The sequence below is a fragment of the Nocardioides flavus (ex Wang et al. 2016) genome (assembly GCF_014653115.1).
GTDB classification, from domain to species: domain Bacteria; phylum Actinomycetota; class Actinomycetes; order Propionibacteriales; family Nocardioidaceae; genus Nocardioides; species Nocardioides flavus.
Window position 1 is genome coordinate 168546 of the sequence record NZ_BNAD01000005.1, and the last position, 53858, is coordinate 222403.

Genomic DNA, 53858 nt, shown 5'->3' on the forward strand with positions numbered 1-53858 from the left:
ACGCCAGGCCCAGCTGGATCAGCTGCGCCATCACGACCGGCCCCCGCGCCCAGCGGTGCACCTTCCACAGCGACCACGCACACCAGGCCAGTCCCGCCGCCGCGGCGAGGAAGAACGCCGACGTCGTCAGACCCATGGTGAGCCGGATCGCGCGGAGGTTCGCCAGCTCGAGGACTCCCAGTGTGACGAGCACGAACGCCTCGACGGCCACGAGCGAGGCAGCCACCACGAGGGGCGGCGGCGCGGTAGTGTCGGGGGCAGGGGGATCAGCCTGAGGCGTTGCGGGCACCGGACCACACTAGTTGTGACCCACGTGACCAGCGTCAGGGGTTGTGTGAACGTTCAAGTCTTGCCAGTCTGGTCGCTGCCCATGCGGTGATCACACCGTCTGGCGCCCGGGCTCCGCTGAATGTCCGACAACAGCACCTGCCTGTGACGTAGAAAGAGGGATTCCCCCACTCATGGATTGGCGCAGCCGCTCCGCATGCCTCGACGAGGACCCTGAGCTGTTCTTCCCGATCGGCAACACCGGGCCCGCGATCCTCCAGATCGAGGAGGCCAAGCAGGTGTGCCGTCGCTGCGAGGTGCGCGAGCAGTGCCTGGCCTGGGCCCTCGAGGCGGGTCAGGACCACGGAGTGTGGGGTGGCCTCAGCGAGGACGAGCGCCGCGCGCTCAAGCGCCGCAACGCCCGCGCCCGCATCCGCACCGCCTGAGCAACGGCTCAGTCGACCGGCAGGTCGGCCTGCACCCGCGTGCCCCGGCTCCCGGGCCCGATCTCGAGCACACCGCCGAGCTCGGACTCCACGAGCGTGCGCACGATCGACAGGCCGAGCTGGGTCGAGGCGTCGAGATCGAAGTCCTCGGGCAGCCCGCGACCGTCGTCCTCGACGACGACGTGCAGCCGGCCCACGATCCGTCGGGCCGTGACGACGACGCGTCCGTCGCTGCCGGAGGGCACGCCGGCGTAGCCGTGCTCGACGGCGTTCTGCAGCAGCTCGGTGAGGACCATGGCCAACGGGGTCGCCGCCTCTGACGGCAGCTTGCCGAAGGAGCCCTCGCGGACCACGCGTACGGGCACCTCGACGCCGCTGACATCGACGACCATCGCACCGAGCCGGTCGGCGATCTCGTCGAAGTCGACGGTCTCCTCCACGGCGTGGCTCAGCGTCTCGTGCACGATCGCGATGGACCCGACCCGGCGTACGGCCTCCTCGAGCGCGGCCTTGGCGTCCTCCGCGCGCGTGCGGCGGGCCTGCAGCCGGAGCAGCGCGGCCACGGTCTGGAGGTTGTTCTTCACCCGGTGGTGGATCTCGCGGATCGTCACGTCCTTGGTCACGAGCTCGCGGTCGCGCCGGCGCAGCTCGCTGACGTCGCGCACCAGCAGCAGCGCACCGCTGCGTTCGCCCTCGGGGCGCAGCGGGATGCTGCGCACGATCAGCGTCACCTCGTCGGTGCCGACCTCGGTGGCGCGGCCGTCCCGGCCGCCGAGCACGGCGCTGAGGGTCTCCTCGTCGAGGCGCTTGCGCGCGGGCACCAGGTCGCGGGTCAGGTCGGTGAGGACGTGGCCGGCGAGGTCGCCCTGCAGGCCGAGGCGCCGGTAGGCCGAGAGCCCGTTCGGGCTGGCGTAGACCACCCGGCCCGCCGCGTCGAGGCGTACGAAGCCGTCCCCCACCCGGGGCGAGTCGGCGTGGTCGCTGCGCTGCCCGGGGAGCGGGAAGTGTCCCGCGGCGATCATCTGGGTGAGCTCGGCGGCGGTCTGGAGGTAGCTCAGCTCGAGCCGGCTCGGGGTGCGGATGCCGAGCAGGTTGGTGTTGCGCGCGATGGTCGCGATGACGCGTCCGGCACGGCGTACGGGGATGACCTCGACCCGCACCGGGACCGCGTCGCGCCACTCCGGGTCGCCCTCGCGGATTAGGCGGCCGGAGGCGAAGGCCTCGTCGAGCATCCGGCGCCGCCCGGTGGGGATGAAGGTGCCGAGGACGTCGTCGACGAGCGCGGTCGGTCCGGTCGTGGGGCGCATCTGCCCGCCGGCCCAGTAGCCCTTGCCCTCGCGGTCGGGGAGCCACAGCACGAGGTCGGCGAAGGACAGGTCGGCGAGGATCTGCCAGTCCGCCATCAGCAGCTGGAGCCACGCGACGTCGTCCTCGACGAGGTCGGTGTGGGCTCGCACGAGCTCGTGGAGGGAGGGCACGCGATCAGCCTAGGGCCACCACCGCAGGGGGCCCAACGGCCGGACTAGGGCCGCGACGGGGACGGCTGGCAGGATGGAGGTCATGTCGATCGGGTACTGGGACCAGGTGCAGGCGGCGGACTTCGAGGTCCCCGCCGACCGGCCCATCGACGACCTGACGGCCGAGCTGACCACCATGCTCGGCTCGACCCGGCCGGAGGTCCGCGACGGCACCGCCTACCCGGCCCTGGCCACCTGGATCGACCGTGGCGTCTACGACGACCTGCTCGCCGGGCTGGGCGACGGCATGGTCGCCGGCCTGACCGTCGGGATCGGCGAGACCGGCACCGACAGCGTGTTCCGCCGCAGCTTCAGCGCGCTGATCCTGGCCGAGTGCCTCGAGCGCGACAACAGCCGGCACCTGCTGCCGGGCGCCAAGATCCTCGACTGGGGCGACCGGATCGCGGTCTGGTTCCTCACCGAGCGCGACACGCGCGGCTACGTCCCCGACAAGGGCTGGGCCCACGCGGTCGCCCACGGCGCCGACACCCTCGGTGCGCTCGGTGAGTCGCCGCACCTCGCCGGCGCCGAGCACGCCGTGCTCCTCGACGTGCTCGCCGAGCGCCTTCTCGCGCAGCCGGCCGACCAACCGCTCGCCTCGGGTGAGCCGGACCGGATGGCGCACGCGGCGATGCGCATCCTGCGCCGCAACACGCTCGGCACCGACGTGCTCGAGCCGTGGGTGCACCGCATCGGGGCGGCCGCCAACCCGTTCCGCGGGCCCGTCGACCACGACCCGTTCGCTCACACTGCGGCCCCGCAGGCCTTCCTGCGCGCCCTGTTCGTCCACCTCTCGCTCGCCCCCGAGCCGCCGGGCGTGCGACCCGACCTGCTGCTGGTCGTGATCGAGGCGCTCCGGATGACCAACGCTCCCTACTTGTCAGTAGACAACCGCTAGCCTGCGGGCATGACCGAGATCACGGGGCACAGCGGCGAGCTCGCCGTCCAGGTCGCCCGCGCCCACGGCGTCGAGACGATGTTCACCCTGTCGGGAGCGCACGTGTTCCCGATGTACGACGGCGCGGTCAAGACCCAGCAGGAGGGCGCCGGGCCGTCGATGCGGCTGCTCGACGTCCGCCACGAGCAGACGGCCGCGTTCGCCGCCGAGGCCACCGGCAAGCTGACCCGCGTGCCCGGACTGGCTGTCCTCACCGCCGGGCCGGGCGTCACCAACGGGATCAGCGCGATCGCGCAGGCGCAGTTCGCCGGCTCCCCCATGGTCGTGGTCGGCGGCCGCGCACCGCAGAACCGCTGGGGCACCGGGTCCCTGCAGGAGCTCGACCAGCCGCCGATCATCGCGCCGGTCGCCAAGGCCGCCCGGACCCTGATGACCGCCGGCGACGTCGCGGCCGGGATCGACGAGGCCTTCACCCTCGCCCGCTCCAGCCACCGCGGCCCGGTCTTCGTCGACGTGCCCATGGACGAGTTCTTCAACTCCGCCTCGGGCGTCGTCGGCTCCGGTGAGGGCACCCGCGTCGAGCCCGACCCCGACGCGATCGCGGCCGTCGCCCGCCTCCTCGCGCAGGCCGAGCGCCCCGTGCTCATCCTCGGCACCGACGTGTGGGCCGACCACGCCGAGGCCGCCGCGCTGCGGTTCGTGGAGGACCTCGGCATCCCCACCCTCACCAACGGCATGGGCCGCGGCCTCGTGCCGGGTGGGCACCCCTCGCTCGTCACCAAGGCGCGCGGGGCCGCGCTGTCGGGCGCCGACCTCGTCGTGGTCGTCGGCACGCCCCTGGACTTCCGCCTCGGCTACGGCGTGTTCGGCGGCCCCGACAAGAACCCCGACGGCGCGTTCGCCAAGGTCGTGCACATCGCCGACTCCCCCGGTCAGGTCGCCGCGCACGCGGACCTCGCCGGCTCGGTCGCCGGCGACCTGACCACCGTCCTCGACGGCCTGCAGGCCGCCATCGAGAGTGGCCGGAAGCCCGACTGGCAGGCGTGGTCGGACCGGCTCGCCGACCAGGTGCGCGCCGCTGCCGCCCGCGACGCCGAGCTGCTCACCGCCGAGGCCGACCCGATCCACCCCGCCCGCATCTACGGCGAGCTGGTGCCGCGGCTCGCCGACGACTCGGTCGTCATCGGCGACGGCGGCGACTTCGTCTCGTTCGCCGGCAAGTACGTCGAGCCCAAGCGCCCCGGCGGCTGGCTCGACCCCGGCCCGTACGGGTGCCTCGGCGCCGGTCTCGGCGCGGCCATCGCCGCGCGGATCGCCCGGCCCAGCGCCCAGGTGACGCTGCTGCTGGGCGACGGCGCGGCCGGCTTCTCGCTGATGGACGTCGACACGCTCGTGCGCCACGACCTGCCGGTCGTGATGGTGATGGGCAACAACTCCGCCTGGGGCCTGGAGAAGGGCCCGATGCAGATGCTCTACGGCTACGACGTGGTCGCCGACCTGGCCCAGCGCACGCCGTACGACGAGGTGGTGCGGGCCCTCGGCGGTGCCGGCGAGACCGTCACCGACCCGAAGCAGATCGGCCCTGCCCTCGACCGGGCGTACGCCTCGGGGGTGCCCTACCTCGTCAACGTGATCACCGACGTCGAGGCGGCGTACCCGCGCAACACGTTCGGCATCTGAGGCACGCGCCGGTGTCCGACCTCGAGCTGCGCCGGGTGCGGCGCGAGGAGCTCGCAGCCGCGGGCGACGTCTGCGTCGCGGCGTACGAGCCGTTCCTGACCGGCGCAGAGGACGACTACCGCGAGCGGCTGCGCGACGTCGAGACCCGCGACGCGCAGGCCGAGGTGTGGGTGGCCGTCCTCCCCCCTGACGAGGGTGGGCAGGTCGTCGGGGTGGTGACCTGGTGCCCGCCCGGGTCGCCGTGGCGCGAGATCGGTCGTGACGACGAGGGCGAGTTCCGGATGCTGGCGGTCGCGCCGGGCGCCCAGGGCCGCGGCGTCGGGACCGCCCTGGCGCGGATGTGCGAGGCGCACGCCCGGGAGCACGGCGCGACCGGCATGGCCCTGTCGTCGCTGGCGACCATGACCGCCGCGCACCGGGTGTACGCCCGGCTCGGCTACTGGCGCGACCCGGCGCGGGACTGGTCGCCGCTGCCCGGCGTCGACCTGCTGGCCTTCGCCAAGACGTTCTGACGCCGCCCGGACGACCTCAGCAGTGGCGCAGCGTCGCGGGGTCGGCGGGGTCGTCGAAGCACACGGTGGTACCCGGTAGGGCGGCCATCTCCTCGCGGCCGACCCACTGCCAGAACCAGAGGCGCCAGGTGTCGCCCTCGCCGGCCACGGCGGTGACGAGCGTGCCGTCGGCCGTCAGCCAGGTGCGCTGCGACGCGTCACCGGTGAGCGCGACCTCGCCGGTCGGCTCCAGCTCGCGCAGACGCTCGCCGTCGGAGTGCACGACCCGGACGTAGCCCGGGTCCGAGGCGGAGGTGAGGACGACCGAGGGACCGTCGGAGAAGACCGAGACCGGTTGGGTGGTGAGGACGCGGGGGTCGACGACGTCGAGCCCCAGCTCGAATGCACGGCCCTGTCCGACCTCGACGACGAGGCGCGGGTCGGCCGCTGCCCGCAGCCGCACCGTGAACGGGAAGCCCCCCTCGACCGGGGCGCTCTCCCCGATCCCGATGGACTCCGCTGCGACCTCGGTGACGGCCGGCAGGTCGTCGGCCGAGTCCGCCTCGCACGGCGTCCGGGAGTCGCGCGCGATGTCGTGGCGGATGCACCCCTGGTCCACCGGCTCGAGCAGACCGTCCTCGGTCAACCGCCAGGTCCAGGCGTCGTGCACGGTGACCAGCGGCTTGATGAGCGTCATGGTGCGGGTGCCGGCGGCGTACGCGTTGACGGACCGGCTCGACCAGAGCGTGCCGTCCTCGACCCAGTAGTCGTGCACGCGGACCATGTCGTAGTACTCCCCGCCGCCCGGCGCCGGCACCTGCCCGCGGACGAGCAGCTCAGGGGCGTCGACGACGGCCTGCACGAGCAGTCCCTCGCGAAGGTCGAACACCAGCGGGAACCCCCCGTTGGCGAAGTCGTCGTAGTAGAGCACCAGCTCCTGGTCGCCGTCGCCGTCGGCGTCGACGGGATCGAGCGCATTCACGATCGTGGTCTCGATGTCGGTGACGCCCCAGGCCTCCTCTCCGGAGCCGCTGAGGGTCGTCTGCATCCGCACGCGCCCGTCCAGCTGCGGGCTCGGCTCACCGAGGAAGACGACCTTCTCGTCCGTGCCGTCGCCGTCCAGGTCGAGCCGAGCGGGGGTGGAGTACTCGTCGGCCTCCCAGTCGCGCCCGACGTCGGCCGGCAGCTCCAGCTCGACCCTGTCGTCGGGGCTCGGCGCGACGTCGTCGGAGCGCGGGTCCCGGCCGAGGCCGTCGAGCACCAGGCCGAGGACCAGCAGCACGGCCGCGGCCGCGGCGAGCAGCAGCAGCGGCGTCCGCCACCGAGGTCGCAGCGGGACGACCGGCGCGAGTGGCGCGAGGTCCTCGGGCCGGACGAGGTCGGCACGGGCGGCGAGCGCAGCGCGCAACCGCTCGTCGAGGCCGGTGGCCGGGTGGTGGGGGTTCATCGCTCCTCCTTCCCCGAGGCCGTGGCGGTGGTGGCCTGCATGGCGTTCTCGAGCGCGACCAGCGCGCGGCTCGCAGTGGACTTCACGGTGCCCTGGCTGATCCGGAGGGCGTGGGCGATCTCGGCCTCGGACAGGTTCGACCAGTAGCGCAGCACCAGGACCTCGCGCTGCCGGGGTGCGAGCCGACGCAGCGCCGCGATGACCTCGCGGTGCTCCTCCGCCAGCACGGCGGTGTCCTCCGGGGAGGGTGGCGACAGGTCGTGCGGCGGCGAGTACGCGCGGGCCGTACGTCGCCGGCGCAGCGCCGAGCGGGCGGTGTTGACCACCGAGACCCGCAGGTAGGCAAGAGCCTTGGACGGGTCCTTGACCGCGTCGGGACGCCGGGCGAGGGCGGCGAACGCGTCCTGGACGACGTCCTCGGCCGAGGCGAGGTCGTCGACCAGCAGGACGGCCAGACGCACGAGCGAGAGCCGGTGCGCGGCGTAGAGCTCGGTGATGTCGACCGATGGCTCCATTCCGATCCCCGCCCCCGCAGTCCTCGCGCCCATGTCTGGTAGACGTGTGTCAGCACCTCAGGTTGCCCCACCCCGCCCACCTTCTCCACCTGCCACCGCGCAACCCCCGCCACCGCCGTACGAGAGGCCCCGCATGCCGCACCCCGAGCCCGCAACGCTGACCTTCGCCGTCACCGACGACGACACCGCCGCCGCGGTGGGCAGCGGCTCGCTCCCCGTCCTCGGCACGCCACGCCTGCTCGCGTGGCTCGAGGCCGCGACGTGCGCGTGCCTCGAGCCGCTGCTCCCCGAGGGGTCGACGAGCGTCGGCACCCGCGTCCAGGTGGAGCACCTGGCCGCCAGCCCGGTCGGGGCCGCGGTCGAGGTGAGCGCCTCCAGCGCGTACGAGGACGGCCGGCTGCACCGGTTCACCGTCAGCGCCCGGGACACCGCCAGCGGGAAGGTCCTCGCCGCGGGTGAGATCACCCGGGTCGTGGTCGACGCCGAGCGGTTCCTGTCACGGCTCTGACTGCACCGCCGCCGACGCCGCTCCGAGCTCGCGCACGACCCGCGCCGGTGAGCCGACCGCCACGACGCCGGGCGGCAGGTCGCGGGTGACGACCGATCCCGCACCCACGACGGTGTCCGCCCCGATGGTCACTCCCGGGCAGACGATCACGCCGCCGCCCAGCCAGACGTTGTCGCCGATCGTGATGGGCTCGGCGGCCTCCCACTTGTCGCGGCGGGGCTGCGGCTCGAGCGGGTGGGTGGCGGTGAGCAGCTGGACGTTGGGTCCGATCTGCACGTCGTCGCCGATCGTGATGGTGGCGACGTCGAGGAGGATGACTCCCCAGTTGACGAACGTGCGCGCCCCGATCGTCGTCTGGTAGCCGTAGTCGCACTGCAGCGGCGGGCGCACCTCGCTGTCCTCGCCGAACCCGCCCAGCAGCTCCTCGAGCAGGGCGCGGCGCCCGTCGCCGTCGGTGGGGTCCATCGTGTTGATCCGGTGTGCCAGGCCCTGCGCGCGCCGGGACTCCTCCCCCAGGACCGGGTCGTCGGCGATGTAGGGCTCGCCGGCCAGCATCCGCTCGCGCATGGTCTTGTCACTCATCCGGCCAACGTACAAGGACCGGACCCCGGGGACAGTGGGTGGCGGCTCGGGTCAGTCCGCCAGCAGCGACCGTACGGAGGCCGCCACTCGTGCCACGTCGACCTCACGACCCGTGTCGACCTCGAGGAGAGGTCCCAGCCCGAGCGGGGCCACCTCCTCGCCCCACAGCTCGGACTCGGTGCGTGCAGAGTCGAGGTGCCGCGGATCTCTCACCCGGCGTGCGTAGCGCTGGCGCGCCACCATGAGCGGGACCCGGCACCTGACCTCCACCACGGGTCCCGGCAGCTCTCGTACGAGCGGCTCCGCATACGGGTACCAGGTGCTGTCGACGACGGCTCCCCGGCACCCGCGGGCCGCACCGAGCGTAGCGAACACCGCGGCTCGCCCCAGCTCGCGCGACGCCTCGACCTCGCCCGGGGAACCCAGCGCGTCCATGAGGGCCTCCTTCACCGTGTCCTTGGACAGGTGGGGCACGCCGAGCTCGAGCGCGAGAGCCGCCGACAACGTCGTCTTGCCCGAACCGGGCCATCCGCCGACGAGCACGAATCCGCGCATGCGCCCAGCCTGTCACGCCGATCGGAGCGAGGTCCGCACATGCAAAAGTCCCCGCCGCGGCGGGGACTTCTACGAGATGACGGCGCGGGTGCGCGTCAGGCGTTGGGGCGCTTGCCGTGGTTCGCGCCCTTCTTCTTGCGAGCGCGGCGCTTGCGTCCGGTCTTGCCCATGGTGGTCCTCCTGGAATCGGTGCTCGGAGCAGTGTCTCAAATCCGCGCGGGGGCGGCGAATCGGGTCGGGCCGACGCGTCAGGCGTTGCCCTCGGTGATCTGGATCGACACCTCGCGCAGCTGGAGGCGTACGCGATCGCGCAGCGACTCCGGGGCCGACTCCGAGCACGAGCGGGCGACGAGCTGCTTGACGGCCTTCTGCAGGTCGTGGCGCTCGAGGCAGGGGCCGCACTCGCGCAGGTGCATCTCGACGACGGCGCAGTCCGCCTCCTCGAGCTCGTTGTCGATGAAGTAGACGATGCGCTCGATGTAGTCGACGCAGTCGTCGCTGCCGTGCTCGTGGCTGCTCACGACGCACCCCCCTCGTCCCCGCCGGGCACGGTGGAGGCCGGCAGGAGGTCGTTGGCCCGGACGTAGTCGGCGAGCATGTCGCGCAGCTGGCGCCGCCCGCGGTGCAGCCGGGACATCACGGTGCCGATCGGCGTGTCCATGATCTCGGCGATCTCCTTGTAGGGGAAACCCTCGACGTCAGCGAGGTAGACCGCGAGCCGGAACTCCTCGGGCAGGCGCTGCAGCGCGTCCTTGACCTCGGAGTCGGGCAGGTGCTCCAACGCCTCCATCTCCGCGGACCGCAGACCGGTCGAGGAGTGCGACTCCGCGCGGGCGAGCTGCCAGTCCTCGACGTCCTCGGACATCGACTGCTGCGGCTGGCGCTGCTTCTTGCGGTAGGAGTTGATGTAGGTGTTGGTGAGGATCCGGTAGAGCCAGGCCTTGAGGTTGGTGCCCGGCTTGAACTGGTGGAAGGCGCTGTAGGCCTTGGCGAAGGTCTCCTGCACCAGGTCCTCGGCGTCGGCGGGGTTGCGGGTCATCCGCATCGCCGCGCCGTAGAGCTGGTCGAGGTAGGGCAGCGCGTCGCGCTCGAAGCGCGCGGAGCGCTGGTCGGAGGTCTCGTCCTCGACGGAGATCTCGGTGGGCGTGGACATCTCGTCCCTGAGCGATTCGGTCATCGCCTCCCACAGTACCGCCGTGGGTCGATCGAGGGTCAGTGCGTTCACACCAGCCCCAACACCTCACCCCCGCCGAGGATTCCCGACGACCTCGCGCACCAGCCACTCCAGCGTCGACTCCACCACGATGCCCATCGCCTCGGCCTGCGTCACCTCGCCCCGCGCCGGGACCTTGAGGCCGTGGTCGCCGCCGGGGATCACCACCACGTCGAGGCCGTCCTGGTCGCCGGGGAACTCGTCGGGGCGGCCCATCGGGTCGCGCTCCCCCTGCACGACGAGCGTGGGCAGCCCCACCGCCTGAAGCTCGTGCAGGCGTGTCGGCTCGGTGCGGCCCGGCGCGTGCAGCGGGAAGGAGAGGGCCAGGCATCCCGTGGCGCCCAGCGAGCGGGCGGTGCGCGCGGCCGAGCGGGCCCCGGCGGAGCGCCCGCCGACCACGAGGGGCGTGCGTACGCGCATCACGTCGGCGGCGCACCGCAACGCCACGTCGAGCGTGGGCGGGGCGGTCGCGACCTTGCGGCCGGCGACGCGCCACGGCTGCTCGAACAGCACGACGGAGACGCCCTGCGCGGGCAGGGCGTCCGCGAGCGCCCACAGGTCGCGCGACTCCACGCCCCCGCCGGCACCGTGGCTGAGCAGGAGCGTCGCGATGGGGCTGGTCGCCCGACGGGTGTGCAGCCGTCCCTCGCCGTAGGGGGTCTCGACGGATCGGATCGAGGCCTTCTTCACGGGGCGCCCTCCTCGGGGGGCTCGAGGGGCAGCGGCTCGACGAGCTCGGGCCCGTTGTTGCGCACGTTGCTGACCAGCCTCGACACGGCGTACGCCTCCAGCCGGCCCGGCGCGGCGGGCACGAGCAAGGAGGTGTCGCCCGCCGTCGTCGGGTCGAGCCAGGCGTACCAGCGCTCGCGCTCGACCATCAGCGGCATCCGGTCGTGGATGTGGCCGAGGGAGTCCTCGGCCTCGGTGGTGAGCACCGTGCAGGTCCAGCGGAAGCGGTCGGGGTCGTCCTCGGCCTTCGCCGGGTCCCGCCAGATCTCGTATAGCCCGGCCATGGCAAGCACTCCCCCGTCCTTGGGACGGATGAAGAACGGCTGCTTGACCGGCTTGCCCTTGGCGTCGGTCCGCTCCGTCGGGTACCACTCGAAGTAGCCGTCGGCAGGCAGCAGCGCGCGACGGGACGCGAACGCCTTGCGGTAGGCGGGCTTCTCCGCGACCGTCTCCATCCGCGCGTTGATCATGCGGTTGCCGATGGAGGGGTCCTTGGCCCACGACGGCACCAGGCCCCACGTCAGCACGCGCAGCTGCCGCTGCGCGGGCTCACCGGAGTCGCGCGACGGCGGTCGCTCGACGACGGCGTAGACCTCCTTGGTCGGCGCGACGTTGTAGTCGGCCGCCAGCGGCGCCGCGATGCGGCTCTCGACCACCTCGAACTCCTCGACGAGGTCCTCGGGGCTCCGGGAGGAGGCGTAGCGACCGCACATGTCACGACCCTAGCCGGGAGCGACGCAGTCGCGCCGGGCGTGGGTCGGGAGGTTGGGCAAGCGCGCGAACGAGCACGCGAGCTCGCGACCGCGCGTCGAAACCCTTCGCGCTCGGCTCAGCCGCGGGCGAGCTCGTCGAGCAGCATGCCGGCGCTCGCGTCGGTGCCGGGCAGGCCCTCGATCCACACCCGTACGGCCGTGTCGGTCTCGGCGCCCCCGAGAAGGGTGCGCAGCACCTGCACGCGCCGGCCGAGCCGCTCGTCGCGCCGGGTCAGGATGCCCACGCGGTGCAGCCCGAGACGGGCGACGGTCTCGTCGCGGGCGAAGGCGGTGCGGGCGAGCTCGCCGGCCCGCGCGAGGCGCATCGCCCGGGTGAAGTGGTCCCCGGGGTGGTCGGAGGGGTCGTCGCCGAACGGCATCGCGAAGACGACCAGGGCGTAGTCGTCGATCCCGCCGGGCACCCCTGGACCACCGAGCCGGTAGACCTCCGAGAGCCGGCTGCGCAGGTGCGCCTGGCTCGACAACCCGGTGAGCGGGTCCTCGCACGAGAGCTGGTGGAGGTAGCCGAGGGTGGTCTCGCTCCAGGCGGTGAGCAGTGCGGCCACCACGTCGTACGTCGGGTCGCCGCCGGTGGCCTCGCGCCACACGGCCCGGAGCCCGGCGAGCGTCTCCTCGACGGATGCTCCGTCGCGGGCGAGCTCCTCCCCCGCGACGGAGCACGCGCCCATGACGTCCGATCCTGAGATGAGCGCCTCCCCGACAGCCTCGAACCTGTGCGGCAACCCCGACCGCTCGACGGCGGGCTGCGGTTCGCTCATCCCAGGATCGGCAACCGTGAGACGTCGCCCACGCGTGGCGAATATCTTCACGGCGGCCCCCTCCCCGGGTCTCGGTCATGCTCCACAGGTGGGACGGGCCTCGCTGCGGACCATGACGCGGACCAGACCAGGATTTCGGGTTTCTTTGCTTCGCGGCCCGTTGCCCGGCGACGAGGGATACAGTCAAGAGGTCTGGCAACAGCGCCAGGAGGGGTCCCCGGAGAGCGTCGAACCATGAGCGTGGCCACCAGCGTCGAGGCGCCGAGCGACGCCGAGCTGATCTCGGCGGTCCGCGGCGGGGACGTCGACGCCTACGGCACGCTCTTCGAGCGCCACGTCGACGCCGCGCGCAGGCTCGCCCGCCAGCTCGTGCCCGCGGGCGACGCCGAGGACCTCGTCTCGGAGGCCTTCGTCAAGGTGCTCGGGGTGCTGCAGCGGGGCGGCGGCCCGGACCTGGCGTTCCGCGCCTACCTGCTCACAGCCGTACGCCGCCTGCAGGTCGACCGGTTCCGCGCGGGCGCCCGGCTGCACACCACGGACGACATGGAGGCCTTCGACCCCGGCGTCCCGTTCCGCGACACGGCCGTCGAAGGCTTCGAGAGCGCCGCGGCCGCCCGCGCCTTCGCGAGCCTCCCCGAGCGCTGGCAGCTCGTGCTGTGGCACACCGAGGTCGAGGGCGACAAGCCCGCCGACATCGCGCCGATGCTCGGGATGAGCCCCAACTCCGTCTCCGCGCTGGCCTACCGCGCCCGGGAGGGACTGCGCCAGGCGTTCCTGACCCAGCACGTCGCCGAGCTCGAGTCGGACACCTGTCGATGGACGCACGGCCAGCTCGGCGCGTACGTGCGCGAGGCGGTCTCGCGGCGCGACGCCGCCAAGGTGGAGCAGCACCTCGGCGAGTGCCGCTCGTGCATGGCCATCTACCTCGAGCTCACCGAGGTCAACTCCAACCTCGGCGGCCTCCTCGCGCCGCTCCTGCTCGGTGGTGTCGCGACCACCTACATCGGCGCCGCGGCAGCCTCCGGGGGCGTGCCGATGGGGGTCGGGATGGTGCTCGGACGGGTGCGCGACCTCGTCGCGGGCAACGCCGGCACCGCCGCCGTCGTCGGGGTCGCCGTCAGCACGGCCGTCGTCGCCGGAGGCATCGCCCTGAGCACCCGCGGCCCGGACACCACGGCGTCCGTGTCCGACCGGTCCCCCTTCGCGGCGACGGCGAGCCCGACGAGCGACGCAGCGACGTCCGAGGAGCCCGGCTCGGGGCTCTCCACGCGTGAGCGCCGCACCTCGCCGGCGGTCGTCCTGCCCCCCGACGCCGTCGAGCCGACACCGGGCTCCATCCCCACGTCCACCGACACGTCGTCGCCGACCGACCCGACGGGCGACCCGGCCGGCGACCCGACGGGCAGCCCCACCGGCGACCCGACAGGCAGCCCCACCGGCAGCCCTACCGGCAGCCCGACCGGTGGCCCCACGGGCAGCCCCACGGGCAGCCCGACGGGCGGTCCCACAGGCGGCCCGACCAGCACCCCGACGTCCAGCCCCACCGGCACCACCACGCAGGCACCCACCCCCACCCCCACCCCCACCGCGACCCCGACGCCGACGCCCACCCCGACCGCCCCACCCGTGCCCCCCGACGCCTCGGTGACGGGCACCGTCAGCGGTGCGCGGCCGACGTACGACGTCGCGGTCCGCGTGGTCGGCCTGGTCGCCGGCACGAGCGCGCAGCTGCGGATCGTGGCGGACGGCGCCAGCGTGGTGCTCCGCAGCAGCGACACTCGCTGCACCGTGGTCAGGACGGTCGCCACCTGCCAGGTCACGGGCGACACCTCCGTGACCGTGGAGGTCGTGGCACCCCAGGGCGGGAGCGTCGCCGTGACCCTGTCGCCCGCGAGCGACGACGCCGACGCCGGCAACAACTCCTGGGGTGCGGTCCTGGGGTGAGCGCGCCGATGCGGACGCACCCCTGCGGACGGAGCGTGGTCCCTGGGCATCGTGTAGACAGGGGCACATGACGATCACCCGGTTGCTCGCCCGTCCGATGCTGGCCACGATCTTCGTCGCCGGCGGCGTCAATGCCCTGCGCAACACCGAGGGGCACGCGGCCAAGGCCAGGAAGATCACCGACAAGGTCGTCCCGGCCGCGCAGCAGGCCGTGCCGCAGGCGCCGATCCCCTCCGACCCCGCCACCCTGGTCCGGATCAACGCCGGCGCCCAGATCCTGGCGGCCGCTGCCCTGGCCACCGGTCGGGCACCGCGCCTGAGCGCCACCGTGCTCGCCGCCTCCCTCGTGCCGACGACGCTGGCCGGCCACGCCTTCTGGGAGGAGGCCGACGCCGACGCCAAGGCCGCGCAGCAGCTCCAGTTCTTCAAGAACACCTCGATCCTCGGCGGCCTGCTGCTGGCCGCCGTCGACACCGAGGGCCGGCCGGGCCTGGCCTGGCGCGCCCGCCGTGCGGCCGCCGACGTGCGGCGCGAGGCCCGCCAGGTCGCCAAGGACGCACGCCGCGAGGCGAAGTTGGCCAAGGCCCAGCTGACCTGACCTCGATAGGGTGCGCGCGTGAGTGAGCTCTGGCCGGCACCGCGCCCGCACGACCCCGTCGACCGGCGCGTCTCGCTGCCCGGCAGCAAGTCGCTGACCAACCGCGCGCTGGTGCTCGCGGCACTCGCCGACGGCCCGAGCGTCGTACGGCGTCCCCTGCGCTCGCGCGACACCCTGCTGATGGCGGCAGCCCTCACCTCGCTGGGCACCGTCGTCGAGGACACTCCGGACGGCGACTGGGCGGTGACGCCCGGCGCCTGGGACCGCGACGCGGACGTCGACTGCGGCCTCGCCGGCACGGTGATGCGCTTCGTCCCCCCGGTGGTGGGCCTCGCCCGCGGGACCGTGCGGTTCGACGGCGACCCCCACATGCGGCTTCGGCCCGTGGGACAGATGCTCGCCGCGCTGGGCGCGCTCGGTGTACGCATCGACGACGGTGGTCGCGGGGCGCTGCCCTTCGCCGTGCACGGCACCGGCACGGTCGCCGGCGGCACCGTCACCATCGACGCCAGCGCCTCCTCGCAGTTCGTCTCGGCCCTCCTGCTCGCCGGGGCCCGCTACGACCACGGCGTCGACGTGCGCCACGTCGGCAAGCCGGTGCCCTCCCTGCCCCACATCGAGATGACCGTCCAGATGCTGCGCCGCCACGGCGTGGAGGTCGACGACGTCGACGCCAACCGGTGGGCGGTCGCGCCCGGCCCCGTCCGGGCCGTCGACCACGACATCGAGCCCGACCTGTCCAACGCCGCACCCTTCCTCGCGCTCGGCGCGGCGACCGGCGGCCGGGTCACCGTGACCGACTGGCCGGCCTCGACGACCCAGCCCGGCGACGAGCTGCGCAGCATCCTCACCCTGATGGGGTGCGAGGTCACGATCGACGACGGCGACCTCACCGTCGTCGGGCCCGAGCGGCTGCAGGGCGTGGACCTCGACCTGCACGACGTCGGGGAGCTCACCCCGGCGATCGCCGCCCTCTGCGCACTGGCCGACTCGCCCTCCCACCTGCGCGGCGTGGCCCACATCCGCGGGCACGAGACCGACCGCATCACCGCGCTCGCCACCGAGCTCGGCCGCCTGGGCGCCGACGTCACCGAGCGCGAGGACGGCCTGACGATCAGGCCCGCGCCGCTGCACGGCGGCACGTTCCACACCTACGCCGACCACCGCATGGCCCACGCGGGGGTCATCCTCGGCCTCGCCGTCGACGACGTGCTCGTCGAGGACATCGCCACGACCTCCAAGACCTTCCCCGACTTCGCGGGCGCCTGGAGCCACGCCGTGCACGGGGGAACCACGTGACCGGTCGCTACTCCGAGCACGACCACGAGCACTACGAGCGCCCGCGTCGCCGGACCCGGCCACGCACCAAGGACCGCCCGACCTACGCCGACGCGGTGGACGCGCGCGTCGTGACCGTCGACCGCGGCCGCTTCACCCTCCTCCTCGACGGTCGCCGCGTGATGGCGATGAAGTCACGCCCCCTCGGCCGCAAGGGCGTCGTGGTCGGCGACCACGTGCGAGTCGTCGGCGACACCAGCGGCGCGGACGGGTCGCTGGCGCGCATCGTGGAGGTCGTCGAGCGCACCACCACGCTGCGCCGCACCGCCGACGACGACGACCCCGTCGAGCGCGTCATCGTCTCCAACGCCGACCAGCTGGTCGTGGTGACCGCCCTCGCCGACCCCGAGCCGCGCCCGCGACTGATCGACCGCGCGCTCGTCGCGGCGTACGACGCGGGCATGGCGCCCCTGCTGTGCCTCACCAAGGCCGACCTCGCCGACCCCGAGACCCTCCTGTCGACCTACCGCTCCCTGGGCGTGCCATGGGTCGTCACGCAGCTCAAGGGCGAGGGCGCCGGCGACCTCACCGAGCTCCGCGAGAGGCTGCGCGGTCGCACCAGCGTGCTGGTCGGGCACAGCGGCGTCGGCAAGTCGACCTTGGTCAACGCCCTCGTCCCCGACGCCGGGCGCGAGGTGGGCATCGTCAACGCGGTGACCGGACGCGGCCGGCACACCTCCACCAGCGCGTACCTGCTCGAGCTCCCAGGCGAGGACGGGCGGGGCGAGGGCTGGATCATCGACACCCCCGGCATCCGGTCCTTCGGCCTGGCGCACGTGCAGCCGGAGAACCTGATCGAGGCCTTCCCCGACCTCGACGAGATGACCGAGAGCTGCCCGCGCGGGTGCACCCACGGCACCGACGAGCCCGAGTGCGGGCTCGACGAGGCGGTCGAGGCCGGCGAGGCAGACGTCGACCGGGTCGAGTCGTTCCGCCGGCTGCTGGCCGCCCGCGAGGCCTCCAGCGACTGGTAGGCGTCAGCCCCAGACGGCCCGGGCTCCGGAGTCGCCGGCGAGGTAGACGGTGACCAGCAGGGCCACGGCACCCGCCGCGAGCAGGACGGCCACCGGCACACCGAACCGGGTCTCCCGGGCACCGCGCCCGGAGGCCAGCGCGGAGGTGCCGCCCAGCGCCCAGGCTGCGAGGCCCGAGACAGCGAGGTAGCCGAGCGCCACGCTGCGCAGCAGCTCGCCCGCCTCCTGGTGGTCCTCGACGATCGGTGCGAGCTCGGGTCGCGAGGCCAGCAGGTCCTCGCCCGCCGCGACCGCGCCGAGCGCGGTGATCGCGGTGACGACCGCGAGGACGACGAGCGGCCAGCGCAGCAACCAGCGCCACCTCGGCACGACCGCGTAGACGAGGCCGGTCAGCGCCGCCAGCGGCCCGAGCACGACGACGACGTGGACGATGAGCGGGTGCAGCGGCACACCGTTGAGCTCCATGCTTGCACAGTAGGCCGCGATGCTGGGAATAGCCTGTGAACATGCCCATCACCGGCTCCAACGACCACACCGACGACCTGCGCCTGGCGCACGTCCTCGCCGACGACGCGGACTCGCTCACCCAAGCCCGCTTCAAGGCGCTCGACCTGCACGTCATGAGCAAGCCGGACCTGACCCCGGTCACCGACGCCGACAAGGCCGTCGAGGAGGGCATCCGCCGCACCCTCTCCCGGGTGCGCTCGCGCGACGCCGTGGTCGGTGAGGAGCAGGGAACGACGGGGCACGGCCAGCGCCGGTGGATCGTCGACCCGATCGACGGCACCAAGAACTTCGTTCGCGGCGTGCCGGTGTGGGCCACCCTGATCGCGCTGGCGATCGACGACGAGGTGGTCCTCGGCGTGGTGTCGGCGCCGCAGCTCCAGCGGCGCTGGTGGGCCTCGGCGGGCAACGGCGCCTGGACCGGCCGGTCGCTGCTCAAGGCGACGAGGTGCGAGGTCTCCGACGTACGCCGCCTCGAGGACGCGTCCCTCAGCTACTCCTCGCTCTCGGGCTGGGACGAGCGCGACCGCCTCGACGACTTCATCTCGCTGCAGCGCCGCTGCTGGCGCACCCGCGCGTACGGCGACTTCTGGTCCTACATGCTGCTCGCCGAGGGCGCGGTGGACATCGCGGCCGAGCCGGAGCTCGAGCTCTACGACATGGCGGCGCTCGACGTGATCGTGCGCGAGGCCGGCGGCCGCTTCACCTCGCTCGACGGCACCGACGGCCCCTGGGGCGGCAACGCGCTCGCCAGCAACGGCCACCTGCACGACGCCGCGCTGTCCTTCCTCGGCGCCCTCGGCGACGACGGCACCGACCCCGACGTGCCGCGCCGCGGCCCCGGCACGGTCAGCAACCTGCGCGCCCGCCAGTCGCCGCCCGTCCTCGACTGAGCCGGGTCACCAGGGCCAGCCGTCCCACTCGCGCAGGGCGACGAACGGGGCTGTCGGCGCGGGCCACACGACGAGCGCGAGGTGCTCCTCGCTCCGACCCTGGGAGGTCATGCCCTCGGGCAGGCCCGCGACCAGCCCGCCCCAGTGCACCCGGAGGCGCAGCGGGCCCGCCGGTACCTCGTGCAGGGACCTCGGCCCCTCGTCCACCTCCCAGCTCAGCACCTCCAGCGGCTCGCTCCCCTCGAGGCTGACCTCGGCGATGTGCTGCCACTCCTCGCCAGGACCCGGCGGCTCCTCGGCCACGACGTCGACGCTCACCGGCGTCGTGCCGTACTTGCGGAAGGTGCTGACGACGACGAACCGGCCGTCCGTCCACAGGCGTCGCTCGTAGGTCTCGAGCGAGACGTCCGGCATCGCCGCGTCCCCACGCCTGGCGTAGAACTGGAAGTAGTCCGGCTCGACGACACCCCGCCACGTCATGCCGCGAGTCTGGCAGACCGTCCCCGCCGCGGATTGCGCCTCGCCCCTGTCGTCGGCCCGCCCACCTTGGCTACGGTGACTCATCAGTAGTCCTCCGGTGAGGACCGTGCCGGACGAGAGGCGGAGACCATGAGGATCAAGGACGTCATCCAGGCCAAGGCCAGCCACGAGGTCGTGACCATCGGACCGGACGCCACCGTGCGCGAGCTCGTGGCACTGCTCGCCGAGCACAACGTCGGCGCGCTCGTGGTGAGCGAGGACGGCGAGCGGGTCACCGGCATCGTGAGCGAGCGTGACGTCGTGCGCCGGCTGCACGCGGACGTCGGCGTCCTCGACAGCCCGGTCAGCTCGATCATGACCGCCGACGTGCGCACCTGCGCGCGCGAGGACGCGCTGACCGACCTCATGCAGACGATGACCGAGCACCGCATCCGCCACGTCCCGGTGGTGGCCGACGGACGGCTGACCGGCATCATCTCCATCGGTGACGTGGTCAAGAGCCGGATCGGCGAGCTCGAGTTCGAGCGCGACCAGCTCGACCACTACGTCCACCAGACGTGACCCACCACCCGGTGGGCACCTGATCCGGAACCGAATGGAGCAACCTGTGAGCGAGAAGCCCGACGTCGACCCCCACATGGGCGAGGTGCCCGCCGACCTCGAGGTCACCGACCTCGTCGAGGGAGACGGTGCCGAGGCCACGTCCGGCTCCACCGTCTCGGTCCACTACGTGGGTGTCGCCCACTCCACGGGCGAGGAGTTCGACGCGTCCTACAACCGCGGCACCCCGCTGCAGTTCCGCCTGGGCATCGGCCAGGTCATCTCCGGCTGGGACACCGGCGTGCAGGGGATGAAGGTCGGCGGCCGCCGCCGGCTCGTCATCCCGCCGCACCTCGGCTACGGCGACCGCGGCGCAGGCGGCGTCATCAAGCCGGGCGAGACGCTGATCTTCGTGGTGGACCTGCTCGAGGTCCGCTGACCCAGCCGTACGACATCCCGCGCCGGGCGGTTCCTCACCGCTGGGCGTCGTGGACCAGGATCGCGACCTGCACCCGGTTCTCGACACCCAGCTTGGTGAAGAGCCGCCCGACGTGCGTCTTGACAGTCGGCACGCCCATGAACAGCTCGGCCGCGATCTCTGCGTTGCTGAGGCCGCGTGCGACACCGTCGGCCACCTCGCGCTCGCGCTCGGTCAGCACCGCGAGCGCGTCACGGGCCGCCCGTCGCCGGCCCTCCCCGTCACCCGTGCCCTCGCCGCCGCCCTCCGCGTGGGCGTCGTCGCTGCGCGTGACCGCCGCGATGAGCTGCGCGGTCACGCTCGGCGAGAGCATCGGCTCCCCCGCGGCGACGGCGCGGATCGCCTCGACGAGGCGAGCCGGCGGGGTGTCCTTCAGCAGGAAGCCCGCCGCCCCTGTCCGCAGTGCCCGCAGCACCATGTCGTCGGTGTCGAAGGTCGTCAGCACGATGACCTTGAGGTCGGGGTGCTCGGCCAGCAGCGCCGCGGTGGCGCTCAGGCCGTCGCGCACGGGCATCCGGATGTCCATCAGCACGACGTCCACACCGGCCGCAGGCACCACCCGCAGCGCCTCCTCGCCGTCGCCTGCCTCGACGACGACCGAGAGGCCGGAGTCGCCGCCCAGCATCATCCCGAGCGCCGCGCGCACCATCGGGTCGTCGTCGACGACCGCGAGGCGTACGGGCACGTCGCTGCTCGCTCCCGTCACGAGTCCCACGGTATCCACGCCCGCACCGCGTACCCGCCGGTGGCATCGGTCCCGTGGCTGATGCGACCCCCCGCGAGGGCCGCGCGCTCCGCCAGGCCGATCAGCCCGAGCCCCGACGCGGGGAGGGCCGGAGCGGAGCGCGGGCCGACCGACGCCGCGTTGCGCACCCCGATGACGAGCCCCTCGTCAGGGTCCCCGGCGACGTCCACGGTGACCGCGGTCCCGGGCGCGTGCTTGCGCACGTTGGTCAGGGCCTCCTGCACGATGCGGTAGGCCGTGCGACCGGTGGCGGTCGGCACGTCGTCGGCCACGCGGGTCGACAGTCGTACGCGCATCCCCCCGGCCGCCTCCTCGGCGACCAGTGCGGCGACGTCGTCGAGCCCCGGCTGGGGTCGTTCGGGTGCGGCGTCGGCCGGCTGGAGCGGGTCGCGCAGCACTCCCAGCACCGCGCGGAGGTCCGACAGGGCCCGGTGGGCGTTCTCCTCGATCGACTTCGCGGCGCTGGCCTGCTCCTGAGCGGTGAGGTCGGTGCGGTAGCCCAGCGCGCCGGCGTGCATCGCGACCAACGAGATCCGGTGGGCCAGGACGTCGTGCATCTCGCGCGCGATCCGGGTGCGCTCCGCCGCCTGCGCCTGGGCCACGCGGGCGCGCTGCTCGCGCTCCGCGGTGAGGGCCCGCTCGCGGTAGGAGTCGACCAGCTCGCGCTGGGAGCCCATGGCGTAGCCGGTGGCGACGAGGATGCCCGTCACCAGCGCCCCGAACGCCAGCGAGATCCACAGCGGCAGGGCGTCCTCGGTGACGCCCACCCGTTCCTGCACGACCCCGGAGACGACGCTCAGGGGACCGACCACCGCCAGCAGCCGCCACCGGCGGTGGGAGGCCAGTGACCCGAGGACCCACGCGGCCGGTCCGGCGCTCGCGGCCGACGTGCAGGCGAAGAGGGTCACGACCGTCGCGACCGGGCCGGGGTATCGGTGCCGCCACCGGACGAGCAGGAAGCCGACCAGGCCGAGCACCGGGTCGCCGTACAGGAACCAGAGCAGGGCGCCGTCCGTCGGGCGATCCGCGGCGCCGATCAGCACTCCCCCCCAGATGACCCCGCTGATCGCCAGGGCGAGGCCGTACCGCCATGCCGATGCCGTCCAGCGTGGTCGCTCGCCGGTGCGGACGCGGTCGACGTCCGGGGCAGCCATGGGGACGAGCCTAGGTGGCGGGAGGGACGACCCGCGTCCGACCAAGGTGTCGACCCGACGACGGTGGTCGATACCGCGGTCGGACCCCGCGGAGCCCTCCGCCCGATGCGGCACCGCGCTGACGACCGGGAGGGTGGAGCCATGATCACAGTCGAGAACCTCACCAAGCGCTACGGCGAGTTCACCGCGGTGGATGACATCTCCTTCCAGGTGCGCCCGGGGAGCGTGGTCGGCTTCCTGGGACCCAACGGCGCCGGGAAGTCCACCGCGATGCGGATGATGACCGGGCTGACGCCTCCCACCTCCGGCCGGGCCACGATCCTGGGCCAGACCTACCGCGAGCTGCACAACCCCGGTCGCCAGGTCGGGGTCATGCTGGACGCCTCGGCACAGCACCCCGGACGTACGGGCCGCGAGGTGCTGCGCGTCGCCGCGGTGTCCGTGGGCGTCGGCAGGGCGCGGGTCGAGGAGGTGCTCACCCTCGTCGGGCTGACCGGCGAGGAGGCCGGGCTCCGGGTCCGCAACTACTCCCTCGGCATGCGCCAGCGCCTCGGCATCGCCGCCGCGCTGCTCGGCGAGCCGCAGGTCCTGATCCTCGACGAGCCGGCCAACGGCCTCGACCCGCAGGGCATCCACTGGATGCGTGGGCTGCTGCGTCGCTTCGCCGACGGCGGCGGCACCGTGCTGCTCTCGAGCCACCTCCTGCACGAGGTGCAGATCGTGGCCGACGACCTGGTGATGATCGGCCGCGGCCGGATCGTCGCGATGGGGTCGAAGGACGAGCTGCTCGCCCGCGGCGGCACCACCGTCCAGTCCACCGACGACGCCCGACTGGCCGGGCTGCTGGAGGCTGCCGACGTGCCGGTCTCCCGCACCGGCTCCGGCCTGGTCGTCGACGCAGAGGCCCGCGTGGTCGGCGAGATCGCCGCCCGCGAGTCCGTCGTCCTCCTCGAGCTGCGCTCCGGCGGCTCGGAGGGCCTGGAAGAGATGTTCCTCGGCCTCACGGCCGCCACCTCGCGCGAAGGAGACGCAGCATGAGCACCGACACGAGCCAGTCCCCTGCCCCCGCCGTCGGCGGAGACGCCGACGGCGCCGTCTCCAACCCCTCCGCCCTCCCCGGACGAGCGGGCGTGCCCTTCGTCCGCACGTTCCAGGCCGAGCTGCGCAAGATGGTCGACACCCGCGCGGGCCGCTGGATGATCGTCGTGATGGCTGCCGTCGCGGTGCTCATCCTGGCCGGCTTCGTGATCTGGGGCCCGGCCGAGGACGCGTCGTTCGCCGGGCTGCTCGAGCTCGCGACGCTGCCCCTGGCGATGCTTCTGCCGATCATCGGCATCATGGCCGCCACCGCCGAGTGGTCGCAGCGCACGGGCCTGGTCACCTTCGTCCTGGAGCCTCGCCGCGGTCGGGTCGTGCTGGCCAAGACGCTGGCAGCCGTCGTCCTCGCAGCCGTGGTCCTCGCGGCGGCCGTCGCCGCGTCGGCGGTCGCGAACCTCGTCGGCGGCAACGGCGAGTGGGACCTCACCGCCGCGATCGGCGGGGGCATGCTGCTGGCGTTGCTGCTCTACGTCCTGCAGGGCGTGGCCTTCGGCCTGTTGTTCCTCAACACACCCGTCGCCATCGTCTCGGTGCTGGTGCTGCCGAGCATCTGGGGGATCGCCACGACGGCCGTCTCCTCGCTGCAGGAGGCCGGCAGGTGGCTCAACCTCGACCAGGTCACCCAGCCGCTCCTCGCCGGCGACATGGCCGGCCGGGACTGGGCGCAGCTCGTCACCGCGAGCGCGGTGTGGGTGCTGCTCCCCCTCGCGGTAGGGACCTACCGCGTCCTCGGTCGTGAGGTGAAGTAGCCGGGGGGCGCTTCACCTCACCCCGTCGCCACGGAGTCACGGCCGACCCACCGGCCGGCTCACCACGGGACGTCGATCTCGGCCTCCCCGGTGGCGACCCGGGCCGCCAGCCCGCCCAGCGTGACCACGTCACCGGGGACGAGCTGGCGGCCCCTTCGCGTCTCGACCTCGTCGTTGACCCGTACGGCTCCGTCGGCGATCACCGGCTTGGCCTCGGCGCCGGTCTCGACGAGGTTGGCGAGCTTGAGGAACTGGCCCAGCCGGATCGACTCGTCACGGATCGGCACGTCGATGGGTTCACTGGTCTGCGGCACTCCTCTAGCGTAGGCGTCCGTGCGCCTCCCTCGCTGGTCCTCCTCCCTCGCGACGCTGTCCCTGCTGGTGCCGCTGCTCACGCTCGGCACCCCCGCGGGGGCCGAGCGCGACCTGTCGAAGCCGGCCGGGAAGTCCGGGTGCTGGGCGCAGGCCGGGACCGAGGTGTGCTTCACCTCGCCGCCGAACCGGCCCGCCGACCCGACCGTGCTCGACCGCCCCAGCCGGCTCTTCGACTCCGCCGGCGCCGGCGACACGATCCGGATCGCGATGTTCCGCTGGGACATCAAACCCCCGACCGACGCGATCCTCGCCGCGCAGCGCCGCGGTGCGACCGTGCTGCTCGTCGGCGACGACGACCTGCGGCTCAACCGGCAGGGCCGCCGCCTCATCCGGACCCTGGAGGAGCAGGACCCCGCGCGCACCAACGTCACGATCTGCAAGGGCGCCTGCCTGCCGTGGCGCGCGCCGGGACCGTACCCCGACAGCCAGGACGTCCAGCACCTGAAGTTCTACGTCACCGACATCGGCGGCGTGCAGTCGTTCATCACCTCCTCGGCCAACCTGGAGGACCGCCAGTACCGGCAGTACAACTCCCTGCTCAAGGTCGACGACCCCGGTCTCCACCAGTTCGGCGTCGACTACTTCAACCGCCTCCAGGCGCAGAGCGTCAAGGTCGACGGGCAGCGCTGGGACGACCGGCGCAAGACGTGGAGCAGCGGCGGCACCACCGCGGCGGTCTACCCGAACCGCAGCGACCTGCTGCTCTCGACGCTCAAGGACGTCTCGTGCACGCGGGGTGCCCGGGACGTCTCTGCGATGTTCGCGGTCATCCAGCGCGCCGACGTGCGCGACCAGCTCGCTCGACTCTCCGACCGTGGGTGCCGGGTGCGGATCGTCACCTCGCGCGACACCGTGGAGAACTGGCTCCAGCAGCGGCTGCCCGCCGGCGACGTCCCGGACCGCAGGGTGCGCACCGTCCTCACCCACGACAAGATGCTCGTCGTCCACGCGCGGTTCCGCGGGCGCCCGACCCACCTCGTCGTGACCGGGACGTCCAACACCACCTGCGGCGGGCTGCTCTACAACGACGAGGTCATGCTCCGCATCGTGGGCAACCGCTGGCTCCACGACCAGTACCGCGCGCACTTCGACGACGCGTACGCCCGCGCCTGGCAGAGCAGGTCGAGGATCATGCCGGTGATGAAGCCCTGCCGCCGCTGAGCGGGGGGCGGGAGCGCCCGGCAAGCGGTCACCCGGCCAGGATGCTGAACGCGTGGATGACCACGCCCACCAGCCCCCCGACGATCGTGCCGTTGATCCGGATGAACTGCAGGTCGCGCCCCACGTGCAGCTCGATGCGCCGGGCCGCCTCCTTGCCGTCCCACCGCTCGATCGTGTGGGTGATGACGGTGGTCAGCTCGGCGCCGTAGCGCCCGACCACGAAGACGGCCAGGTCCGCGGCCGCGCGGTCGAGGCGCTCGCGCAGGACAGCGTCGTCGCGCAGCCGCTCGGAGAACGCCGTGAGCTCGACCAGGAGGCGCTGTCGTACGGCCCCGTCGCGGTCGCGGACGGAGGTGAGGAGCGCCGAGCGCATCGCCTTCCACAGCGAGATCGCGGTGGTGACCACCTGCGGGTGGTCGAGCAGCCGGTTCTTGAACGCCTCGGCGCGCGCCCGGGTCTCGTCGTCGTGCAGCAGGTCCGTCGCGAGCTGGCCGAGCATCGAGTCCAGCGCCTCCCGGGCGCGGTGGTGCGGGTCGTCGCGGATGTCCTCGAGCCACGCGAGGGCCTGCACGTGCAGGCGTGAGGTGACCGCGTCGTTGAGCTTGGGCGGGGCCCACCAGGGCGCGCGCTCCTCGAGCACCCGCGAGAACGTCTCCGGGTTCTCCAGCAGCCAGCGGTGCATCTCGTCGACCGCGAGGTCCACCAGCCCGTGGTGCAGGTCGTCGCGCACCACCTCCATCAGCGCGGAGCCCAGCAGCGGGGAGATCGGCTCGTCGCGGAAGCGGGGCACGAACGCCTGGGTGACGAGGTCCGCGACGTGGTCGTCACGGACCTTGCCCAGCGCGATCGCGGCCACGTCGGATGCCTCGTCGACCACCCGGCGGGCGTTGGCCGGGTCGGCCAGCCAGTCGCCGACCCGCGCCGAGATCGTCGCCGCCGCCACCCGCTCGCGGATGATGTCCTCCTGGAGGAAGTTCTCCCCGACGAACTCCTCGAGGCCCCTGCCGAGCTCGTCCTTGCGCCGGGGCACCAGCGCCGTGTGCGGGATCGGCAGGCCGAGGGGGTGCTTGAACAGGGCGGTCACGGCGAACCAGTCAGCGATCGCGCCGACCATGGATGCCTCGGCACCGGCGTTGACGAAGCCCCAGAACCCGTCGCGCCCCAGCGTGGCGACGTACACGCAGGCGGCGAGCAGCAGCAGTCCGACGGCGACCGTACGCATCTGCCGCAGGCCGCGGCGACGTGCCTCGTCCGCGCCGGGGTCGGGCGTGATGAGCGGGACGGAAGGCCTCTGGGCGGAGCCGGTCGAGGAGGTCGTCGAGGAGGTGGTCGCGGCCATGCGGTTCATCCTCCCCGACCGTGCCAGAATGCCGCGCATGCCTCGCACCGTGATCACCTTCGGGACGTTCGACGTGTTCCATGTCGGGCACCTGCGCGTCCTCGAGCGCGCCGCCGAGCTCGGTGACCGGCTGGTCGTCGGCGTGTCCGCCGACGCCCTCAACGAGCGCAAGAAGGGCCGCGCGCCGATCTTCAGCCAGCGCGAGCGGCTCGCGATCGTCGGTGCGCTGAAGGTCGTCGACGCGGTCTTCGTCGAGGAGAGCCTGGAGCAGAAGCGCGACTACATCGTCGAGCACGCCGCCGACGTCCTGGTGATGGGCGACGACTGGGCGGGCAAGTTCGACGAGTTCGCCGACGTGTGCGAGGTCGTCTACCTCGAGCGCACCCCGGCCATCTCGACCACCGCGATCATCGAGCACATCGCCGACCTGTAGCCGACGGCCTCCCGCCGCCGAGCGGCGAGCGTCCGGCTGTCACCCGTCCGGGTTAGGCTCGACGCGGACACGACCACACGAGGGGAACCATGCGCAGAATCGTCACCACCGCCGTGACCATCGCACTGGTGGGCGGGGCGGCTCTCGCCGCGCCGGCCGTCGCTGCCGACAACGACCGGCGCGCCGTGCCCGGATCGGCCGGGGTCGTCGATCCCGGCGACCTGCTCGAGCTCACCCCCGAGGCGCCGCTGCCGGTGCTGGAGGAGCAGCTCGACCCGACCGCCTCCGAGACGCTGAGCACCGCGCGGCGCGTCCTCGCCGGCAACGGCCGTCCGAGCGACCCGTCCGCGACCCTCGTGCTGCGCGACCTGTGGATGCAGAAGAAGCAGCTGCGCGGCACCGAGCGCCGCCAGGCCGACGCACTGCTGGCCCGTCCCTCCGACGGCATCAGCGACCCGCAGGGCTTCGGCTACTCGGTGCCCGAGGCGCCGCCGGTGTGCAACACCCGCCTGTGCGTCCACTACGTCCCCACCGGCACCGACGCGCCGCCGTCGCCGGACTGGCCAGCGCAGAACCTCGCCGTGATGGACTCGGTGTGGAGCACGATCGTCGACAGCATGGACTACCGCGCGCCGGTGCAGGACGGCGTGCGGGGCGGTGGCCCGCAGTTCGACGTCTACCTCAAGGACCTCGGCGGCTCCCTCTACGGCTTCTGCGCCGGCGAGCGCCGGGCCAAGAAGCGCACCGCCTCCGGCTACTGCGTGCTCGACAACGACTTCGCCACGAGCCAGTTCCCCAACGGCACGCCCCAGGACAACCTGGTGGTGACCGCCGGCCACGAGTTCTTCCACGCCGTCCAGTACGCCTACGACTACGCCGAGGACCCGTGGATGATGGAGTCGACGGCGACGTGGATGGAGGAGCGGATCGCGACCCACGTCAACGACAACCGCCAGTACCTCCCGGTCAGCCAGATCTATGCCCCTCAGGTCCCGCTCGACGCCTTCAGCCGCACCAACGGCTTCCAGTACGGCAACTGGGTGTTCTGGGAGTACCTCACCTCGCGCTACGGCAACGGCCTGGTCCTCAAGGCCTGGAAGCAGGCCGGCACCCTCAAGCGCGACGGCAAGAAGCACAGCCTGACCGCCCTGCAGAAGGTGCTGCGCAAGAAGGGCGGCTTCCAGAAGAACTACGCCAGGTTCGCCGCCGGCAACCTGACCCCGGCCGCCAACTTCCCCGAGGGCGCCGAGTACCCCGGCCCCAACGTGCGGGGCGCCAAGGTGCTCAGCAAGCGCAAGCGTGCCAAGCGGTTCGGCACCCGGGTCGACCATCTCTCCTCCGCGTCCTACGTGTACGGCCCCGACTCGCGCCTGTCCGGCAAGAAGTGGAAGCTGTCGCTGCAGGTGCGCGGTCCGGTCAAGCGCACGTCGCCGGCCGCCGTCGTGGTCGTCCACCTGCTCAACGGCAAGCGCCAGGTCAAGATGGTCCGGCTCAACCGTGCGGGCGACGGGCACAAGTTGGTGTCGTTCGACAGCCGTCGCGTCGGCGCCGTGTCGGTGACCCTCGTCAACGGCTCGACGCGCTACCGCTGCAACCGCGACACCGTGCTCGCCTGCGGCGGCAAGCCGCTCGACGACCGCGCGCGGTTCTCCGTGAAGGGTCGCGTCACGCGCGGCTGACCGCCAGCAGGGCGTGGAGCGCGGCGACGCACTCCTCGACCAGGACGGACACCGGGACCGGGCGCTCGCCGGTCGGCACTGCCGACCAGGTGAGTGCCCGGTCCTCCGTGTACGCCCACCAGGCGCGCACCACGGGGCGTTGCACCTCGGGCACGCCAAGGGCGACCACCACACGCTCGGTGCTGCCCTCGCGCACCGAGTCCATCACCTCGCTGACGCGCGGGTCCGCGACGCCGTGCCCGTGCACGAGGGCGAGGTAGAAGTCGCGACGGCGCTCGATCTGCTCGACCATGAGCCGGGTCGTCATCTCGACCTGCTGCTCGCCCGGGAGGCCTTCGTCGGGAGCGGTGTTGCGCAGGATCCGACGTCCCGCGGCAGCGATGCAGGCCAGGTAGTAGTCGGTCTTGGTCGGGAAGTAGTGGAAGAGCAACCCCCGCGAGATCCCGGCCTCGGCCGCGACGTCGTCCATCGACAGGTCCTGGATCGGCGTCTCGACGATCTTGGCGAGGCCGATGGCCACGAGCTGCCGGCGGCGGTCCTGCGCGCTCAGCCGTCGGCGTACGGGCGGTGTGGCGCCGGCCGGTGCGGCGGGTGCGGAGTCGTCGGACACGCTATTGAGCATTGCTCAACAGTGTGCGAAGGTCAACGTCATGGACTTCTCCCTCTCCCCCCGCGCCGCCGACCTGCGTGAGCGAGTGCGCGCCTTCGTCACCGACGAGGTCGAGCCCGTCGAGGCCGAGGCGCACGCCCGGATCACCCGGCTGCGCGAGTCGGGCGGCGACAGCTGGACGCCTGACCCGGTGATCGGCGAGCTCCAGGCCAAGGCCCGCGCCCAGGGGTTGTGGAACCTGTTCCTCCCCGCGTCCCACGCCGGCCGGTACGCCGCGGACTTCGGCACCGACGGCGGCGAGGGGCTCTCCAACGTGGACTACGCCTCCGTGGCCGAGGTGATGGGCCGGTCGTTCCTCGCGCCGCTGGTCTTCAACTCCAACGCACCCGACACGGGCAACATGGAGGTGCTGCTCAAGTACGGCACCGACGAGCAGAAGGCCCAGTGGCTCGAGCCTCTGCTGCGCGCGGAGATCCGCAGCGCCTTCTGCATGACCGAGCCCGACGTGGCCTCCTCCGACGCCACCAACATGGCGGCCACGGCCGAGGTCGACGGCGACGAGGTCGTCATCAACGGGCGGAAGTGGTGGTCCACCGGGGTCGGCAACCCCGACTGCAAGGTCCTCGTCTTCATGGGCCTCTCCGACCCCGACGCCGACCGGCACTCGCGGCACACCATGGTCCTGGTGCCCCGCGACGCCCCCGGCGTGAAGGTCGAGCGGATGCTCACGACGATGGGCTACTACGACGAGCCGCTGGGCCACGGCGAGGTGTCCTTCGACGACGTGCGGGTGCCTGCGTCCAACGTCCTGCTCGGCCCCGGCCGGGCCTTCGAGATCGCCCAGGGTCGCCTCGGCCCCGGCCGCGTCCACCACTGCATGCGCGCGATCGGCCTGGCCGAGCGCGCCCTCGAGCTGGCGTGCGCCCGCGCGACGTCGCGTACGGCCTTCGGCAAGCCGATCGCCAACCTCGGCGGCAACCGTGAGCGCATCGCAGACGCGCGCATCGCGATCAACCGCTCGCGCCTGCTGGTGCTGCACGCGGCCTGGCTGCTCGACCAGGGGATGAGCCGCGAGGCCTACTCCGCGGTGAGCGAGATCAAGGTCGAGGTCCCGGCCATGGCGCTCGACGTCATCGACATGGCGATCCAGCTGCACGGCGGGGCCGGCATGTCGGACGACTTCCCCCTCGCTTCGGCGTGGGTCGGCGCCCGTACGCTCCGGCTGGCCGACGGCCCCGACGAGGTGCACCGCAACGTGATCGCCAAGATCGAGCTCGGGAAGCACGCATGAACACCCCACGCCCTTCTTCTCCGCCGCTTCGCTCCCCCGAACAACGCCGCGGGGACCCCAGAAACGCAAACCGCCGCGTGCTGGTCACCGGCGCCGCGTCGGGCCTCGGCGCCGCCCTCGTGGCGGCCCTCCGCGCCCGCGGCGACGACGTGCTCGCCACCGACCGGGTCGCCACGGACGGTGTGGACCTCGTCCTCGACATCACCTCCGACGCGGACTGGGCAGCGGCCGTCGAGGCCGTGCGCGAGCGCTGGGGCGGACTGGACGTGCTGGTCAACAACGCCGGCGTCGCCGGCGGCGGCCGGGTGGACGTCTGCACGCTCGAGGAGTGGCAGTGGATCACCGACGTCAACCTCTTCGGCATGGTGCGCGGCACCCGGGCGTTCGTCCCGATGCTCAAGGAGCAGGGCTCCGGGCACCTGGTCAACGTCGCCTCGCTCGCCGGCCTCGTCCACCCGGCAGGCATGGCCTCCTACAACGCGGTGAAGGCCGCTGCGGTGGCCTTCACCGAGACCTGCGGGCACGAGCTCGCGGGGCACGGCATCCGAGCCAGCGTGGTGTGCCCGTCCTACTTCCGCACCAACCTGATGGACTCCATGCAGGGCAGTGACGAGACCGTCGGCAGGGTCGTCGCCGGGCTCGTCGAGCGCTCCCCCATCACCGCCGACGACATCGCGGCCGCGGTGCTGGCCGGCATGGACGCCGGGGAGGACGTCATCGTGCCGGACGAACCCGCGCGGCAGGCCTACTTCCTCAAGTGGGCCGACCGCCCGGCCTACGACGCCGTGATGCGTGACCAGGCGGCCAAGCTCCAGGCCGCCGGGGCGGACTCGTGAGCTCGGTCCCGGGCGCGCGCGAGGTGCGCGCCGAGGACGCCTTCGACGTGGCGGCAGCGGCCGCGTGGCTGCGCGCCCACGCCGCCGACGCGAGCGGGCTCGAGGGCGAGCCCGAGGTGCGGCAGTTCTCCGGTGGTGCGTCCAACCTGACCTACCTGCTGCGCTACCCCTCGGGACGCGACCTGGTCCTGCGTCGCGCGCCGGGCGGCACCAAGGCCAAGGGGGCGCACGACATGCGCCGCGAGTTCGAGATCCAGTCCGCCCTCGCCCCGGTGTTCCCCTACGTCGCGCCGATGGTCGCCTTCTGCGACGACACCTCGGTGCTCGGCGGCGACTTCTACGCCATGGAGCGCCTCGACGGGATCATTCCGCGCAGCACCTGGCCAGCGGACGTGCCCCTCTCCCCCGAGCAGGCACGGCAGCTGTGCCTCAACGTCGTGGAGGTCTACGCCGAGCTGCACGGCGTCGACGCCGAGGCTGCCGGGCTCGGCCGCTTCGGCCGCGGTCCGGGCTACGTGCGCCGCCAGGTCGAGGGGTGGTCGACGCGCTACCGCAACGCCCACACGCCCGACAACCCCGACTTCGTCGAGGCGATGGCGTGGCTGGCGGCGCACCAGCCCGACGACGTGGCGACCTGCGTGATCCACAACGACTTCAAGGTCGACAACCTGGTCTTCTCCCCCGACGACCCGACGCGGGTGGTCGGCGTCCTCGACTGGGAGATGGCGACGCTCGGCGACCCCCTGATGGACGTCGGCGGGGCGCTCGCGTTCTGGGTGCAGGCCGATGACTCCGACGAGCTCAAGATGACCAAGCGGGTGCCGACCGACCTGCCGGGGATGATCACCCGCGAGGAGTTCGTGCAGGCCTACTGCGACCGGATGGGCTTCGAGATGACGCCCGAGCGGTGGCGCTTCTACGAGGTGTTCGGGCTGTTCCGCAACGCGGTCATCGCCCAGCAGATCTACTACCGCTACTTCCACGGCCAGACCACCAACGAGATGTACGCCCTCTTCGGTCCGGGCGTGCAGATCCTGGAGCGACGGATCGCGGAGCTGCTCGCGTGAGCACCATCCTTCTCGTGCGGCACGGACAGGCCTCGTTCGGGGCCGCCGACTACGACGACCTGTCCCCCACCGGCCACGAGCAGTCCCGCGTCCTCGGCGCGGCGCTCGCCGCACGTGGCGTCACCGCGGACGTCGTGGTCGCCGGCGAGATGCGCCGTCACGCCCAGACTGCCGCCGAGGTGCTCGCGGGCGCCGGGTGGTCGGCCGACGTGACCGTCGACGCCGGCTGGAACGAGTTCGACCACCTCCAGGTGTTGAAGGTGCACGACCAGCCCAGCACCGTGGAGGGCGAGTCCGAGAAGGCCGCCTTCCAGCGGTGGTTCGAGGAGGCCACGCTGCGCTGGACCTCGGGCGACCACGACGAGGCGTACGACGAGTCGTTCGCGACCTTCTCGACCCGGGTGGAGGCCGCCATGACGCGTCTCACCGACGCGCTGCCCAGCCGTGGCACGGCCGTCGTGCTGACCAGCGGCGGACCCGTCGCCTGGACCTGTGCGAGCCTGCTGGCCGACGGCGCTCCTGCGCGTACGGACCTGTGGCTGCGGCTCAACCCGGTCTCGGTCAACACCGGAACGTCGACCATCGTGCGCGGGTCGCGCGGCACGACGCTCGTGTCCTTCAACGCCCACGACCACCTCGCCCCCGACCTCATCACGTACCGCTAGGAGACCCACGTGGCCACGATCCTCATCACCGGCGCGAGCAGCGGCCTCGGCGCCGAGATGGCCCGCCAGTTCGCCGCGCTCGGCCACGACCTCGCGCTCTGCGCCCGGCGTACGGAGCGTCTCGACGACCTCCGCGCCGAGATCATCGCGTCGCACCCGGACGTACGCGTCGTGGTGAAGGCGCTCGACGTCACCGACCACGACGCGGTGTTCCGCGTCTTCGAGGAGTTCGCCGAGGAGCTCGGCGGGCTCGACCGCGTCGTCGTCAACGCCGGCCTCGGCAAGGGCCAGCCCCTCGGCACCGGGCGCTTCGACGCCAACCGCGAGACGGCCGAGACCAACTTCATCGGCGCACTGGCCCAGACCGAGGCCGCGGCCGCGATCTTCCGACGCCAGCACCGCGGCCACCTCGTGATGGTCTCGTCGTTTTCCGCGCTGCGCGGGATGCCCAGGAACATCACGACGTACGCCGCCACGAAGGCCGCGGTCGCCCACCTCGCCGAGGGATTCCGCGCCGACGTCCACGGCACGCCGATCAAGGTGACCGTGCTCTACCCGGGCTACATCGTCTCCGAGATGTCCGGCACGTCGGCCAGGACGCCCCTGATGACCTCGACCGAGAAGGGCGTGCGCGCCATGGTCGAGGCCATCGAGCAGGAGAAGAAGTCGGCCCGGGTGCCGGCCTGGCCCTGGGCGCCACTCGGGGCCGTGATCAAGCGCGTGCCGGTCGGGGTGCTGCGGCGGATGAGCTAGGCGGTACGGGACAACCCGGATCCGGTGTGCCCTTCAAACGGCGGGTTGACGTCCTGGATCCGAGACAGGCCGGCGACACCCGAACTGTTGCACGACAGGCACGAGTGGATACGGTGCTACGGGTGATGGAAGCCGGGCGGCAGCGGGGCGAGCACTAGAGATGACCAAGAGGATCCTTGCGTGAATAAGCGCCCGATTGACCTTGAGGACGCCCTTCGCTACCACGTTGGGTGGAGTGAAGAGACGCGTGCGATGGTCCGAAGTGAACTGACGCGAATTGCGGCCACAACCTTCGTGGCGGACGTCCACGGCTACTGGAACTCGGTCAAGGTGTACGACGCCTCCGGCGAGACCATCGCCGACATTCTCAAGACGAAGATCTGGTATTCGCCCTCCGTCGCACCTGCGACCACCGACGGAACGAACTCATGGGGCTGGCTCTGCGTCTCGTTCGACGGCGTAGCAGGAGCGCGGCGCATTTCCGGACCGACAGCTGCGGAGTCTGTAGCTTGCCCGTCCTGCAACGTGGTCCACGCCGGAGACGAGTGCTGGTAGCAGTTGGGCGAGTCCCATTGCGGCCACGGTTGACGTAACACCGACCAGTCCGCGGTCGACGGTGAGCCGGTAGGGCCAGAGCACGCGTTCAACCACGCCCCGACAAGCGGCGATCTGCCCTACCGGCTCACCTCGGCCGGATTGATGTCCACTCCCCCGGCCTACGTCCGCCGGGCGAAGGTGACCTTGTTGTCGGCGTGGACGGTCATGGCGTAGCGGGAGTCGTGCGCGAGGCGGTGGTGTCGGGGGCAGAGCAGTCGGCCGTTGGCGAGGTCGGTGAGCCCTCCGCGTGACCACGGGTCGTCGTGGTGGGCGTGGCAGCCGGAGGCCGTGGTCTCGCATCCGCGTGCGGTGCAGCCACCGTCGCGCAGGCCGAGGGCGATGCGCTGCGCCTTGGTGAACAGCCGTGCCGCGCGACCCTGGTCGAGCGGCTGCGACTTCGAGCCCAGCACCACCGGGACGATCCCCGCCTCGCACGCGAGGCGGCGCGCCTGCCCCGCAGTCATGCGCGAGCCGTCGTCGAGCAGCGCGGTCCCACGCTCAGCCTCGAGCTGCTCCAGCGTCATCGTCACCACCACGGTCGCGTTGACCCCCGCGGTCTGCGGCGTCGCGTCGGTCGGGTAGCGCTCGACGTACTCCACGAACGCCTCCCCCAACCGGTGGCGCAGCGGCTTGAAGGCGCCCGACTCGTCACGCAGCTCGGCCTCGGTGTGGCGTGCCGGGTTGGCCAGCGCGAGCAGGTGGCGCTTGAACATCGCACCAACATGCGAGGGCGCCACGAACCGGCCGTGGCAGCGGCCCTCGCCGTCGTCGACCAGCACCAGCTCCACGGTCGCGTCGGCACGCGCCTCCTCGGCCGCCAGCACACTCGCCTCGTGCGACTCCCCCACCTCGGGCGCGACCACGTCGAGGATCCGCTTGCCGATCTGCCTCAGGTCACGCGCGTCGTGCTCGCGGGCGAGCTCCAGCAGCGTGCCCTCGGCCCGCCACCGCGTCTCCTCCTCGACGTGGACCGGCAGCGCGTCCACCGCCTCAGCCACAACCCGCGCCTGCTCGGTCCGCAGCGCGCCGGCGGACAACGCCGAGGCCACCACCGGGTGCGCGTCCATCGCGCGCCCCAACGCGAGGTCGCGGCGCGCCTCGTGCCGGGTCGTGCGCGTCTCGACCGCCAGCCACGCCGCCGCGTCACGCAGACCGTACGCCTCGCCCACGTCATCGGACGCGGCGAGCACCCGGGCCGCCAGCGCGTCCAGCTGCGAGCGGGCCTCGGCCAACGCGACCAGCGCGGACTCCTTCTCCGCGGTGCGCATGAACGCCGGCTCCACCCCGTGGGCGACCTTGAGCGCGGACGCGATGTCGCAGAGACAGTCGATGATCGGATGCACTGGGCCACCTCCTCGGCGCGCGTCACGGACACCCACCCTGTTCCGGGGTGGTGCGGTGAGACGTGCCGGACCCATTGCCAGGTCGCCACCCGAGAGCCGGACCAACGGCGCCCCGCCAGCACCAGGACGGGTTCTATGGGTGACTGTCCCGATCCCGGGACCCCCGTCGCCTCAGACGGGATGGCGGACTCAACCGGTTGTTGCAACTCGATCGTGAGTGAGAGGTTGCGGCGCGTGCCGGGTGTGAGGTTGACCGCGGATCAGCGGTTGGTGATTGAGCGGGCGTACATGGCGGGGTTGTCGCAGGCGACGATTGCGGCGTTGGTGGGCAAGCATCCCTCGACGATCTCGCGTGAGCTGCGGCGTGCGGGGTCGTTCGGGACCAGGTCCCCGCGGGTGCGTACTGCTCGTGGCGGCGGTGCTGGGTATCGGGTGAAGTACTCGGCGAAGTGGTCTGAGCGTGAGGCCGCCAGGAAGGCACGCCGGCCCAAGGCCCGCCGACTGGATCACGCGCCGTTGCGGGACAAGGTGTGGGAGCTGTTGCGTGCGAACTGGTCGCCGGAGCAGATCGCAGCGATGCTGCCGGTGTTGTTCCCACGCGATCTGAGGATGCGGGTGTCGCACGAGACGATCTACCAGTCGCTGTTCGTCCAGACCAAGGGCGAGCTCAAGCGCGAGCTGACCGCGCACCTGCGCACCCGGCGGCAGCGTCGCAAAGCCCAGACCGGTGGGGCGAAGCGGGTCACGCTCGGGATCACCGATGACATTCGTATCTCCGCACGGCCGGCCGAGGCCGAGGACCGGGCGGTGCCCGGTCACTGGGAGGGGGACCTGCTGCTCGGCGGCACCGGGAAAGGGGCGGTGCTCACGCTGGTCGAACGGTCCTCAAGGTTCGTGCTCCTCGCACCGCTGCCGGGCCAGCACCGCGCCGACCAGGCTCGGTGGACGCTCAACGAGATGATCTCGACCCTGCCGCTGGAGCTGCGCAAATCAATCACCTGGGATCGCGGCAGCGAGATGGCCCAGCACGCCAGGTTCACCATCGAGTCCGGGATTCCGATCTACTTCTGCGACCCCCAGTCACCGTGGCAGCGCGGGACCAACGAGAACACCAATGGTCTGCTGCGTCAGTACTGGCCCAAGGGCGCCGACCTGCGTCGCCTCACGATGGCCGAGTGCGATCGGGTTGCCCTGCAGCTGAACACCCGGCCCCGCAAGACCCTCGAATGGCAGACTCCCGGCCAAGCACTCAACAAGAGGCTCGTTGCAACAGCCGGTTGAGTCCGCAGATCCGTTCCGGACCGGCGTGCTTTCACTAATCGTACACCTGTTCGGTCGTCTCGACAACCCCCTCCGACTGGTCCCACGAGCGAGTCGCGGCCGCGCCGAAGTGCCCCCTTGGTCACCAGGTGCGCAGCCACACGCAGTGCTCGGAGGCCCGCAGCTCGCCGATGGCCTCGGCGGGCAGGGGCTCGGACGCGTCGGTGATGACGTAGCCCAGCTGGTCGCGGGTGGACAGATGCTGCCCGATCACGTTGTCGCCGGCCTCGGCGAACACGGCGTTGAGCCGAGCGAGCACCCCGGGGACGTTGTGGTGGAGGAAGCCCACCCGGTGGCCGTCGGGGAGCGGGGGCGTCAGCACCTCCGGCAGGTTGACCGACAGCGCGGTGCTCCCGGCGAGGGCGAACCCGGCGAGCTTCTCCGCCACGAACCAGCCGATCTCCTCCTGCGCCTCCTGCGTCGACCCGCCGACGTGGGGCGTCAGGATGACGTTGTCGAGGCCGCGCAGGATCGAGTCGAACTCGTCGCCCTGGGCCTTGGGCTCGACCGGGAAGACGTCGACCGCTGCGCCGGCGATGTGCCCCGACAGCACGTGGTTGCGCAGCGAGTCGTAGTCGACCACCATGCCGCGCGAGGCGTTGATGAACATGGCCCGCGGCTTCATCGCCGCGAACTCCTCGTCGCCGAAGAAGCCGGCGTTGCCCGGGCGCCCGTCGACGTGGAGGCTGACGACGTCGGCGGTCGCGAGCAGCTCGGCGAGCGACGACGTCCGGCGAGCGTTGCCGTGGGCGGGACGGTCCGCGGTGTCGTAGAAGACGACCCGCATGCCGAGCGCCTCGGCCACGTTGGACAGCTGGGTGCCGATGTTGCCGTAGCCCACGATGCCGAGCGTGCGCCCGCGCACCTCGTGGCTGCCGCGTGCGGACTTGTCCCACACGCCGTCGTGCATCCGCTGGGTCTTCTCCGGCAGCCGCCGGGCCAGCGCGATGATCTCGCCGATCACCAGCTCGACCACGCTCCTGGTGTTCGAGTACGGCGCGTTGAACACGCCGACGCCGCGCTCCGCCGCCGCGACCAGGTCGACCTGGTTGGTGCCGATGCAGAAGCAGCCGATCGCCTGCAGCGCCGGCGCCGCCTCGAGCACCCGCTTGGTCACGGTCGTGTTGGACCGGATGCCCAACAGGTCGACGTCACCGAGCGACTCGACGAGCTCGGCCTCGCGCAGGGATCCTGCGCGCAGCTCGACCTCGTAGCCGCGCGACTCGAGGACCTGCACGGCGCTCGGATGGATGTTCTCCAGGAGCAAAGCCTTCATGCCGACACGGTATTGGAGCACGGGTGGGGCGCCGGACCCCCACCACCTGCCGGACGGCAGCAGGCAGTGTGCTCGACGAATCTGGGGGAAACCTGTCATCTCGTACGGCTCCGCGAACCGCCCAGTACGGCGCGCCCCGGTGCGACACTGGGGCGGTGGACTGCTATGTCGAGGCCGGTGCGGCGCACGCGCTGCCCGTGCTGCGCCGCGAGGTGATGACCTACCTCCGTCGCCACGGCGACCCGGGAGGCGACTTCGACGCAGCGGAGCTCCTGATCGGCGAGGCTGTAGGCAACGCAGTGCGCCACACCTCCGGTCCGGTGTGGGTGTCGCTGCTCTGGCGCGACCGGCTCCCCGTGCTCACGGTCCACGACCTCGGTCCGGGGTTCGACCCGGCGGCCCTGATCGACAGCGTGGGTGCCGCCCGACCGAGCCTCGAGATGTCGCTCGGGGACCCGGCGACCGACTCCATTGACGCCCTCGACCCGGACGACATCGACCTGGACGCTCTGCTCGAGTCGGGACGCGGACTGATGATCATGCGCGAGCTCGCGCCGACCCTGGCGAGTCGCGCCCGGTCGGGCGAGGGCATGGTGCTGTCGCTGTCCTTGCCGGTCACCCGTGCGCCGTCAGCCGACCACGACCCGCCGATGAATCGCGTGGGAGCGCTGCCGCTCCCGGAGGAGGCCCTGCCGGAGGGCGCGTTCGGCAAGGAGTCCTTCCTGCGGGCGCTGGTCGTCCAGCTCGCCCAGACCATCGAGGCCCAGCACGGCCAGGATGCCGCCGACGCCGCCGTGGCCCAGGTCGGGACCGACGTGGGCGGCAGGATGCTGGACGAGTTCCGCCTGGCGGAGTCCGTCGTGGGCCGGATGACGCCCGAGGAGCTGGGCCGCTGCTACGTGCGCCTCAAGCACGCGATCGACGGTGGCTTCTCGGTCGAGGAGGCGACGGCGGACAGGATCGTCCTCGTCAACGACCGCTGCCCGTTCGGTGACGTGGTGCAGCAGGCGCCGTCGTTGTGCCGGATGACGTCGAGCGTCTTCGGCGGGATCGCGGCGCGCAACAGCGAGCAGGGCGCATCGGTGCTCCTCGAGGAGCGGATCGCCCTCGGCGACGCCGGCTGCCGCGTCGTCGTCGAGCTCGGCATCCCCCGCGAGCGCGCCGACCCGGCCGCGCACTACTACGCGGCCCCGCGCGGCTGAGGCCGGTCAGCTGCCGTTGCAGGCCTGACCCGGCGACGGCACCACGTCCTTCAGCCCGGCGCGCACGAAGATGCCGTAGCTCTGCACCCCGTGGTAGCGGTCCACCCCGCCCGGGCTCTGGTTGCCGCGCACGGCCAGGGCGTCGTCGTTGAACTGCGGAGGGTTCCCCTCGATGGAGTCAGCCGTGTCCAGGCCGGAGAACACGCACTCCGACGCGGCTCGGTCGGGGGCGGGGATCTCGTCCCCGTTGCCGTTGACCTCGCCCGCACTCGCCGTGCCAGCCACTGCCAGCACCAGTCCCGCCGCGACGACGGGCACACTCATCCAACGATTCATGTCTCGGCTCCTCTGGTTCGTGGACGGCCGGGCTCGCCGCGGGGCGGCGGCCCGGCACGTACCTCATCGAACCGGTCGCGGAGAGCACCCATCCTCGAGCGCAAGGTTTTCGCCCACATGGGGCACGGGACGGCTCAGAGCTCGTCGCCCTCGGGCGGCTCGGGCTCACGCGTGATGTGCATCGCGGCCTCCTCGGCGGAGGCACCGGCGCCGTCGATCCCGACGTCGAGCGCGACCTCCTGCTGGTCGACGTCCTCCCCCAACCCGGCGTCGGGGGCGACGAGACGGCCCGTGCGCGGGTCGGCCTCGTCGAGGCCGAGCTCCTCGTCGAGGGCGTTCTCGTCCTCGCGGTCGGACTCCTCGTCGACCTCGGCGTACGGGTCGGGCTCGGGCTCCTCCTCGGCGAGCTTCTCGTCGAGTGACTCCCCCTGCAGGCGCTCGGCCTCGGTCGGGTAGTCGTCGTAGCCCTTCGGGGCGCGGTCCGGCGGCGAGTAGCCCCGGTCGAGCACGTCGTCGAGGTCGCCGTCGTCGAGGGTGTCCTCGGGCTGCAGCTGGTCCTCGTCGTCGACGGACATGTCGAGGTAGGTCTCGCGGTCTTCGCTCATGCCTACAGGCCTACCGGAGCCGGCAGGCCCGGACAAGGGCCGTCCGGGTGTGCCCACCCGGACGGGCGCCCAGTCGGGCTGCTCGGCCGCTCAACCGAGCTCGCGCTCCAGCGCGTCGGTGAGCAGCGCGACCAGCGCCTCGGTCTGGATGTTGGCGGACGACGAGACCTCCTCGTCCGAGCCGTCGAGGGCGCGGGCGGCGAGGCCGGCCTTGGAGTCGATCAGCTCGGCGATGCGGGTGTCGATGGTCTGCGCGGCGATGATCCGCCACGCGGTGACCGGGTCGCTCTGGCCGATGCGGTGCACCCGGTCGATCGCCTGGGTCTGCTCGGCGTCGGTCCACGAGAGCTCGGAGAGCACGACGTTGGAGGCGACCTGCAGGTTGACGCCGACGCCGGCCGCGGCCAGCGAGCAGACGACCACCTGGACGTCGGGGTCGTTGACGAAGGCGTCGATGGCCTTCTCCCGCGCCTTCGGCGTCTGGTCGCCGCGGATCGAGGTGTGCTTGAGCCCCCGGCGGGTGAAGGTCTCCTCCGCGATGTCCATGACGTCGACGTGGCGGGCGAAGAAGACCACCTTGCCGACGTTGCGCGCGAGCTGCGCGGCGTAGTCGGCGGCGAGGCCGGCCTTGGCGCGACCGATGCGGCGGAACATCGAGAAGACGTTCTCCCCGCCGGTGCCGGAGTCCATCTCCTCGCGCTCCCACGTCGCCACCCGGCGTACGAGCTCGTGGTCGATGCCGTCGACGACGGAGCCCGTACGACGGGTCTCGAGCGCTGCCTTGTAGCGCTGGACGAGCCGCCGGGCGAGCTCCTCCTCGGCGTTGCGGATCGAGCGGGTGTCCTCGTCGTCGAGCTCGACCGGGATGTCGGCGATGCGACGTGCGGGGATGTCCTCGGCGACGTCGACCTTGCGGCGTCGCACGATGCCCATGTCGATGACCGCCTTGCGCGCCGCGGGGTAGAAGGAGTGGTCGGCCGGCGTCAGCTCGGTCTCCTCCAGCGCCTCCATCAGCCGCGCCATCGGCTTGGTGTCGTCGATCCAGCCGAGGAACTGCCAGATCGCGCGGAAGTCCTCGATGTCGTTGATCAGCGGGGTGCCGGTCAGCGCCATCAGCAGGGGGCGAGCGGTGCGGGTGCGAAGCCGCTCGGAGAGCTCGAGCACGTGGCGCGAGCGCTGGGAGGTCTTGTTCTTGATGAAGTGGGCCTCGTCGACGACCATGCCGCCGAAGCCGAAGGTCCCGAGCCAGCCGACGTGGCGGTCGAGGATCTCGTAGTTGACGATGATGACGTCGGCGAAGGCGTCGACCTCGTCGCCGTCGCCGTGGATCACGGTCGCGCGGCGGCGCGGGGTCCAGCGCTCGGTCTCGCGCGCCCAGTTGGTCTTGACGACGTTGGGGCACACGACCAGCAGCGGGAAGGCGTCGGCGGCCTGCGCGGCGAGCAGCGCCTGCGCGGTCTTGCCGAGGCCGGGCTCGTCGGCGAGGAGGAAGGTGCGGTGGCCCTCGGCGGCGGCGGCGATGAGCCGTGCCTGGTGCGGCATCAGCTCGAGCGTGCCGGGCGCGCGGAGCGAGGTGGCCTCGGGCAGCTCCATGCACGACGAGGCGCCGCCGAGCTCGAAGGAGCGGAACAGCGGGCCGAGGAGCTCCCAGGTGCTGAGCCGGCCGTGGACGGGCCGCCGCTCGCGACCGATCCCGAAGTCGGGCACGAGGAACGGGTTGGCGAGCTGGTGCTGCAGCACGGACTGCGGGACGACGCGCCGCTCGCCGAGGCCGGGTCCGGCCTCGTCGTCGGGCTTGGGCTCCTGGGGAGCCACCTCGACGCCGGCCTTGCGGAGCATGTCCAGGCGCAGGTCGCGGGCGCTGTCGGTGACGACCGCCTCCTCCGACAGCAGGCCGAAGAGCGAGGGGTCGCGGGTGGCGGTCTTGGCGAGGATGGTCGCGATGCCGTCGAGGCGCTTGAGCTCGTCGGCCTTCTGCGCGTCGGTCAGCTCGGCGGAGGCACGTACGTCGCTGCGGTGCTCGCGCACCAGCAGCGCCACGACCTGGAAGCGCACGCGCTGCCCGGGGGCGAGCGGGCCGCGCTGCACGGCGGACTCGAGCTCGCGCACCGCACGTGCCAGGACCGGGACGATGCCCTCGTTGTCCTTGTGGCGGGCGTGAGCAGGGGCGCGGCGACCGCCGCGTTGACGCTGGCGCTGGGCCAAGGTGTCCTCCCGGACTGGGGTACGCGTCGTGGAGCCGGCGAGCCAGGGTCGGCTCGGGCCCGGAACGCCACGGCGTCAGGTGTGGAGCGGGCGTCAGGTGCGCGGCGGCCGGCGGATCTGGGGTGATCACAGCGGCACGGCGTCTGGACGCTGCAGCCACTGTAGCCCGCGACCGGTCGATGTCGCCAAATATCCCGTCCCCGCGTGTGAGAACGTGCACCCATGTCAGATCGCGCGCGCCGTGGCCGGCCGGGTCACGACCAGCAGACCGTCCTGCGCGTCGCGATCGAGCTGTTCAACCGGCAGGGCTACGACGCCACCAGCATGGGCGACCTCGCGCGCGAGCTCGGCCTGACGAAGTCGGCGATCTACCACCACGTCCCCAGCAAGGAGAGCCTGCTCGAGCGGGCACTCGACGAGGCGCTCGACGAGCTGAGCGCCGCGCTCGACCGGGTGCAGGCCGACACGGACGCGACGCCCGCGCAGCGCCTGCGCCTGGCGGTGCGCACCAGCGTGGTCGTGCTGGCCGAGCACCTCCCCGCCGTGACGTTGCTCCTGCGCGTGCGGGGCAACACGCCTGCGGAGAAGAACGCCCTCTCGCGCCGACGCGACATCGACCACCGCCTCGCCGAGATGGTGCGCGAGGCCGCTGCGGCCGGCGAGATCCGTACGGACGTCGACCCGCTGCTGGCGAGCCGGCTGCTCTTCGGCACCGTCAACTCGATGACCGAGTGGCTGCGCGGGGACGTCGACGTCGAACGCCTCGCCGACGCGGTGGCGACGCTCGCCTTCGACGGGTTGCTGCGCCGGGAGTAGCCGGTCGCCGGCGTCGTCGCCGTCGCGATCACCGGTCAACCGGTGGTTCCGACGACAACGTGGAGTCCGTGAGCCGAATGCTGGAACGCGGACTCCACGATCCCGACGCAGGCACCTCGTACGTCTCCCGGACGAGCGGCGGTCAGGGCTCGAGGCACTCCGGCGTCGAGTCGCCGGGACCGTCGGGGTCCAGGGTCGTGCCGGCCGGGTCGCGCAGCACCACCCGGTCCACCGAGGCGAACTGGTGCAGGGCGGGCAGGATCTCGCCGGCGACCGTCACGGTCGAGCCGCCGCTGCTGCACCGGCCCGTGAGCCGCAGGTCGGCGACGCCACCGACGATTGCCAGGTCGTCGTACCCGCTCGCACCGGAGCGCAGCAGCCGCAGGCCCCGCTCACGCTCCCTCGGCAGCGGACCCGCGAAGAGCCGGTCGAGCACACCGGTCGCCGGCGCCACCGCCCGTACGGGACGCCGCACCGGCACGAAGAACGGCTCGGTGTTGGCCACGAACCGGTCGCGGTCGAAGAACCACACGCGTCGCTGCACGGTCGCGAAGTCGGCTCCGACCTCGACCACGACGCGGTCGGGCGACCGCAGGGTCCGTACGCGCACGCGGGTCCGCTTCGCCAGCCCGAGCCCGTACGTCGTGACCGCCTCGAAGTCGCCCGACCGCACCGCCGTCAGGACGTTGGGCAAGGGGAACGCCACACGGCGCGGCGCCGCGGTGGGCGACCCGGCGTCGGTGTGCGCCTGCGCGTCCGCGAACCGCACCCGCAGCAGCGCCTGTCCCGCCACGCGCACCCGCCGGCCGGAGCCGTCGGCGAAGAGCCGGTCGACGTACTCGACCCGGCGATCCGCCGGCACCCGCCCTCGAACTCGAAGACGACGCGGTCGACGTCACTTCGGTGCGAGGCGCGTACGTCGACCAGGACCGGCACGGAGGGTGGCGCGGCCGTGTCGTCCCGCTCCTGTGCGCACGAGGTGACGACGAACGCCGGCGTCAGCACCAGCGCCACCAGCGGGGACAGCAACCGCGAGACCCTCATGACCAACCTCCCGACGCTCGTCGCCTGTCTCGACGCTAGGCCTGCGCGCCGCACACGAACAGGGGCCTCCGGCACGGCCACCCGGGCCATCAGGCCCCCATCGGAGGCCGAGGGCCGGTTGTCCCTGCCGGACTCAGGCGTCGAAGTCGACGGTGACGGCGTCGCTGACGGGGTAGGACTGGCAGGTCAGCACGAACTGCTGCTCGACCTCGGCGGGCTCCAGGGCGTAGTTGCGCACCATCTCGACCTCGCCGTCGACGACCTTGGCGCGGCAGGTGCCGCACACCCCGCCCTTGCAGGCGAAGGGCAGGTCGCTGCGCACGGCCTGTGCCGAGTCGAGCAGCGTCGCGTCGCGGGGCATCGGCGTCGTCGTCGTACGCCCGTCGAGCACGACGGTGACCTCGCTGGTCACCCCCTCGACGACGCGGTCGGCGTGGCGCAGCACCGGCGGCGGCTCGTCGACGAAGAACAGCTCCACGTGGACCTTCTCGGCCGGGACGCCGAGCTCGGCGAGCACCGCGCGAGCGTCCTGGACCATGCCGAGCGGGCCGCAGAGCCACACGTGGTCGAGGTCGGCGAGCGGCACCTTGAGCGGCAGGAGCCGACGGAGCCGGTCGGCGTCGAGGCGTCCGGAGAAGAGCTCGACGTCGCGGGGCTCGCGCGAGAGCACGTGGACGAGGTCGAAGCGGGGGCCGTGGAGGTCCTTGAGGTCGCTGAGCTCCTCGGCGAACATCACCGACGAGGTGTCGCGGTTGCCGTAGAGCATGGTGACGGTGCTGTCGGGGTTGGCGAGGACCGAGGCGGCGATCGACACCATCGGGGTGATCCCCGAGCCGGCCGCGATGCAGAGGTGGCGCCCGGCCGTCGCCGGGTCGGCGCGCAGGCTGCCGGACGGCTCGGCGACCTCGACGCCCTGGCCCGGGGCGAGCTCGCGGATCAGCCACGAGGAGAACATCCCGCCGGGGATCTCACGCACCCCGATGCGCGGCGGAGCACCGGCCGGGGCGCAGATGGAGTAGCTGCGGCGGTGCTCGACGCCGTCGACGACCCGGCGCAGGGTCAGCGACTCCCCCGGCGCGAAGTCGAAGAGCTCGCGCAGGTCGTCGGGCACGTCGAAGGTGACCGCGGCTGAGTCGTCGGTGAGCGGCTCGACGTCGCGGACGGTGAGCCGGTGGAAGGTGGTGGCCACGGCCTAGATCTCCTTGACGTGGTCGAAGGGCTCGAGGCAGGAGGTGCAGCGGTACTGCGCCTTGCAGGCCGTCGAGCCGAACTCCGAGACGAGCTCGGTGGCGGGCGACTCGCACTGCGGGCAGCGCACCTGGCGAGCCGTCGGCAGCAGGGTGAGCGGGATCGGACCGTCGCTGGACGGCGCCGGCCCCGGCGGGGAGATGCCGGCCGCGGCGAGCGCCGCGCGGCCCTCGGGCGTGATCCAGTCGGTCGTCCACGCCGGGTCCAGGCAGACGCGCACGTCGACCCGGTCGAACCCGGCGCCCCGCAGCTCCCGCACCAGGTCGTCGCGCATCGCGGCCATGGCCGGGCAGCCGGAGTAGGTCGGGGTGATGTCGACGACCACGTGCGAGTCGCCCACGACGTCGACGTCGCGCAGCACGCCGAGGTCGAGCAGCGTGAGCATCGGGAGCTCCGGGTCGGTGACCGACTCCGCGGCACGGCGGGCCCGCTGCAGGGGCGTACGACTCATCAGCCTCATCTCGTCAGCCTCATCTCGTGGACCTCGCTGCCTACCACTGGCCCAGGGGGTGGGCGCGCGCCACGGACTGCATCTCCGCGAGCATCCGGCCCAGCGGCTCGCCGTGCATCCCGTCGCGACCGGTACGGCCCAGCACGCCGACGCGGCGGGGCGCCTCGGGCCGCGGCACGTCGGCGGCGGCGAGCACCTGCTCGAGCACGCCCTCGGCGGCCTCGCGCACGCTCGTGGGGTCGACCCCGACGCCCGCGGCAGCGGCCGCCGCCTCGAACGCGTGGGTGTCGAACAGCTCGGGCCACAACGGCCACAGCAGGTCGAGTGCCGCGAGCAGCCGACGACGCGACTCGTCGGTGCCCTGCGCGAGCGTGACGAACCAGCGCGCCGAGTAGTCGCGGTGGTAGGCGAGCTCCTTGACGCCCTTGGCGGCGACGGCTGCGAGCACGTGGTCGCGGCTCGCGCGCAGCCGCTCGAAGATCGCCAGGCGCCACGTCGAGAACAGCAGCACGCGCACGGTCGCCTCGGCGAAGTCTCCGTTGACGAGCTCGGCGAGACGGACGTTGCGGAAGTCCTGGGCCTCTCGGAAGAACGCCAGCGCGTCCTCCGGCGGCACCGGCGAGCCCTCGGGCAGGACCGGCACGACCGACGCGTCGGCCTTCGCGGCCCGCGCCAGCAGCAGCCGCGCCTGGCCGAGCAGGTCGAGACTGATGTTGGACAGCGCGATGTCGTCCTCGAGGTCGGGCGCGTTGCTGGTCCACTCCGAGAGCCGGTGCGACATCACCAGCGCGTCGTCGCCGAGCATCAGGGCGTACGTCGCGAGCGTGGCCGCGTCGACGCCGTCGGGGATGGTGGTGTCGACGCCGGCCAGGGGGTCCTCGCCGTGCCCATCAGGAACAGGGGCGGCGCCGAAGGCCCAGTGGGCGTCGTTGACGAGCAGGCCGGAATAGGCGCTGTCGTGCTCGTCCTCGGGAGTCGTGTGCACGTGATCGTCCATCACATGTGGGGGACGTTGTCGGGGATGTCGTAGAACGTCGGGTGCCGGTAGACCTTGTCGCCGCTCGGGGCGAACATCGGGTCCTTCTCGTCGGGGCTCGACGCGGCGATCGCGTCGGCACGCACCACCCAGATGCTGACGCCCTCGTTGCGCCGGGTGTAGACGTCGCGGGCGTGCAGCAGCGCCATCCGGTCGTCGGCGGCGTGCAGCGAGCCTACGTGGACGTGGTTGAGCCCGCGCTTGCCGCGGACGAAGACCTCGTAGAGGGGCCACTCCTTCTCGACCGTGCTCACGACGCCGCCCCCCGCTGCTTCGCGGCGTACGCGGTGGCGGCCTCGCGCACCCACGCACCTTCCTCGTGGGCGCGGCGACGGTGCGCCATCCGCTGGGCGTTGCAGGGGCCGTTGCCCTTCACGCCCTCCATGAACTCCTCCCAGTCGGGCTGGCCGAAGTCGTGGTGTCCGCGCTCCTCGTTCCACCTGAGCTCGGGGTCCGGGAGGGTGACGCCGAGCGCCTCGGCCTGCGGGACCGACATGTCGACGAACTTCTGGCGCAGCTCGTCGTTGGTGTTGCGCTTGATCCCCCACGCCATGGACTGCGCCGTGTTGGGCGAGTCGGCGTCGGGCGGGCCGAACATCATCAGTGCCGGCCACCAGAACCTGTTCACCGACTCCTGCACCATCGCGCGCTGCTCGTCGGTGCCGCGCATCATCGTGGCGAGCAGCTCGTAGCCCTGGCGCTGGTGGAAGGACTCCTCCTTGCAGACCCGGATCATCGCGCGGCCGTACGGCCCGTAGGAGGTGCGGCACAACGGCACCTGGTTGCAGATCGCGGCGCCGTCGACCAGCCAGCCGATCGTGCCGACGTCGGCGTAGGACAGCGTGGGGTAGTTGAAGATCGAGGAGTACTTCTGCCGGCCGGCGAGCAGGAGCTCGGTGAGCTCGAGCCGGGAGACGCCGAGGGTCTCGGCCGCGGAGTAGAGGTAGAGCCCGTGCCCGGCTTCGTCCTGCACCTTGGCCAGCAGGATCGCCTTGCGCCGCAGGCTGGGCGCCCGGGTGATCCAGTTGCCCTCCGGCTGCATGCCGATGATCTCGCTGTGGGCGTGCTGGGCGATCTGCCGCACGAGGGTCCTGCGATAGCCCTCCGGCATCCAGTCGCGCGGCTCGATGCGGTCGTGGCGCGCGATCGTCGCCTCGAACTGGCGCTCGAGGTCGGCCTCGGACGCTCCGGGCGCGGTCTCGGTGAGGGTCATCCGTCCTCCGCTGGGTGGGTCTTCGACCACATTTACTGACCGATCGGTCTGCTATTAGTGTGGCACCCGTCACCTTGCCACGCAAACCTCGCGCGCCTCGATCCGTGCACCGCCCGATCCTTGGAGGGACCCTCGTGACCCGTCTGCTCGAGAGCTACGCCGCCGGCCGCTGGTACGCCGCCTCCGCCGAGGGCGACCCGCTCCTCGACGCGGCGACGGGCCGGGAGGTGGCGCGGATCTCCAGCGCCGGCCTCGACCTCGGCGCGATGGTCCACCACGCCCGGACGGTCGGCGGGCCCGCGATCCGCGAGCTGACCTTCCACGAGCGCGCCCTGCTGCTCAAGGAGCTCGCGACCCACCTCACCGGGCTCAAGGACGAGCTCTACGAGCTGTCCCTGGCCACCGGCGCGACGCGGCGCGACTCGATGATCGACATCGACGGCGGCTTCGGCACCGTCTTCAGCTACTCCTCCAAGGGGCGTCGCGAGCTGCCCAACGCGCACGTGGTGTGCGACGGCGACCTCGAGCAGCTCGGCCGCACGGGCGTCTTCCTCGGCCAGCACGTCTACACGTCGCGGCCGGGCGTCGCGGTGCAGATCAACGCCTTCAACTTCCCCGTCTGGGGCATGCTCGAGAAGCTCGCCCCGGCCTTCATCGCCGGCCTGCCCACGATCGTGAAGCCGGCCAGCCAGACCGCTTACCTCACCGAGCTCGTGGTCCGCCGGATCATCGAGTCGGGCATCCTCCCCGAGGGCTCGCTGCAGCTGCTCGCGGGCTCCGCGGGCGACCTGCTCGACCACCTCGGCGTGCAGGACTCGGTGGCGTTCACCGGATCCGCGCACACCGCCGGGATCCTGCGCCAGCACCCGTCGGTCCTGCACGGCGGCGTGCAGCTGCAGGTCGAGGCCGACTCGCTCAACTGCTCGGTCCTCGGGCCCGACGTCGCCGCCGGCGACCCGGAGTGGGACCTCTTCGTCAAGGGCGTCGTCACCGAGATGACCGCCAAGGCAGGCCAGAAGTGCACCGCGATCCGCCGGGTGATCGTGCCGTCCGCCGTCGCCGACGAGATGACCGAGGCGATCGCCGCCAGGCTCGCCACGGTCACCGTCGGCAACCCCGACGACGAGTCCGTACGGATGGGTCCGCTCGCCTCCCTCGGCCAGCGCCAGGAGGTCCGCAAGGCCGTCGAGGCGCTGCGCTCGTCCTGCGATGTCGTGCTCGACGAGACCGAGGTCGCGGGCGACGCCGAGCGCGGCGCCTTCATGTCGCCGGTGCTGCTCCGGGCGCGCGCCGGTGCGGTCGAGCCGCACGACGTGGAGCCCTTCGGCCCGGTGTCCACCGTCATGACGTACGACTCCCTCGACGAGGCGGTCGCGTTGGCCGCCCGCGGCCGGGGCTCCCTCGCGGGGTCGGTCGTCACGCACGACCCCGACGTCGCGCGCACCCTCGTGCTCGGCCTGGCCCCGTGGCACGGCCGGATCCTCGTCCTCGACCGCGACGACGCGTCCGAGTCCACCGGCCACGGCTCCCCCCTGCCGATGCTGGTGCACGGCGGGCCCGGTCGCGCCGGCGGCGGCGAGGAGCTCGGCGGCGTGCGCGGCGTGCTGCACCACATGCAGCGCTCCGCGATCCAGGCCTCCCCCGACATGCTCACCGCGATCACCGGCCGCTGGACGCGCGGGTCGCGGCGCACCGTCACGCCCGAGCACCCGTTCCGCCACTCGCTGGCCACGCTGCGGGTCGGCGACACCATCGAGTCCGAGCCGCGGGTGATCTCGCTGGAGGACATCGACCACTTCGCCGACTTCACCGGTGACACCTTCTACGCCCACACCGACCCGGAGGCCGCCGCGCAGAACCCGCTCTTCGGCGGGATCGTCGCCCACGGCTACCTCATCGTGTCGATGGCCGCCGGCCTCTTCGTCGACCCCGCGCCCGGCCCGGTGCTCGCCAACTTCGGCGTCGACCACCTGCGCTTCCTCACCCCCGTCAAGGCCGGCGACTCGATCCGGGTGATGCTCACCGTCAAGCAGATCACCCCGCGCTCGTCGGCCGACTACGGCGAGGTGCGCTGGGACGCGCTCGTCACCAACCAGGACGACGAGCCCGTCGCGACGTACGACGTGCTGACGCTGGTGGCCAAGGAGGCCTGACCACCGGCGCCACGACCGCTAGCGTGGCGCCATGAGCAGGTCCGCCGATCGTCTCCTCGGGTTCGCCGTGCTGCTCGTGCTCGGCATGCTCAGCCTGCCTGCGTCGGCGTACGTCCTCGACGACCCCGGCACCGAGAACTGGATCGTCCCGGTTCAGCTGCTCGCCATGGCCGCCGTCGGCGCCGCGGTGACGGTCGCGCTCCCGGGCATGGCCCGCGCGGGCGCGGGCACCGGGCGCCGCGCGCTCACCGGCGCGTGGTGGGGGCTGGCGTTCGCCGTCACCGGGGTGGTCGTGGCATGGGTCGCGATCAACGGCTGGCGCGGCGCGTAGACAGGCCCGCGCGGGGGTACGGTGCGGCCATGGCACGCAAGAAGTCCTGGAACGACATGACGCCCACGCAGAAGAAGCTCGTCGTCGTCGCGGGCGTCGCCGAGGTCGCGGTCACCGCGTGGTGCGCGAAGGACCTCCGGCAGCGTCCCGCCGCGCTCGTCCGCGGGCCCAAGCTGCTGTGGGCGCCGGCGCTGTCGGTGCAGCCGATCGGTCCGATCGCCTACCTGGCGTGGGGCCGCAGGCGCTGAGCTCCCGGCCCCGGGGCGACGTCAGCCGGCCAGGTCGTCGTACCCGCCGCCGTTGACGACGTCGGTGAAGCCCAGCTCACGCATCTGCTCGACCGCACCGACCGCGCGGCGGCCGGAGGCGCAGTAGACGACGTAGGGCACGTCGGTGGGCAGCTCCCCCACGCGCTCGGCGAAGTCGTCGGCGGTGTAGTCGATGTTGACCGCGCCCTCGAGGTGGCCGGCCTCGAACTCCTCGGCCGTACGGACGTCCACGACCGCGGCGCCGTCCTCGATGCGGGCGAGCGCGTCCGCGGCGGCGATCGGCGCAGCGCTGCTGTCGGCCGCCGACGAGGCCGACGAGCCGCGTGCGTCGGCCGTGGTGTCGTCGCCGCAGGCAGAGACGCCGAGGAGCAGCACGCCGACGGCGGCGAGCGCGGTGAGGCGGCGTGCGGTGCGGGTGGCGGTGCGGGTCGGCGTCACACCACGAGACTAGCCAGCGTAGGGAACCTCGCTGGTCCAGCCGGCCTCGTCCCGCGTCACCGCGCTCCAGATCGCGTCGGCCACCCGGTCAGGGGTGAACGCGCCCTCGCGCGACAGCGCTCCACGGACGGTGACCGAGACCGCGCGGATGCCGTGGGGCTCGAGGGTCTTGTCGAGGCTGTGCACGAGGTTGCGTACGCCTGCCTTCTGCACACCCAGCGAGGCCGCCCCCTCCCACGGCTCGTCGGCGGCCATGCTGCCGGTGACGCTGATCCGGCCGCCGGCGGACATGAACGCTCGCGCGGCCTGCACCACGGTGAGCAGCGCACCGACGCCGAGGGCGACGTCGTCGAGCAGCTCGCCGACCGTGAGCGTGAGCGGGTCCTTCTCACGGAAGGCGCTGGGGTTGAAGTGCAGCACGTCGATCCGGCCGGTGTGCTCGCCGAAGCGGCGTACGGCCGCGCGCGCGGACTTCTCGTCGGTGACGTCTGCGACCGTGTGGCCGACGCTCGCCCCGCGTGCGCGGAGGTCGGCGGCGAGCTCCTCGAGGATCGCCTCGTCCTGCCCGAGCAGCGCGACGTCGTGACCCTCGTCGGCGAAGCGCCGCGCCACCGAGCCGCTCACTCCGGGCCCGGCTCCCACGACGACGATCACTGGCCTGCTCTCGCTCATGGCGACCGTTCTACCGCAGGCACGGCCCGTACGTCAGGGCTGGTGCGGGTGCTCGCCCGTCGGGTCGTCGGGGATCGCGTTGGGGCCCTGGGCGCCCTCGTCCACGTCGCCGGACTCGTCGCTGGGCTGGCCGGCCACCGAGTCGCCGGAGCTGATCGGCTCGGGTGCGTCCTGCGCCAGCTCCGAGACCTGTCCCTCGGCCTGTCCCTCGCTGTCGTCCTTGCCGCCCATCGGGCACCTCCTGGTCGCTCACGGGTCGTGGTCGTCGGTCAGTGCCCACACAACCAGCGCCTGCCAAGCACGCGCACCTCGTCGGGTGGTCGGAGGAACCTCGCTCCCGGGTCCTTCGCCGACGCGGAAGGGACGGTCGACCCTGTCCCACCATCCACCCGGAGCGCACGCTGGACGGGAGGAGATGAGCGCGATGAGGCGTGGAGCAGCAGCAGGACTGGCGGTGGCGGCGCTCGCGCTCGGCAGCGTGACGACCGCCGTCGCGATGGGCGCCCAGGACGACGAGTGGTGGCCGGGCCGCCACATGGGCGGGACCGCGTGGACCGAACCCGTCGGGCCGGTGGGGGCGACGGGGCACATGCGTCACATGTCGCACGCCTTCGTCGACAGCGAGTACGGGTTCCTCGTCGAGATGATCGCCCACCACGAGGAGGCCATCGACGCCGCCGGCGAGCTGGCCCGCTCGGACCGCGCCGAGATGCGGGCCTTCGGCGAGAGGATCGTCGAGAGCCAGTCGGCCCAGGTCGAGCAGATGGAGGGGTGGCTCGACGAGTGGTACGCCGACCGCTCCGGCGAGGTCGACTACGACCCGATGATGCGCGACCTCGCCGACCTGTCCGGCGACGAGCTCGACGAGGCGTTCCTCATCGACATGATCGGCCACCACATGGGTGCGGTGATGATGTCCCAGCAGCTGCTCGTGCGTGACCTCGCCGACCACGCCGACGTCGAGCGGCTGGCCGAGGACATCCGCGACGAGCAGCGCGACGAGATCCGGATGATGCAGCGCTGGCTGCGCGACTGGTTCGACACCGGCTGGGGGATGGGGTTCAGCGCCAACCGAGGGCCGGGGCCACGTCGGTGAGCACCGACTCCAGGACGTGGGCGTTGTAGTCCACGCCGAGCTGGTTGGGCACCGTGAGCAGCAGCGTGTCGGCGGCGGCGATCGCCTCGTCGTCGGCGAGCTCCTTGACCAGGACGTCCGGCTC

Annotated in this window: 64 protein-coding genes (2 of these 64 cut by a window edge); 30 read left to right on the forward strand and 34 right to left on the reverse strand. The window is 72.5% G+C overall.

What is annotated here, in order from left to right; all coding sequences use genetic code 11:
- On the reverse strand, nt 1–289 hold the 5' portion of the coding sequence (locus IE200_RS11265; protein WP_191279569.1) for a hypothetical protein. 131 nt of this gene lie to the left of the window's left edge; 289 of the gene's 420 nt are visible here — the first part of the coding sequence; the start codon lies at nt 287–289; its stop codon lies beyond the left edge, outside the window.
- Between the two features lie 172 nt (nt 290–461).
- Here IE200_RS11265 and IE200_RS11270 point away from each other — a divergent pair, with 172 nt between their 5' ends.
- The gene (locus tag IE200_RS11270) at nt 462–713 is read left to right on the forward strand and encodes a WhiB family transcriptional regulator (protein WP_056601527.1); all 252 of its coding nucleotides are present in this window, start codon (nt 462–464) and stop codon (nt 711–713) included.
- Between the two features lie 8 nt (nt 714–721).
- Here IE200_RS11270 and IE200_RS11275 read toward each other — a convergent pair whose 3' ends face one another.
- Nucleotides 722–2191: a sensor histidine kinase gene (locus tag IE200_RS11275; RefSeq protein WP_191279570.1), complete on the reverse strand. Its 1470-nt coding sequence runs from the start codon at nt 2189–2191 to the stop codon at nt 722–724.
- An 82-nt stretch (nt 2192–2273) separates the two neighbouring features.
- Between IE200_RS11275 and IE200_RS11280 the strand changes: the two genes are divergently transcribed.
- The 3 genes from IE200_RS11280 to IE200_RS11290 are packed head-to-tail and all read left to right on the forward strand — an operon-like array spanning nt 2274 to nt 5320.
- Nucleotides 2274–3128: a DUF2785 domain-containing protein gene (locus IE200_RS11280; RefSeq protein WP_191279571.1), complete on the forward strand. Its 855-nt coding sequence runs from the start codon at nt 2274–2276 to the stop codon at nt 3126–3128.
- A 9-nt stretch (nt 3129–3137) separates the two neighbouring features.
- Nucleotides 3138–4808, forward strand: coding sequence for an acetolactate synthase (locus IE200_RS11285; RefSeq protein ID WP_191279572.1), 1671 nt, complete (start codon nt 3138–3140; stop codon nt 4806–4808).
- A gap of 11 nt (nt 4809–4819) precedes the next feature.
- Nucleotides 4820–5320: a GNAT family N-acetyltransferase gene (locus tag IE200_RS11290; protein WP_191279573.1), complete on the forward strand. Its 501-nt coding sequence runs from the start codon at nt 4820–4822 to the stop codon at nt 5318–5320.
- A 16-nt stretch (nt 5321–5336) separates the two neighbouring features.
- Here IE200_RS11290 and IE200_RS11295 read toward each other — a convergent pair whose 3' ends face one another.
- Nucleotides 5337–6746, reverse strand: a complete 1410-nt coding sequence (locus IE200_RS11295) for a hypothetical protein (protein ID WP_191279574.1) — start codon at nt 6744–6746, stop codon at nt 5337–5339.
- Nucleotides 6743–7261 carry a SigE family RNA polymerase sigma factor gene (locus IE200_RS11300; RefSeq protein ID WP_229856414.1) on the reverse strand — a complete coding sequence of 173 codons (519 nt, stop codon included), beginning with the start codon at nt 7259–7261 and terminating at the stop codon, nt 6743–6745. Before IE200_RS11300 ends, IE200_RS11295 begins: the two co-directional genes overlap by 4 nt.
- A 133-nt stretch (nt 7262–7394) precedes the next feature.
- On the opposite strand from IE200_RS11300, the gene IE200_RS11305 reads away from it, so the two are divergent.
- The gene (locus IE200_RS11305) at nt 7395–7769 is read left to right on the forward strand and encodes a thioesterase family protein (protein ID WP_191279576.1); all 375 of its coding nucleotides are present in this window, start codon (nt 7395–7397) and stop codon (nt 7767–7769) included.
- On the opposite strand, the gene IE200_RS11310 is transcribed toward IE200_RS11305, so the two are convergent.
- The 8 genes from IE200_RS11310 to IE200_RS11340 form a co-directional block, all read right to left on the reverse strand.
- On the reverse strand, nt 7758–8351 hold the full coding sequence (locus IE200_RS11310) for a sugar O-acetyltransferase (RefSeq protein WP_191279577.1): 594 nt from the start codon (nt 8349–8351) through the stop codon (nt 7758–7760). The genes IE200_RS11305 and IE200_RS11310 overlap by 12 nt on opposite strands.
- 51 nt (nt 8352–8402) lie before the next feature.
- Nucleotides 8403–8906 carry an AAA family ATPase gene (locus IE200_RS11315; RefSeq protein WP_191279578.1) on the reverse strand — a complete coding sequence of 168 codons (504 nt, stop codon included), beginning with the start codon at nt 8904–8906 and terminating at the stop codon, nt 8403–8405.
- A gap of 95 nt (nt 8907–9001) precedes the next feature.
- Nucleotides 9002–9076 carry a 50S ribosomal protein bL37 gene (locus IE200_RS21195; protein ID WP_369759046.1) on the reverse strand — a complete coding sequence of 25 codons (75 nt, stop codon included), beginning with the start codon at nt 9074–9076 and terminating at the stop codon, nt 9002–9004.
- A 78-nt stretch (nt 9077–9154) separates the two neighbouring features.
- Entirely contained in the window at nt 9155–9427 is a 273-nt protein-coding gene (gene rsrA / locus IE200_RS11320) for a mycothiol system anti-sigma-R factor (RefSeq protein ID WP_191279579.1), read from the reverse strand.
- On the reverse strand, nt 9424–10059 hold the full coding sequence (locus IE200_RS11325; RefSeq protein WP_407940992.1) for a sigma-70 family RNA polymerase sigma factor: 636 nt from the start codon (nt 10057–10059) through the stop codon (nt 9424–9426). Before IE200_RS11325 ends, rsrA begins: the two co-directional genes overlap by 4 nt.
- 87 nt (nt 10060–10146) lie before the next feature.
- On the reverse strand, nt 10147–10809 hold the full coding sequence (locus tag IE200_RS11330) for an alpha/beta hydrolase family protein (RefSeq protein WP_191279581.1): 663 nt from the start codon (nt 10807–10809) through the stop codon (nt 10147–10149).
- The gene (locus tag IE200_RS11335; RefSeq protein ID WP_191279582.1) at nt 10806–11561 is read right to left on the reverse strand and encodes an SOS response-associated peptidase; all 756 of its coding nucleotides are present in this window, start codon (nt 11559–11561) and stop codon (nt 10806–10808) included. Before IE200_RS11335 ends, IE200_RS11330 begins: the two co-directional genes overlap by 4 nt.
- 116 nt (nt 11562–11677) lie before the next feature.
- Complete coding sequence (locus IE200_RS11340) at nt 11678–12379, reverse strand: hypothetical protein (RefSeq protein ID WP_191279583.1); 702 nt, start codon at nt 12377–12379, stop codon at nt 11678–11680.
- A 234-nt stretch (nt 12380–12613) separates the two neighbouring features.
- Here IE200_RS11340 and IE200_RS11345 point away from each other — a divergent pair, with 234 nt between their 5' ends.
- The 4 genes from IE200_RS11345 to rsgA all read left to right on the forward strand — a co-directional run bounded on the left by IE200_RS11345 (nt 12614) and on the right by rsgA (nt 17233).
- Complete coding sequence (locus IE200_RS11345; RefSeq protein ID WP_191279584.1) at nt 12614–14323, forward strand: sigma-70 family RNA polymerase sigma factor; 1710 nt, start codon at nt 12614–12616, stop codon at nt 14321–14323.
- Between the two features lie 67 nt (nt 14324–14390).
- A complete protein-coding gene (locus tag IE200_RS11350) occupies nt 14391–14921 on the forward strand; it encodes a DoxX family membrane protein (protein WP_191279585.1) in 531 nt (176 codons plus the stop codon).
- Between the two features lie 18 nt (nt 14922–14939).
- Nucleotides 14940–16220: a 3-phosphoshikimate 1-carboxyvinyltransferase gene (gene aroA / locus IE200_RS11355; RefSeq protein WP_191279586.1), complete on the forward strand. Its 1281-nt coding sequence runs from the start codon at nt 14940–14942 to the stop codon at nt 16218–16220.
- Nucleotides 16217–17233 (forward strand): ribosome small subunit-dependent GTPase A, encoded by a 1017-nt coding sequence (gene rsgA, locus IE200_RS11360; protein WP_191279587.1) that lies wholly within the window; start codon nt 16217–16219, stop codon nt 17231–17233. Before aroA ends, rsgA begins: the two co-directional genes overlap by 4 nt.
- 3 nt (nt 17234–17236) lie before the next feature.
- Here the strand turns inward: rsgA and IE200_RS11365 are convergent, their stop codons facing one another.
- The gene (locus IE200_RS11365; protein WP_191279588.1) at nt 17237–17698 is read right to left on the reverse strand and encodes a DUF2231 domain-containing protein; all 462 of its coding nucleotides are present in this window, start codon (nt 17696–17698) and stop codon (nt 17237–17239) included.
- Nucleotides 17699–17739: 41 nt separating this feature from the next.
- Between IE200_RS11365 and IE200_RS11370 the strand changes: the two genes are divergently transcribed.
- Entirely contained in the window at nt 17740–18630 is an 891-nt protein-coding gene (locus tag IE200_RS11370) for an inositol monophosphatase family protein (protein WP_191279589.1), read from the forward strand.
- 6 nt (nt 18631–18636) lie between these two features.
- Here IE200_RS11370 and IE200_RS11375 read toward each other — a convergent pair whose 3' ends face one another.
- Entirely contained in the window at nt 18637–19110 is a 474-nt protein-coding gene (locus tag IE200_RS11375; RefSeq protein ID WP_191279590.1) for a hypothetical protein, read from the reverse strand.
- Nucleotides 19111–19239: 129 nt separating this feature from the next.
- Here IE200_RS11375 and IE200_RS11380 point away from each other — a divergent pair, with 129 nt between their 5' ends.
- Nucleotides 19240–19671, forward strand: a complete 432-nt coding sequence (locus tag IE200_RS11380; RefSeq protein ID WP_191279591.1) for a CBS domain-containing protein — start codon at nt 19240–19242, stop codon at nt 19669–19671.
- A gap of 76 nt (nt 19672–19747) precedes the next feature.
- Nucleotides 19748–20089, forward strand: a complete 342-nt coding sequence (locus tag IE200_RS11385; protein ID WP_407940993.1) for an FKBP-type peptidyl-prolyl cis-trans isomerase — start codon at nt 19748–19750, stop codon at nt 20087–20089.
- Nucleotides 20090–20123: 34 nt separating this feature from the next.
- On the opposite strand, the gene IE200_RS11390 is transcribed toward IE200_RS11385, so the two are convergent.
- Both IE200_RS11390 and IE200_RS11395 read right to left on the reverse strand, forming a co-directional pair.
- Nucleotides 20124–20834 carry a response regulator transcription factor gene (locus IE200_RS11390; RefSeq protein WP_268245543.1) on the reverse strand — a complete coding sequence of 237 codons (711 nt, stop codon included), beginning with the start codon at nt 20832–20834 and terminating at the stop codon, nt 20124–20126.
- Complete coding sequence (locus IE200_RS11395; protein WP_191279593.1) at nt 20831–22027, reverse strand: sensor histidine kinase; 1197 nt, start codon at nt 22025–22027, stop codon at nt 20831–20833. Before IE200_RS11395 ends, IE200_RS11390 begins: the two co-directional genes overlap by 4 nt.
- Before the next feature lie 141 nt (nt 22028–22168).
- Between IE200_RS11395 and IE200_RS11400 the strand changes: the two genes are divergently transcribed.
- Both IE200_RS11400 and IE200_RS11405 read left to right on the forward strand, forming a co-directional pair.
- Nucleotides 22169–23065 carry an ABC transporter ATP-binding protein gene (locus IE200_RS11400; protein WP_191279594.1) on the forward strand — a complete coding sequence of 299 codons (897 nt, stop codon included), beginning with the start codon at nt 22169–22171 and terminating at the stop codon, nt 23063–23065.
- A complete protein-coding gene (locus IE200_RS11405) occupies nt 23062–23874 on the forward strand; it encodes an ABC transporter permease (protein WP_191279595.1) in 813 nt (270 codons plus the stop codon). The genes IE200_RS11400 and IE200_RS11405 overlap by 4 nt, the downstream gene beginning before the upstream one ends.
- A 59-nt stretch (nt 23875–23933) precedes the next feature.
- Here the strand turns inward: IE200_RS11405 and IE200_RS11410 are convergent, their stop codons facing one another.
- The gene (locus IE200_RS11410; RefSeq protein WP_407940990.1) at nt 23934–24188 is read right to left on the reverse strand and encodes an RNA-binding S4 domain-containing protein; all 255 of its coding nucleotides are present in this window, start codon (nt 24186–24188) and stop codon (nt 23934–23936) included.
- A gap of 19 nt (nt 24189–24207) precedes the next feature.
- On the opposite strand from IE200_RS11410, the gene IE200_RS11415 reads away from it, so the two are divergent.
- The gene (locus IE200_RS11415) at nt 24208–25410 is read left to right on the forward strand and encodes a phospholipase D-like domain-containing protein (protein WP_191279596.1); all 1203 of its coding nucleotides are present in this window, start codon (nt 24208–24210) and stop codon (nt 25408–25410) included.
- A gap of 28 nt (nt 25411–25438) precedes the next feature.
- On the opposite strand, the gene IE200_RS11420 is transcribed toward IE200_RS11415, so the two are convergent.
- The gene (locus IE200_RS11420) at nt 25439–26749 is read right to left on the reverse strand and encodes a DUF445 domain-containing protein (RefSeq protein ID WP_191279597.1); all 1311 of its coding nucleotides are present in this window, start codon (nt 26747–26749) and stop codon (nt 25439–25441) included.
- A 37-nt stretch (nt 26750–26786) separates the two neighbouring features.
- Here IE200_RS11420 and IE200_RS11425 point away from each other — a divergent pair, with 37 nt between their 5' ends.
- Together IE200_RS11425 and IE200_RS11430 are read left to right on the forward strand one after the other, a co-directional pair.
- Complete coding sequence (locus tag IE200_RS11425) at nt 26787–27182, forward strand: adenylyltransferase/cytidyltransferase family protein (RefSeq protein WP_191279598.1); 396 nt, start codon at nt 26787–26789, stop codon at nt 27180–27182.
- 89 nt (nt 27183–27271) lie between these two features.
- Nucleotides 27272–28861, forward strand: coding sequence for an MXAN_6640 family putative metalloprotease (locus IE200_RS11430; RefSeq protein ID WP_191279599.1), 1590 nt, complete (start codon nt 27272–27274; stop codon nt 28859–28861).
- On the opposite strand, the gene IE200_RS11435 is transcribed toward IE200_RS11430, so the two are convergent.
- Nucleotides 28848–29471, reverse strand: coding sequence for a TetR/AcrR family transcriptional regulator (locus tag IE200_RS11435; protein WP_229856416.1), 624 nt, complete (start codon nt 29469–29471; stop codon nt 28848–28850). The genes IE200_RS11430 and IE200_RS11435 overlap by 14 nt on opposite strands.
- Nucleotides 29472–29511: 40 nt before the next feature.
- Between IE200_RS11435 and IE200_RS11440 the strand changes: the two genes are divergently transcribed.
- From IE200_RS11440 to IE200_RS11465, 6 genes are all read left to right on the forward strand, one after another.
- Entirely contained in the window at nt 29512–30762 is a 1251-nt protein-coding gene (locus IE200_RS11440; RefSeq protein ID WP_191279600.1) for an acyl-CoA dehydrogenase family protein, read from the forward strand.
- Nucleotides 30763–30839: 77 nt separating this feature from the next.
- Nucleotides 30840–31598: an SDR family NAD(P)-dependent oxidoreductase gene (locus tag IE200_RS11445; RefSeq protein WP_229856418.1), complete on the forward strand. Its 759-nt coding sequence runs from the start codon at nt 30840–30842 to the stop codon at nt 31596–31598.
- A complete protein-coding gene (locus IE200_RS11450; protein ID WP_191279602.1) occupies nt 31595–32665 on the forward strand; it encodes a phosphotransferase family protein in 1071 nt (356 codons plus the stop codon). The genes IE200_RS11445 and IE200_RS11450 overlap by 4 nt, the downstream gene beginning before the upstream one ends.
- Nucleotides 32662–33330 (forward strand): histidine phosphatase family protein, encoded by a 669-nt coding sequence (locus IE200_RS11455; protein ID WP_191279603.1) that lies wholly within the window; start codon nt 32662–32664, stop codon nt 33328–33330. The genes IE200_RS11450 and IE200_RS11455 overlap by 4 nt, the downstream gene beginning before the upstream one ends.
- A gap of 9 nt (nt 33331–33339) precedes the next feature.
- Nucleotides 33340–34083 (forward strand): SDR family oxidoreductase, encoded by a 744-nt coding sequence (locus tag IE200_RS11460; protein ID WP_191279604.1) that lies wholly within the window; start codon nt 33340–33342, stop codon nt 34081–34083.
- Between the two features lie 180 nt (nt 34084–34263).
- Nucleotides 34264–34638 (forward strand): hypothetical protein, encoded by a 375-nt coding sequence (locus IE200_RS11465; protein ID WP_191279605.1) that lies wholly within the window; start codon nt 34264–34266, stop codon nt 34636–34638.
- Between the two features lie 161 nt (nt 34639–34799).
- Here the strand turns inward: IE200_RS11465 and IE200_RS11470 are convergent, their stop codons facing one another.
- A complete protein-coding gene (locus IE200_RS11470) occupies nt 34800–36023 on the reverse strand; it encodes an HNH endonuclease signature motif containing protein (protein ID WP_191279606.1) in 1224 nt (407 codons plus the stop codon).
- A 234-nt stretch (nt 36024–36257) separates the two neighbouring features.
- Between IE200_RS11470 and IE200_RS11475 the strand changes: the two genes are divergently transcribed.
- A complete protein-coding gene (locus tag IE200_RS11475) occupies nt 36258–37304 on the forward strand; it encodes an IS30 family transposase (protein ID WP_191279607.1) in 1047 nt (348 codons plus the stop codon).
- Nucleotides 37305–37425: 121 nt separating this feature from the next.
- Here the strand turns inward: IE200_RS11475 and serA are convergent, their stop codons facing one another.
- Nucleotides 37426–38619, reverse strand: coding sequence for a phosphoglycerate dehydrogenase (gene serA, locus IE200_RS11480; protein WP_191279608.1), 1194 nt, complete (start codon nt 38617–38619; stop codon nt 37426–37428).
- Between the two features lie 155 nt (nt 38620–38774).
- Between serA and IE200_RS11485 the strand changes: the two genes are divergently transcribed.
- Entirely contained in the window at nt 38775–39821 is a 1047-nt protein-coding gene (locus IE200_RS11485) for a methanogen output domain 1-containing protein (protein WP_191279609.1), read from the forward strand.
- Between the two features lie 6 nt (nt 39822–39827).
- On the opposite strand, the gene IE200_RS11490 is transcribed toward IE200_RS11485, so the two are convergent.
- The 3 genes from IE200_RS11490 to IE200_RS11500 form a co-directional block, all read right to left on the reverse strand.
- Nucleotides 39828–40157: a hypothetical protein gene (locus IE200_RS11490; protein ID WP_191279610.1), complete on the reverse strand. Its 330-nt coding sequence runs from the start codon at nt 40155–40157 to the stop codon at nt 39828–39830.
- 134 nt (nt 40158–40291) lie between these two features.
- Nucleotides 40292–40762, reverse strand: a complete 471-nt coding sequence (locus IE200_RS11495) for a DUF5709 domain-containing protein (protein WP_191279611.1) — start codon at nt 40760–40762, stop codon at nt 40292–40294.
- A 90-nt stretch (nt 40763–40852) separates the two neighbouring features.
- On the reverse strand, nt 40853–42967 hold the full coding sequence (locus IE200_RS11500; protein ID WP_191279612.1) for a DEAD/DEAH box helicase: 2115 nt from the start codon (nt 42965–42967) through the stop codon (nt 40853–40855).
- Between the two features lie 222 nt (nt 42968–43189).
- Here IE200_RS11500 and IE200_RS11505 point away from each other — a divergent pair, with 222 nt between their 5' ends.
- Nucleotides 43190–43783, forward strand: a complete 594-nt coding sequence (locus IE200_RS11505; protein ID WP_191279613.1) for a TetR/AcrR family transcriptional regulator — start codon at nt 43190–43192, stop codon at nt 43781–43783.
- Between the two features lie 142 nt (nt 43784–43925).
- Here IE200_RS11505 and IE200_RS11510 read toward each other — a convergent pair whose 3' ends face one another.
- The 6 genes from IE200_RS11510 to paaA all read right to left on the reverse strand — a co-directional run bounded on the left by IE200_RS11510 (nt 43926) and on the right by paaA (nt 48775).
- Entirely contained in the window at nt 43926–44645 is a 720-nt protein-coding gene (locus IE200_RS11510) for an AMIN-like domain-containing (lipo)protein (protein WP_191279614.1), read from the reverse strand.
- Between the two features lie 315 nt (nt 44646–44960).
- Nucleotides 44961–46016, reverse strand: coding sequence for a 1,2-phenylacetyl-CoA epoxidase subunit PaaE (gene paaE, locus IE200_RS11515; protein WP_191279615.1), 1056 nt, complete (start codon nt 46014–46016; stop codon nt 44961–44963).
- Nucleotides 46017–46019: 3 nt separating this feature from the next.
- On the reverse strand, nt 46020–46535 hold the full coding sequence (paaD, locus tag IE200_RS11520) for a 1,2-phenylacetyl-CoA epoxidase subunit PaaD (RefSeq protein ID WP_191279616.1): 516 nt from the start codon (nt 46533–46535) through the stop codon (nt 46020–46022).
- A 31-nt stretch (nt 46536–46566) separates the two neighbouring features.
- Entirely contained in the window at nt 46567–47511 is a 945-nt protein-coding gene (paaC, locus tag IE200_RS11525) for a 1,2-phenylacetyl-CoA epoxidase subunit PaaC (protein ID WP_229856419.1), read from the reverse strand.
- Between the two features lie 11 nt (nt 47512–47522).
- Nucleotides 47523–47816: a 1,2-phenylacetyl-CoA epoxidase subunit PaaB gene (gene paaB / locus IE200_RS11530; protein WP_191279618.1), complete on the reverse strand. Its 294-nt coding sequence runs from the start codon at nt 47814–47816 to the stop codon at nt 47523–47525.
- A complete protein-coding gene (paaA, locus tag IE200_RS11535) occupies nt 47813–48775 on the reverse strand; it encodes a 1,2-phenylacetyl-CoA epoxidase subunit PaaA (protein ID WP_191279619.1) in 963 nt (320 codons plus the stop codon). Before paaA ends, paaB begins: the two co-directional genes overlap by 4 nt.
- Nucleotides 48776–48909: 134 nt before the next feature.
- On the opposite strand from paaA, the gene paaZ reads away from it, so the two are divergent.
- Genes paaZ through IE200_RS11550 form a run of 3 tightly spaced genes read left to right on the forward strand, consistent with a single transcriptional unit; the run spans nt 48910 to nt 51507 of the window.
- A complete protein-coding gene (gene paaZ / locus IE200_RS11540; RefSeq protein WP_191279620.1) occupies nt 48910–50928 on the forward strand; it encodes a phenylacetic acid degradation bifunctional protein PaaZ in 2019 nt (672 codons plus the stop codon).
- 31 nt (nt 50929–50959) lie between these two features.
- Nucleotides 50960–51259 carry a hypothetical protein gene (locus tag IE200_RS11545; RefSeq protein ID WP_191279621.1) on the forward strand — a complete coding sequence of 100 codons (300 nt, stop codon included), beginning with the start codon at nt 50960–50962 and terminating at the stop codon, nt 51257–51259.
- Nucleotides 51260–51288: 29 nt separating this feature from the next.
- Nucleotides 51289–51507, forward strand: coding sequence for a PLDc N-terminal domain-containing protein (locus tag IE200_RS11550; RefSeq protein WP_191279622.1), 219 nt, complete (start codon nt 51289–51291; stop codon nt 51505–51507).
- 21 nt (nt 51508–51528) lie between these two features.
- Here the strand turns inward: IE200_RS11550 and IE200_RS11555 are convergent, their stop codons facing one another.
- From IE200_RS11555 to IE200_RS11565, 3 genes are read right to left on the reverse strand one after another with little or no spacing between them, the layout of a single operon-like run.
- Nucleotides 51529–51966, reverse strand: a complete 438-nt coding sequence (locus IE200_RS11555; RefSeq protein WP_191279623.1) for a rhodanese-like domain-containing protein — start codon at nt 51964–51966, stop codon at nt 51529–51531.
- Between the two features lie 9 nt (nt 51967–51975).
- Nucleotides 51976–52638 carry an SDR family oxidoreductase gene (locus tag IE200_RS11560; protein WP_191279624.1) on the reverse strand — a complete coding sequence of 221 codons (663 nt, stop codon included), beginning with the start codon at nt 52636–52638 and terminating at the stop codon, nt 51976–51978.
- Between the two features lie 33 nt (nt 52639–52671).
- Entirely contained in the window at nt 52672–52869 is a 198-nt protein-coding gene (locus IE200_RS11565; RefSeq protein ID WP_191279625.1) for a hypothetical protein, read from the reverse strand.
- A gap of 184 nt (nt 52870–53053) precedes the next feature.
- Here IE200_RS11565 and IE200_RS11570 point away from each other — a divergent pair, with 184 nt between their 5' ends.
- A complete protein-coding gene (locus IE200_RS11570; RefSeq protein WP_191279626.1) occupies nt 53054–53734 on the forward strand; it encodes a DUF305 domain-containing protein in 681 nt (226 codons plus the stop codon).
- Here the strand turns inward: IE200_RS11570 and IE200_RS11575 are convergent.
- Nucleotides 53700–53858, reverse strand: the 3' portion of a protein-coding gene (locus IE200_RS11575) for an LLM class flavin-dependent oxidoreductase (protein WP_191279627.1). Its footprint extends 864 nt past the window's final position; only the last 159 of its 1023 coding nucleotides appear in the window; its start codon lies beyond the right edge, outside the window — the gene reads right to left on this strand; its stop codon occupies nt 53700–53702. The genes IE200_RS11570 and IE200_RS11575 overlap by 35 nt on opposite strands.

Excerpts from the sequence above, each read along its gene's own strand:
- IE200_RS11395 (WP_191279593.1), bottom strand. The coding sequence starts at position 22,027 with ATGGCTGCCCCGGACGTCGACCGCGTCCGCACCGGCGAGCGACCACGC.
- IE200_RS11430 (WP_191279599.1), top strand. The coding sequence starts at position 27,272 with ATGCGCAGAATCGTCACCACCGCCGTGACCATCGCACTGGTGGGCGGG.
- IE200_RS11310 (WP_191279577.1), bottom strand. The coding sequence starts at position 8,351 with ATGAGTGACAAGACCATGCGCGAGCGGATGCTGGCCGGCGAGCCCTAC.
- IE200_RS11570 (WP_191279626.1), top strand. The coding sequence starts at position 53,054 with ATGAGCGCGATGAGGCGTGGAGCAGCAGCAGGACTGGCGGTGGCGGCG.
- IE200_RS11385 (WP_407940993.1), top strand. The coding sequence starts at position 19,748 with ATGGGCGAGGTGCCCGCCGACCTCGAGGTCACCGACCTCGTCGAGGGA.
- IE200_RS11285 (WP_191279572.1), top strand. The coding sequence starts at position 3,138 with ATGACCGAGATCACGGGGCACAGCGGCGAGCTCGCCGTCCAGGTCGCC.
- serA (WP_191279608.1), bottom strand. The coding sequence starts at position 38,619 with ATGAAGGCTTTGCTCCTGGAGAACATCCATCCGAGCGCCGTGCAGGTC.
- IE200_RS11370 (WP_191279589.1), top strand. The coding sequence starts at position 17,740 with ATGCCCATCACCGGCTCCAACGACCACACCGACGACCTGCGCCTGGCG.
- IE200_RS11420 (WP_191279597.1), bottom strand. The coding sequence starts at position 26,749 with ATGGCCGCGACCACCTCCTCGACGACCTCCTCGACCGGCTCCGCCCAG.
- IE200_RS11300 (WP_229856414.1), bottom strand. The coding sequence starts at position 7,261 with ATGGAGCCATCGGTCGACATCACCGAGCTCTACGCCGCGCACCGGCTC.
- IE200_RS11545 (WP_191279621.1), top strand. The coding sequence starts at position 50,960 with ATGAGCAGGTCCGCCGATCGTCTCCTCGGGTTCGCCGTGCTGCTCGTG.
- IE200_RS11380 (WP_191279591.1), top strand. The coding sequence starts at position 19,240 with ATGAGGATCAAGGACGTCATCCAGGCCAAGGCCAGCCACGAGGTCGTG.
- IE200_RS11405 (WP_191279595.1), top strand. The coding sequence starts at position 23,062 with ATGAGCACCGACACGAGCCAGTCCCCTGCCCCCGCCGTCGGCGGAGAC.
- IE200_RS11550 (WP_191279622.1), top strand. The coding sequence starts at position 51,289 with ATGGCACGCAAGAAGTCCTGGAACGACATGACGCCCACGCAGAAGAAG.
- IE200_RS11490 (WP_191279610.1), bottom strand. The coding sequence starts at position 40,157 with ATGAATCGTTGGATGAGTGTGCCCGTCGTCGCGGCGGGACTGGTGCTG.
- IE200_RS11315 (WP_191279578.1), bottom strand. The coding sequence starts at position 8,906 with ATGCGCGGATTCGTGCTCGTCGGCGGATGGCCCGGTTCGGGCAAGACG.
- IE200_RS11400 (WP_191279594.1), top strand. The coding sequence starts at position 22,169 with ATGATCACAGTCGAGAACCTCACCAAGCGCTACGGCGAGTTCACCGCG.
- IE200_RS11295 (WP_191279574.1), bottom strand. The coding sequence starts at position 6,746 with ATGAACCCCCACCACCCGGCCACCGGCCTCGACGAGCGGTTGCGCGCT.
- IE200_RS11350 (WP_191279585.1), top strand. The coding sequence starts at position 14,391 with ATGACGATCACCCGGTTGCTCGCCCGTCCGATGCTGGCCACGATCTTC.
- IE200_RS11560 (WP_191279624.1), bottom strand. The coding sequence starts at position 52,638 with ATGAGCGAGAGCAGGCCAGTGATCGTCGTCGTGGGAGCCGGGCCCGGA.
- paaD (WP_191279616.1), bottom strand. The coding sequence starts at position 46,535 with ATGAGGCTGATGAGTCGTACGCCCCTGCAGCGGGCCCGCCGTGCCGCG.
- IE200_RS11505 (WP_191279613.1), top strand. The coding sequence starts at position 43,190 with ATGTCAGATCGCGCGCGCCGTGGCCGGCCGGGTCACGACCAGCAGACC.
- IE200_RS11365 (WP_191279588.1), bottom strand. The coding sequence starts at position 17,698 with ATGGAGCTCAACGGTGTGCCGCTGCACCCGCTCATCGTCCACGTCGTC.
- IE200_RS11335 (WP_191279582.1), bottom strand. The coding sequence starts at position 11,561 with ATGTGCGGTCGCTACGCCTCCTCCCGGAGCCCCGAGGACCTCGTCGAG.
- paaA (WP_191279619.1), bottom strand. The coding sequence starts at position 48,775 with ATGACCCTCACCGAGACCGCGCCCGGAGCGTCCGAGGCCGACCTCGAG.
- IE200_RS11425 (WP_191279598.1), top strand. The coding sequence starts at position 26,787 with ATGCCTCGCACCGTGATCACCTTCGGGACGTTCGACGTGTTCCATGTC.
- IE200_RS11325 (WP_407940992.1), bottom strand. The coding sequence starts at position 10,059 with ATGTCCACGCCCACCGAGATCTCCGTCGAGGACGAGACCTCCGACCAG.
- IE200_RS11270 (WP_056601527.1), top strand. The coding sequence starts at position 462 with ATGGATTGGCGCAGCCGCTCCGCATGCCTCGACGAGGACCCTGAGCTG.
- IE200_RS11280 (WP_191279571.1), top strand. The coding sequence starts at position 2,274 with ATGTCGATCGGGTACTGGGACCAGGTGCAGGCGGCGGACTTCGAGGTC.
- IE200_RS11440 (WP_191279600.1), top strand. The coding sequence starts at position 29,512 with ATGGACTTCTCCCTCTCCCCCCGCGCCGCCGACCTGCGTGAGCGAGTG.
- IE200_RS11340 (WP_191279583.1), bottom strand. The coding sequence starts at position 12,379 with ATGAGCGAACCGCAGCCCGCCGTCGAGCGGTCGGGGTTGCCGCACAGG.
- IE200_RS11345 (WP_191279584.1), top strand. The coding sequence starts at position 12,614 with ATGAGCGTGGCCACCAGCGTCGAGGCGCCGAGCGACGCCGAGCTGATC.
- IE200_RS11565 (WP_191279625.1), bottom strand. The coding sequence starts at position 52,869 with ATGGGCGGCAAGGACGACAGCGAGGGACAGGCCGAGGGACAGGTCTCG.
- IE200_RS11305 (WP_191279576.1), top strand. The coding sequence starts at position 7,395 with ATGCCGCACCCCGAGCCCGCAACGCTGACCTTCGCCGTCACCGACGAC.
- IE200_RS11495 (WP_191279611.1), bottom strand. The coding sequence starts at position 40,762 with ATGAGCGAAGACCGCGAGACCTACCTCGACATGTCCGTCGACGACGAG.
- IE200_RS11375 (WP_191279590.1), bottom strand. The coding sequence starts at position 19,110 with ATGACGTGGCGGGGTGTCGTCGAGCCGGACTACTTCCAGTTCTACGCC.